The organism is Actinomycetota bacterium (genome assembly GCA_019347575.1).
In the GTDB taxonomy this organism is placed as follows: Bacteria; Actinomycetota; Nitriliruptoria; order Nitriliruptorales; family Nitriliruptoraceae; genus JAHWKY01.
Genome location: JAHWKY010000036.1, coordinates 1 through 42,695, shown reverse-complemented (window position 1 = coordinate 42,695; position 42,695 = coordinate 1). Strand labels below are relative to the sequence as shown.

Sequence of the window (42,695 nt, the reverse complement as noted above, 5' to 3'; positions counted from 1 at the left end):
CCCCGACGGTGTGGGCGACCAGCTGTTCGAGCCCTTCTTCCGCGTCCAGCGCACCGCCCCGCGGACCGGGCAGGCATCGACCGGCCTCGGGCTGGCGTTGACGCGCCGGCTGGTCGAGGCACACGGCGGCGAGATCACCTACGACAGCACCCTCGGCGGGGGCACCACCTTCCGGTTCACCCTGCCGATCGCGGAGACCCCATCGCCACGACGCAGGCGACCGGCATCCGCCCGGACCTGAGAGGCGACCGTCGTTCCCTCCCGATCGCGGTCGTTCCTCTCGCAGCGCGCTGTTCGCGTGGGTTACGACGTCCGTCGCAACGGGGCGACTGGCCGCTCGGGTTAGAGGACCACAGCGAGGGGTGGTCGGTCAGCACCCCTGGAACGCCGACCACGGCGGGGGAGCGCCGGCTGCCGGGGGTCGGATCCGACTTCTCGTTCCAGATCGGTGCCTAGGAAGACCTGGCGGACACCGCGTTGGTCACTCGCTGGCCAGGTCACGTCGTTCCACGACGCACGCCGGTTGTGCCGGGCGTTGTAACGCGTGTTCCCACGGAGGCGGCGAGCGCCAGCAGCGCCGCTCGGCATGCCGACCGGAGGAGGGGCCGCATGGCCACGCACCTAATAGGAGAGATGACCGGAACAAGGAATCGATCCGAGCGTATCGTGAGGTCGAGGCCTCGGCTGGTGGCCTCCGCCCTGACGGCGGCGTTGTTCGCGTCGCTCGTCGTAGTAGGGGACCAAGGAGCCCGCGCCGACCACAACACCGACATCCATTCCGACAACATGTCGCTGGTCGCGACGCTCGACACCGGCCACGGCGGTGATCTCGCCTTCTGGGGCGACACCGCGGTGCTCTCCCACGGGTCCGCCGACGGGGACCCGGGGGGCAGGAACGACGGGTTCCAACTGGTGGACATCTCCGATCCGACCAAGCCCACGAACATCGGGGGCGTATTCGAATGCGTGAAGACGGGGGCCGACGTCTCAGTCTGGCGTGACCTCGTGTTCCTGTCGTCGTCGGAGAACGTTCTGACTAGTGACGACTGCCACGGCGAGTCCCTCGGTGACCCCGAAGGCTTCATGGGGCTCCAGATCGTCTCGATCGAGAACCCCGAGGCACCGGAGCGGATCGCCAGCGTCAACACGTGCCCCGATCGGAGGGATCCGACGCGCTGTAGCGACTCGCACACCCACACCCTCGTCCCAGACCTCGAGCACCGTGATCCCGCGACCGGGAAGCGCGACCCTCGGCTCATCGTCTACGTGAACCGGACCAACCAGGCGGTGGTGGAGGTCCCCCTGCGCAACCCGGTCGACGCGCGGGTGATCAACTGGGTCGACTTCGCTCCGCCCTCCTCCGGGTTCGCTGGAGCGTGTCACGACGTCTCGGTGTTCCTCCCTCGGAACCTCGCCGCCTGCGCCGGGGAGAAGTCGACGCAGGTCCAGATCTGGGACATCTCCGATCCGGCTGATCCCTCGCTCGTCTCTGTGACCTCCAATCCCGAGATGGACAACGTCCACGGGTCGACGTTCTCGTGGGACGGGAACATCCTGGTCGTGGCTGACGAGGCTCTCGCCGGTCTCGCCTCATCGGGGCCGTGCCCGGGGCCCGCGACCTCCTCCCCAATCGGCGCCCTCTGGTTCTACGACATCAGCGATCCGGCCGTCCCGGTGCTCAAGAACTTCTACCAGCTCCCCCAGCCCGTCGAGGCGGGCGGCTGCACCGCGCACCAGTTCAACGTCGTCCCCCTGCGCAGCGGCCGGGACGTCCTCGTCGCCGGCTGGTTCCTGGGTGGCACCACGGTGGTCGACTTCACCGATCCCGACAACCCTGAGCAGATCGCCCACTACAGGGCAGAACCCGACGACCCCGAGCGGCGATCCAATCCCTGGTCCTCCTACTGGTACAACGGGTTCGTCTACGCCAACAACACGTTCGATGGCGACTTTACGCCGAAGACCGAGCGCGGCTTCGACGTCTTCGCCGTCGACGATCCGCGGCTCAAGGATCACATCCGGCTGAACCGGTTCAACTTCGGCACCCAGGAATGCCTGCCACCGCCACACGGGGCGGCTCACGGAAACCTGACGACATGCGAGACGGACGATGGCGGCGGCCTTCTCGATGCGGTGAGGGCCCGAGGCGACGAGTCGTAGCTCGTGCCCAACGCCGTCGTCCGGCCCCTAGTCGGGGACGGGGCGGTTAACGGAGGCGCTTGCGCGGAAGCGGCCTCCCGGGGGTGTGTCCAGCGCGCGAACTCATTCGGGTGCGGCTCTCTTGAAGTGACCGGCGGGGATGGCTGGATGGGGTCGCAGCGGCGGTTCCGGGCATTGAGCCACGAGCTCGAGGTCGGGGTGAAGTGCAGGTGGAAGCGGGCGTGCTTGGCCAGCCACGTGGTCACGTCACGGTGCTTGTGGGTGGCGTAGTTGTCGAGGATCAGGTGGACGGCCAGGCTCTTGGGGACCTCGCGGTCGATGGTGCGCAGGAACTTCAGGAACCCCTGGTGGCGGTGGCGCGGCAGGCACTGGCCGATGACCCTGCCGGTACCCGCTTTCGAGGCGATGAGCGCAGATCGCGGGGCGCTTCAAACCCCGGCGTCGCGCGGCCGATCGGCGTCTGATCGAGCGGCGTGTGAGACCCGCAAGATGTCGATCCGGTCCGGCCCAAGACGGTAGAAGACCACGAAGGGGAACCCGCGGACCACGGCACGACGCACATCCTCGTAGCCGGCAACCGGTGGGGCGCTGCGTGGGAACGCCCGCAGTCGGACGAACAGCTCGTCCAGCGACGCCACGAAGCGGCGGCTGAGCCCGGCCTCGGCTTCCTCGTAGTACGCGCGAGTCGCGCGCAGGTCAGCAACGGCCTCGGGCCTGAGGAACAGGTCCACTCACTCGGGCCAGATCTCGGCCCGGACGTCGCTCCACGACCGACCTGCGGCCGGTTCGCGCTCCAGCCCGGCCAGGGCCTCGTCGAGTAGGCGACGCTCCTCCTCGGACGGCTCGTACACCGGCTCGCCGAAGTAGCGGCGCAGCGCGTCCTGGAACACGTCGGACCGCGAACGATGCTCGATGTCCCGGAGTCGCTCGACCATTTCGAACAATTCCTCGGGCAGCGTGACCGCTACCTTCCTGACAGCCATGAGTGCCTCCCACACCGCAGGTATGACAGCATCATACCCGCCCCTCACCACGGTCCGGGGCGGGGCGCATTCGACCGACTACCAGTTGGAACTCACCGTCTGGGACACCGCGGGACGCACGACAACGGTGAGCGTCAGTGAGACCGCTTCGCTTCCGTAGAGGAACCTGGCGAGGCCTCGACCTGTCCCAACGAGGCGGTCGTGGAGTTCTGAGACGAGGCTGAACCGAGTCTTGGAGGGCGCAGCTGGCGGCGTCCGGCCAGGCGATCGGCGACTTGCGCCACGTGTTCACCGACGAGGGCGCGGACTTCCCGGTGGACACCCCGACCGACATCACCCTGACCAGCCTGCCGCTGGCAAGCCGCATCCCCGCGGGCCATAGACTCGTACTCACGGTGGGCTCAGCCGGGTGGAAGACCGAACGCGACCCCTTCCGCCCCCAGCTCACGGTGGACCACCGGTCCCGGCACGATCAGCGCCGTCACCCTCCCGATCGTCTCCGGCAGCCTGGCGACCACCGACTGAGGCTGCCGGGCGGCGATCGGGCGGGCGAGCGCGTGATCGCGACGTCGGTTCACCGCAGTGCTCGGTCACGTGGAACCCGCTAGCCCGATGAGCAGAGCAACGCGCCTACACCCTCGCTGGCGCGACCGCCCAGGGGCCGTACCGTCGCTTGAGGGCGAGGGTGGGCGAGCGGGTGCGTTCCATCGACTCCCGAATCGTTCCCTCCCGCCGCCCTGCCGTTCCAGCTGGTGTTACGCCCACGACGTTGAGCTCGATGAACGGGCTGCGCAAGTCGTTTCGGCGGCGGTGCCTTCCAAGGAGGGAGATCGACATGAGAGCGAGGATCCCGATCGCCGTCGCGACCGCCGCGATCCTGCTGGTGGCTGCCCACGGAGGTCAGCCCTACGACGGGTCGTGGACGATCGAGGATGGGTGCCAGGAGCGGCCCTGCCGGCTGGTCACCGAGGCCGAGAACCACGGCGGGCTCGCGCGCACTGCCGGGGACTTCGAGGGGCACGAGGAGCACCACTGGGGCCAACTGGCGACCATCATAGACTACCGACCCACCTGGGGCCCAAGGCAGGCCGTCCGGGTCACCGCGACTTTCGAGGTGACCGCGGTGGAACTCTCACCGCCGGAGGAAGCGGACGGTGGGAGCGCCGCCGTGAACCTGGTCCTCACCGCCTTCCAGCCCGACCGCGATGGCAGTGGCCCGGTGCGGTCGAGCGTCTCCGAGCAGCTCGCGGGGTTCCACGTCGTGACCGGGCCGGGGCTCCCGCCACTCATCCTCCCCTTGACCAGGGTGGAGAGCAGCCAGGCTCAGCCGGGCACCTACACACTCGAGACGACGCTGGTCCGTGACGACGGAGAGCCGCTCGGGTCGAACAAGGTCCTCGTCGCGGCCGAGGTGGCGGCCTCGGGCTTCGTACAAGGCCCGACGGCCTTCTCCTACGACGTCGTCGCCAAGGTCACCTCGATCAGCGTCGAGCCAGCGTGATGACCGACGTCAGGCAGCTTGCGACGGCCCGCAGGTGGAGACGCGATCGAGCACTTCTCGGCGTGGGCACAGCTTGGGCACAAGATCGGCGGGACCGGGCGCCACGACGCAGTACGCGATGAACTACACCGGTGTGTTATCGCAGGTCAGCGGCACATCGGGCCTTCCGTGACAACCCGCGAAACGACCGCGATGGCCCTGATAAGGTCGAGGTCGATCGTTCAAGTCCATCGTGCCCACCGACACGTCAGTTCCACCCCCCGATGATCGCGCCCATCACGAGCACGTTGAAGCTCATCGCTCGTCCAGGCCGTCGGGTGGCCGCAGCATCCGCCCGCGCTCCGGTCGGAACCAGCAACCTCGTCGGTGACGCGCCCCGCCCTGGCTGGTTAGGCTCAGCCCCCCGACCCGACAACGGGGAGAGCACCGTGACGCACCACGACGATCACGCGGAGGATGCTGTGGCGAAGGACGAGGACGAGAAGAAGGGCGGCAAGAAGGGCAAGCTCGCCCTCCTGCTGGCCGCCGTCGGTGGCGCGCTGTTCTTCTGGAAGAAGAAGCGCGACCAGGAGCTCGACGAAGCGCTCTGGGAGGAGCCGCGCGACGTCTGATCGTCGCTGCCTCCAGCTGAGCCGTGCCCACCGCGGTCGTCACGGGCGCAGCCGGGTTCCTCGGGTCACACGCTGCCGCTGAGCTCGCCCGGCGCGGCTGGACCGTTCGCGGTCTCGACCTCCGCCCTGACGATGAGCGCGCGATCACCGCCGCCGATGTGCGCCGCCCCGGTCCGTGGTGCGACGCGCTCGACGGCGCCGACCTCGTCCTCCACACCGCTGCGATCGTCGCCGAGTCCGGCGACCGGGCGAGGTTCTACGACGTCAACGTCGGAGGGACCCGAACCGTCGTCGAGGCGGCCGCGGAGCGCGGCGTCTCGAGGGTGTTGCACGTGTCGTCCGTCGTGGTGTACGGCACCGATTTCCCCAACGGCGTCAGCGAGGACGCCGCGCTCGTCCCCACCGGCAGCCCCTACACCGACACGAAGATCTCGTCCGAGCACCAAGCCCTCCGCGTCGCCGCCGACACCGGCCTCGACGTCGTCGTCGTCCGCCTCGGCGACGTGTACGGCCCCGGCAGCCAACCGTGGACGGTGCGTCCGCTGCGGCTGATGCGCCGGAACCTGTTCGCCCTCGTCGACGGTGGCAGCGGGATCCTGACGCCGACCTACGTCGACGACGCGGTGCGGGGCGCCCTGGCGGCGGCCGATCACGACGGCCGGCACCGCGTGTTCAACATCACCGGCGGCACCGGCGTGACGACGCGCGAGTTCTTCGGCCACTACGCCGATGCTCTCGGCGTGACGCTCCGCTCAGCGCCGCGCCCCGCCGTCGCGGCGCTCAGCCACCTCATCGCCGGGGTCGCTCGCCTCCGCGGCCGACCCGCGCCGGTGTCACCCGAGGCGCTCGAGTACGTCACCCACCCCGGCACCTACTCCATCGAGCGTGCTCGTCTGCACCTCGGTTGGGAGCCGCAATTCGGCCTGCAGGAGGGTATGGCGCACACGCTGCGATGGGCGCGACAGGAGCGCCTGGTCTAGAGCCCCCACTCACCAGTGCACGCCCTTCAGCAGGTGGGCGAACGCGACCCCCTCGGCGGAGGCCTTCTCCCTCCTCTCCCCCTCCTCGCCCTTGGCGGCGGCCGATTCGGGGAAGATGCGGTATGCCTGGTGCAGCACCTGGTCGACGACCTTCGGCGAGATCGCGTACATGACCTCGCCGAAGTTGCCGAGGCCGGTGGCGACCTTCTTGGGTCGGCCGATCATCGCGTTGCACACCAGCTCGGCGGCCTCCTCCGGAGACAGCGCCGGGAAGTAGTCGTACATCTTGGTTGGGCTGATCATCTTGGTGCGGACCAGCGGCATGTACACGGTCGTGACGTGCACGTTGTTGTCGATGATCTCCGACGCGACGCAGCGGCTGAACGCGTCGAGCGCCGCCTTCGATGCGACGTAGGCGGAGAAGCGGGGCGTGTTGGTTTGCACGCCGATCGACGACACGTTGATGATGTGTCCGCTCTTGTTGTGCATCATCGCGGGTAGCAGCCCGAGGATGAGCTTGACCGCCCCGAAGTAGTTGAGCGTCATCGTGCGCTCGTAGTCGTGGAAGCGGTCGAAGCTGAGGCGCACGCTACGTCGGATCGATCGGCCGGCGTTGTTGACCAGCACGTCAACGGTGTCGTGCTCGGCCAGGACCTCCTTGACCAAGCGGTCGATGTCGTCGAGGTCGCTGAGGTCGCACGGATGCACCGACGCGGTGCCGCCAGCCTCTTCGATCTCCGCCGCGACCGCCTCCAACTTCTCGCGTGTGCGTGACACCAGGAGCACTTGCGCCTGGGCTTCGGCGGCGACCAGCGCGATCTCGCGACCGATGCCGTCGGAGGCCCCGGTGACCATCACGGTCCGCTCGCCGATCGCGCCCTTCAACGACCGGTCCCTGAACAGCTCCGGATCGAGGTTGCGCTCCCAGTAGTCCCACAGCCTGTAGGCGTAGTCCTCCAGCCGAGGAACCTCTATGTCGGTCCCCTCGAGGGCGGCGTCGGTGTTGCGGCGGTCGTAGGTGGTCGGCCAGTTGATGTAGCCCAGCACCTCGTCGGGGATGCCGAGGTCGCCGAGCACGGCCTTGCGCGCGTTCGCGATCGGAGGCAGCGAGCCGATCACGTTGCGGGCGGTCTTGGGGATCAGGTCGATCGCACGCGAGTCGATGCGCATACCGAAGCGGGGCGCGTGGGCGGCGTCCATGAAGATGTTCATGATCTGCCCGACGCGGTAGGGGTTGGGATCGGTGAGGTGGAACGCCGTGCCGTCCCAGTCCGTGTCCTCCAGGTGCGCGATGTGGTCGAGCGCATCCGCGACGAAGTCCACGGGCACGATGTTGACCGGTCGCCCCTCGACGCCGATCAACGGCAGCCACTGCGGGAACATCCGACGCAAACGCTGGATGAGCTTGAAGAAGTAGTAGGGCCCATCGATCTTGTCGGTGACACCGGTGCGGCTGTCGCCCACGACGATGGCGGGGCGGTAGATGCGCCAGGGGACGTCGGCCTCTCGTCGCACGATCCCCTCGGCCTCGTGCTTGGTCGCGAAGTAGGGCTGGTCGAGGCCCTCGGCCTGCTCGAACATGTCCTCGCGCCACTCGCCGCGGTACTCGTTGCCGGCTGCCGCGATCGAGCTGACATGGTGCAGCCGTCCCGCCTCGATCGCGTTGGCGAACCCAACGACGTTGCGGGTCCCGGCGACGTTGGCCTCGCGCTGGGTCTGCTCGTCGGCCTCGATGTCGTAGACGGCCGCGAGGTGGAAGACGTGATCGACCGCGCCACGTAGCACGTCGAGATCCTCGTCCGATACACCGAGGCGGGGCGCGGTGAGGTCACCCACGACCGGTACCACCCGCTCCTCGGTCGTACCCCACTCAGCGAGACGGTCCGCGAGGCGATCCAGCGAGCCCTCACGGACGAGCACCCGGATGGTTCCGTCCCGCGCCAGGAGCCTGCGCACGAGTTGGTTGCCGATGAAGCCCGTCGCGCCGGTCACGAAGTAGGTCACGCTCACCCTCCCGTTCGCCACGCGGAACCCTAGGTGAGCGACCTGGCCGAGGGGGCCGTTCCGCGGGGGTTGCGGCCGTTCGGCGTACAGCCGTCTAGCTCCAACGGACCACGCCGCGTGACCCGGTCGGGCCATGTCCGTTCTGGCTCAGAAGTCCGATGGTGTCACTAGTCAGGTGGGAGGTGAGGGCCATGCCGGCCCGACACGACGTCGCTGATGGTGCGCGCGGCTTGGCCACGCGCTACCTCGAACGCGTCGTGGGGGTCACCGCGGACGCCGTGGCGGTCATCGGTCCCGATGGCGTGATCCTGCTCTGGAACACCGGCATGCAGGAGCTGACCGGCTTCACCGCTGAGGCGGTCGTGGGCCATGCGTGGTTCATGGCGCTACGGCTGCGGGACGCGGCGGGGCGCGAGCTGCCCGTGGCGATCGGGAACCCGATCGCCGATGCGCTCCGCACGCCGCGGGACACGACGACGCAGCGGCTCTCGCTCCTGCACGTCGATGGCACGTGGTTGGACATCGCGATGCGGACCGCGACGGTTGCCGACGAGCAGGGCACCGTCGGGGTCGTGCTCGTCGTCGAGGAGCTCGGCGGGCTCGACGATGAGCAGCAGGCACGCGCCGACTTCATCGCGACCGCGGCCCACGAGCTGCGCACCCCCATGACACCCCTGAAGGCGCTGCTGCTCACGATGGAGCGGGCAGCCGACCGCATGACGCCCGACCGTATCCGCGAGTTCGCCGATCTGATGCTCGTCTCGTTGAAGCGACTCGAGGCGCTCGTCAGCGACCTCATCGACGCCGCGACGGTGGACGATCCGACGTGGGCGGCGACGGCACAGCCCGTCGATGTCGTCGAGGTGGTCACCGGGGCGATCGAGGATCTGCCCGACGAGGACCGCGAGCGGGTCACGACCCAACTCCCCGAAGCGGCGAGCGTCCTGGCGACCGATCGCGCCGTGGCGCGGATCGTCCGGGGCCTGCTGGACAACGCGCTGCGTCACACGGACGGGGCGGTGACCGTGACCGCGGAGGTGCACGGCGGCGAGGTGACGATCGCCGTCGAGGACGAAGGGCCCGGCATCCCGCCATCCGAGCATGCCCACATCTTCGAACGCTTCGTGCGGCTCGGCGACGTCATGACCCGGCCGACCCAGGGTGCGGGGCTCGGCCTGACGATCGTGCGTGGGTTCGCCGAGCGTTACGGCGGCCGCGTCGTGGTGTGCAGCGATGTCGACCGCGGCTCCACGTTCGCGGTCGACCTGCCCGCGGCTACGACACCGTGACGGTGCGTGTGTCGGTGTCGCAGTTGGCGGCGAAGCACGCGGTCACGTCGAGCCGGTACGCACCGGGCGCGATCGCCCCGGCATCGAGACCGCCGCTGATGCTGCTGTCGTCGGCCACGGTCAGCGTGCCGGCCTTGACCAGCTCGCCGTCGGCGTCGACCAACGAGACCGACGCCGTCCGCTCGGGGATGGTGTAGGCGACCTCCTGCGCGATCGTGTCGCGGGTGTTGCCGATGTCGGCAACCGCCTGGATCGCGGCGTACGTGCCGTTCTCGACCGCGGTGAGGACCGCGCCGGGACGGATCGCCGCAGCGTTGTCGAGATCGAGGGGCAGGAAGAAGCGCACGACGTTGGCGTCGAAGTCGAACTCCCCATCCACCCAGGCCACGTGACCGCAGTTGCTGGCGGGCGACACGGGTCCCACCGTGACGTTGCCGCAGTTGCCGCGGATACGGAAGCTCGGGACGGTCGAGCCGGCGTACGAGGCGACGTTGCCGGCGATAGTCTCGGGCTCGCCGTCGCCGAGGTTGGCCGCTGAGACCACATCGCTGGTCTTGGCCTGGAACGCCCAACCGCCGCTGAGGCCGATCTCGACCTGCCAGTAGTACCGGATGAGTTCGGGCGGGGGCAGTTGATCGAGCGCCGTCGCGTGCCACTCGAGGGTGACGACCGGCTCGTCACCGTCCGACGCGTACGCGACCAGTTGGGTGAGGTCCAGACCGAGGCCCGCGGTGTGCCCGGTCCCGTTCGGTGGGGCGTCCCCGGTGGCGTCGGTCCCGAGCACGACCGGCGCCTGCCCGCCGTAGTCGACGGTGCCGGTGATCTCCCACGCTGCGGGTCCTGTGGGGTTCACCTCCGCCGTCGTGATCGTGGTCGGTGTGGGGCCCTCCTCCCCGTGCTCCGATGCCGGGATGGCGGCGATCGCGGTGCCTGCCAGTGCGAGCGCGACGAGGATGGTCAGCTTCGAGCGCATGTGCGGTTCCCCTCCGTAGCTACCTCTCCTTCGACGACTTCGACGCCGGACAGGCCATCCCCTGCGCGCTTCCCACGCCATCCTCCCTGTCCGAGCGGCCATCGGCGCGACGGAACGAGCTGCGTACCGTCACGCCCATGGGCGCCATCAGTGAACGGCGTGAGGTCCGTGTCCAGGAGGACGGCAAGGACTTCGTCTTCGTCGCCGATCCCGACCGCGGCCGTCTGACGCTGCGACAGGAGACACCGGACGGGGACGAGGACGTGTGCCGCATCACCGTCGAGGACGCCGACGAGCTGACGGCCTTCCTCGAGGGCCTGGCTCGAGTGCTCGGGGCGCGGGCGCAAGCCGGCGCGGCGGCGCCGGTTCCGTCCACGCCGTCCTCCGCTGGGCAAGGTCGGCGGCCGCGACTGCGTGCCGTGGACGACACGGGCGACCGCGACGAGGTCGTGGAACGGGCCCGCGAACGCAACGCGAACGCCTTCCGCTCGTGGACGCGGGACGAGGAGCGTCAGCTCGTCACGGCGTTCGAGGACGGGGCGTCGCTCGCGGACCTCGCCCGCGAGCATGGCCGCTCGCAACGTGCGATCGAGATGCGACTGCAGAAGCTGGGTGCCCTGCCCAGCAGCTGACGATCGCCACCTCGCGACTCTCGCCCGCGCGATCACCCTCGTGGTCACTCGGTGTATGCACTTCGGTGCCGTATCGCACCGGAACGCGTACATCGACGGGGCGGGCACTGGCGTGGTGGACCCGATCGGATTCGAACCGACCACTCCTGCTTACAAAGGGGTTCACCCCCGTCGCGGCGGGTGTCACCGAGTGCTGCGATGTGCCTCTGACCTGCCGCGACGCGAAGGCCAACACCAGCATTGCGAGCCCGACGACGTGTGCCGCGGAACCGGTTGACGGAAGCGAGGTGGCGGGGGGCTCGGAGACAACGTCGCTGGGTCGTCCGTCGTCGAGGGGACCCGATGGGGCGCCGCCGAACGTCGCCACCCAAAGGCCACCCGGACCGGCGGTCTCCTTCGCATACGCGACGCGATGGCCGTCCGGTGAGGAGACGGCGCCGATGCCGTCGGCGAAACGACGGGTGTGCTGGCCCGTGCCGTCGAGTTGGAGCGCCCACAGGCCGTCGTCTCGTTCGTTGAGCGCGAAGGTGTCGTCGGGGAAGAAGAGGTGAGCTTCTTCGTGCGCCGGGTTGTTGGAGTGGTTCGTGAGCGCGCCGGTGGCGAGGTCGAGCTCGAGGACCTCGCCGTCGCCCTGATTCTCGGTGCCGATCAGCCTCGCGTAGATGAGCATGGCTTCGCGTCCAACGAAGAAGTCCATGACCTCGATCCACGCCATGACCGGCGGGTCCGCAACCGACTCCGGGAACGTCGTGAACACCTGCTGCCGGTTGATGAGCTGCGCGTGCTGGCCCTCGTGGACGAGGTCGCCGAGCCAGATCTGCCAGTCGGGTGTCACCGCTCCTGCGGGTACGACCCAGGAGATCCGGGACGTCGACGGGTCAATAGCGACTTCCTCGAACGAGTGCACACCGAGCGGCTGGAGCGGCCCCTCCAGCGATGCGGGCAGCCAATAGAGCTCGCACCGGAACAGGCCCGATACGTCGTCGGTGCCCAGGCCGAGCTGGTGCTCCCTTCCGGCGATCGCGCAGTTGAAGTGCTCGGGGATGGACGTGTCGGCCGGGCTGGTCGGGTACAGCGGCGTGGCGGGTGCCTGGAAGAGGAAGCTGCCGTCGGGGAGGTAGTAGACACGCAGCACGGACCCGTTCTCGAGGTGGCAGGTCAGGCACCGGACCTCACCCGTGGCCAGGTCGAGCTCGTACGCGAGGCCAGCACCGAAGTGGTGTTGCAGGCCGAGGAAGGCCAGCTTCGTGCCGTCCGGTGACCACGCGGGCCGATGCCCCCAGTCGAGGACCTTCGTCTCCACCACGGGCGCCGTGAGGTAGTCCACGTCCTCGGAACCGTGCGCCATGGACATCGGGCCGACCAGGCCCATGCCGGCCGTCACGACCCCGAGCAAGACGAGTCGACGACACCGAACGGCTACGCGCGAGAGCCTGGTGATCACGGGTCGATGGGTGCCCGCGAGGAGCGCCGGCGTCGGGACGTCGCGAGCAGCCCGGCCAGACCGAGAACGAGCAGCGCCGGGATCGCCGGCGTCGAGCCGGTTGCCGCCAACTCGCCCACCGCGTCGTCCTCGTCCACCGGGGGCGGCGCGGAGTCCGGCCCTTCCGGCTCCGGCTCCGGCAGATCGTCGAAGGCCACCAGGTCCATGATCAGGATGCCGTCGCTCTCGCCTTCCTCACCCTCGACCTTGAGCCCGAAGGCCATGCGCGTCCCGTCGGGCGAGATGACCGGTTGGTTCGCCCCGAAGCCCTCGTAGTGGTCGAAGGTCGTCATCCGCTCGAACGCTCCGGAGCCGTCGAGGGGAAGTCGCCAGATGTCGACCATGCCGGGGAACAGGGTGATGGTCAGGTCCCGCTCGACCATGACGTACGCGCCGCCCGGGTCGGTGCCCTCGGCCTCCTCGTAGTAGGGCGAGTCGAACGCGTAGTCGGTGATCTCACCCGTATCGAGGTCGATGCCCATCGCCTGGCCGCCCTTGTGGAAGTAGGCGGTGAAGATCAGCTCGTCGTCCGGATCGGGGTCGCCGTCGTCGAGGGGTCGGAAGTCCTGCGCCTCGACCGCCGGCGTGTCGGGCGAGACGTCGGTCTTGTCCAGCACGACGGCGACGTCGACCAGGCTCGGCGTCCCGTCGGCGTCGTAGACGACCGTGCCGGTCAACACCTGCGACTCGCCGATCAGGGCCTCGACGAAGACCTCGGGAACGGCGGTGAAGTCGATGGTCGATCGGTTCCAGGCGATCCTCGTCGACGTGGGATCCTTGGAGACCGCGATGCCTTCCCAGCATGGTTCGCCCAGGGGGACCGGTGCGCGTGTCCCCAGCGGACGCTGCACGACGAACAGCTGCCCGTTGAAGCGGTCCGATTCGGGCTCGCCCGGGCTCCGTTCAGTGAGAGCACAGAGCACCAGGTCGCCGTTGCTGAGGTGGTGGGCCCGGATCACCCCGGCGGGCAGCAGCGAGCCGGTCAGGTTCCGCGTCGTCCCAGCCGCCAAGTCGTGCTCCCAGACATCGCCGATCGGAGCATCGAGCAGGATGAGGCGTTCGCCGTCCGGCGACCAATCGGGACGCATCGCCTTGCCGTCGTCCGGCAGCTGGATGTCGAGCAGGCGGATGTGGTCTGGCAGGTCGTCGACCGGCGAACCGTCCTTCGTGCCCTTGTCCGGGTCCAGGCTCACCGGATTCTCCTGTGCCGATGTCGGCAACGCCGACACCGGTGCGAAGAGCATCACGGCCAACATCAGGAGGAGCCGACGAACCACGCCGTCCCCCCACGCGACGCGGCGCGCTCGACCCCCATCGGGCATCCGGCTTCCCTGGGACAAGGTCCGACCCCTCAGTGCATCCGCCTGTCGAGCCGGCGACGCTACAAGCGGCCCTTGCGCTACGCAAGTAGACACTTGCACGACCGCGCAGCTACTGACCGGTGACGAGATCCACCAGCGTGCTGATCAGTTCCTGCTCGCGAAGTCCGCCCGGTGGCCCGCCGAAGAACTCGACCGCAAGGTGGTAGCCGGTCAACGCAGACATGATCGTCGTCGTGAGAGCTCCGGGATCGCGCCGTGGGATGTCGCCAGCGTCCATCCACGCCGCCAACCGCTGCGAACGCACCGACAGGTTCCGTTCCACGAGCAAGTCGCCCAGATGTTGCTGGGAAGGACCCAGATGCTCGCGCTCTCGCCGAACGAGGTCGATCAACGGATGCAGACGACGCAGGTTGTCGAGGCGTCGCTGGAACTCGATCGCCAGCGCGACGCGCACATCGCCTCCCGTCTCCACGGGCTCCGGACCGAGCTCGCGTGCCGCATCGACCCGCTCCACCTCCCGATCCACAACTGTCCGCAGGACGGCCTCCTTCGATGAGAAGTGTCGATACAGGCTGCCACTGCCGGCAGCCAGTGAGGCATCAGCCTCGATCTGCGCGACTGTCGTGCCCGCGAACCCCTGCCGGACGAACAGTTCCCATGCGGCATCCAGGATGCGCTCACGAGTCGGGGTCTTCGTGCTGAGCGTCATCGACGCGCCACCCACCCCTCTACCGAGTGTTGCTCCACCGTGACCACGTCCAGCTCACGCGTTCGACCGTCCTGGCCGACTGACCGTACTCGGACAGCACGGCGACCGCTCGATCCACCGATCCCCGATCGACCCTCATCGTCGCCCAATCGCGTGACCACGCTCAGCAAGTCCCGGAGTCGGTTCGCGAGGTGATGGGGGAAGTACCCCGGCGTACCCCGGCGAGCTGCCCCTAGGTGGACCCGATCGGATTCGAACCGACGACTTCCTGCTTGCAAAGCAGGCGCTCTGCCAACTGAGCTACGGGCCCTTCAGGAGACCCAGAGCGTAACGGGCGTCACGCGGGGCGCCGCCGCGGGGATCGTCGTCGCGGCCAGCGTCGGCTCGGCGGAGGCTCCGGCGGGATGCGGTGCCGGTTCCTCTCGACGACCGCGTCGAGCCAGTCATCGATCTCGCCGGGGCCGGTGAAGATGCGCTCGGACCGAGTGAAGTCGCCATCCCACCACAGGGTCATGACCCGCTCCTCGGGCTCGAGAGCGGTGAGGAAACGCGTCGGGAACTGTGCGGTCGGGCGTCCGTGCAGGACGTGCGGCTTGAGCACGAAGACGAGCCCGCCCCGACCGTCCTCCTCGACCAGCCACCGATGGTGCGACCACCCGACCCAGGGCCCGTGCACGCCGTAGGTCTGCTCCTCGAGGCGCGATGGCGTCTCGATGTACCCCGCACGCGCCACCCTCGTCAGCTCGGAGCAGACCCAGAGCGGATCGCGCACGTCCTCCAGCGTGTGCGAGCACACGGCGAAGTCGAACTGCTGATCCTCGAACGGCCACGGGTCGCGGTGGCAGATGTCGCGCTGGATCCAGCTGTCGGCGCTGAAGCGTTCCGACCGGCGCTCGCCGTCCCAGCCGTACATGCCTCGGGTCTCGAACGGCAGGAGATCGATCACCCAGTCGGCGCGGGAGAACGGACGTGCCCAACCGCCGACGTCGAGGACCCGGTCGTCGTCGCCGGCGATGTGGAGGATGCGGTCGACGTTCGAAGCGAGCACGTCGTCAGAAGCGGCGTTCCAGCCGGCGCAGGAACTCGGCGCGGTCCTTCTCCGAATCCCGCTGACGGCTGCGTGCCTCCCACGACATGCTGAGCAGCTCATCGACGGTCGCGACGAGCTCGTCGGGCATGAAGGGCTTTGTGACGTACGCGTCCGCGCCCCGCTGGAAGCCCTCGATGTGGTCGCTCTCGGAGGTCTTCGCCGTGAGCATGACCACCGGTACCTTGGCGTGGCGGGAGTGGGTACGGATCGCGGTCAGCACGTCGAACCCATCAACCACCGGCATCATCACGTCGAGGACCGCGGCGTCGAAGCGCGTCTCTTCGAGCAGCGCGATGGCCTGCCCCCCGTCGGCCGCGACGATCGTCTCGTACTCGTCGAAGGCCATCTCGATCAGGGCACGGATGTTGGCGTCGTCCTCAGCGATGAGCACCCGCGGCACCACGTCACCTCCCGGCACCCGGAAGCCTAACCACCCGGCCCCGCCGGAGGGCCTCTGCATCGAGACCGCGTCCACGCGCCCGTAGGATGAGGCCACATCTCGGACCGGACGGAAGCCATGCGCCGACTCGGACAACTCTGGCAGGCCTTCAAGGCCACGGCCGACGCCGACTCACGGTTCCTCCCCCTCTTCGTCGCGGCGGCCCTGCTCGGCTTCGCGATCCCCTTCGTCGTCGGCATCCTCCTCGACGCGCTGATCATCGGCATCGTGCTCGGTGTCCTCGGCCTCGTCGTCGGGGGACTGTCGGTGTTCGGCCGCCGCGCCACCGCAGCTCAGATCGCCGCCATCGAGGGGCAACCGGGAGCGGCGGCCGCGGTGATGCACGCCATGCGCGGACAGTGGTTCGTCACGCCTGCCGTCGCCGTGGCCGGGAAGGCCGTGATGGTGCACCGAGCGGTCGGGCGTCCCGGCATCGTGCTGGTCGCCGAGGGGCGCGGGAAGCAAGCGGCGGCGCTGCTGCAGAAGGAGCGCAAGCGGATGCAGCGCGTCTCCGGGGACGCGCCGGTGCGCACGTTCGTCGTCGGTGAGGGTGATGGCGACAACGTCGTCGAGCTCGGCAAGCTCACGCTCACGCTGGCGAAGCTCCCCCGCTCACTGAAGAAGGGCGAGGTCCCCGAGCTCGCGCGCAAGCTCGACGCGCTCGGGGGAGACCGCATCCCGATCCCGAAGGGGCCGATCCCCGGGGTCAGCCGCAAGAGGATGCGCTGAGGCGCGCGAGCACGGAGCGTGGAGACGACGGCTCCCCGCCGATCACGACGTGGTGACCGGATGGCCGAGGAGCGGGCGGCACCGAGGGCCTCTGAGGGCGCACCCTGGGGGAGACATCGATCGAGGAGCGCGCGATGCTCGGCTTCGTCCTCTACCTCATCATCGTCGGTGCCATCGCTGGGTACCTGGCACGGCTGCTCGTCCCCGGCCCGGACCCGATGGGGTTCTGGCAGACCGTCCTGCTGGGCATCGTGGGCTCGTTCGTCGGTGGGTTCCTCGCCGCGCTGATCTTCGCCGGTGAGCTCGCCTTCACCGCTTCGGGGTTCATCGGCTCGGTCGTCGGAGCCGTCGTCGCGCTGCTCGTCTACCGCGCCGCCGGGGGACGTGGTCGCACGGGACGAGGGCCCCGGTCCTACGAGCGCGTCCGCTGATCGCTCCTGACCATCGCGCCGGGAAGGGCAGATCGGGCCGCTAGGCTCGCGCGGAACGAAACGCCGGGGGAGCCCCCACGCCGGGCTGAGAGTGCGCCGCGGACGCAGACCCCACACCTGATCCGGGTCATGCCGGCGGAGGGAGCGCGTCGTGATCGCGACCAGCATCGGTGTCCTCGTCCTGCTCGCGACCCTCGCGCTGTTCGCGTGGGTGGGCTTCACGACGGACCGGGGCGACGAGGACCTCGAGGAGTACCTCGTCGCGCGCAACAGCCAGTCATCGTGGCCGCTCGCCCTGACCTTCTTCGCGTCGGGACTCGGCGCCTGGATCCTGTTCGCCCCGCCCGAGATCGGCGCGCGCGCGGGCGTCGATGCCGTGGTCGGCTACGCCGTGGCAGCCGCCGCCCCGATCCTGGCGTTCGGGCTGCTCGGCCCGCGGCTGCGGCGCCTCGTCCCGGCCGGCCACAGCCTCACTGAGTTCGTCCGGCTCCGCTTCGGTCGCGCCTTCCACACCTACGTCGTGGGGATCTCGATCCTGTACATGTGGGTGTTCGTCACCGCCGAACTCGGGGCCATCGGCGGCGTCACCGCGATCCTGGCCGGCCTCGACGCGCGGGTCACGATCGTCGCCGTCGCGGCGGTCACGCTCGCGTACACCGCCTACGGGGGTCTGCGTGCGTCGCTGCGCACGGACCGCTGGCAGGGCTGGCTCGTCCTCGCCCTGGTCGCGATCGCCGTCGTCGCCATCGTCGCCGGTTTCGGTGATCTGGGCGGGACCCTCGACCGCTCCGGCGGGGCGGGTGTCGACGCGGCCGGCGTCGAGGCCGCCGTCACTCTCGTCATCGCGGTGACCGCGGCGAACCTGTTCCACCAGGGCTACTGGCAGCGGGTGTGGGCGGCGCGTGACGACCGCGATCTGCGGCGGGGCACGCTCATCGGCGCGGGGCTGACCATCCCGGTGGTGCTGGTGGTCGGACTGCTCGGCACGTTCGCGGTCGGAGCGGGCGTGTCCGACCCGACGGCCACGGCGATCGTGCCCTTCTTCGCCCTCGTGGGCGGCGTCGCGACCTGGGTCGCGGTCGTCGTGCTCGTCCTGGGGATCGCGCTCGTCGCCTCGTCGGTGGACACGCTCGAGAACGCGCTGGCCTCCCTGGTGGTGGCCGAGCGTCCGAGCCTGTCGCTGCGCGATGCCCGCATCGTCACGGCGGTCCTGCTGGTTCCCGCCGCTGCGGTCGCATTCCAGGGTGTGTCGGTGCTCCGGTTGTTCCTGGTCGCGGACCTCCTGGCGGCGGCGACCGTCGTCCCGGCGCTGCTCAGCCTGTGGCGCCGCGCCACCGCCCCGGCGGTCCTCGCGGGCGGGATCGGGGGGCTCGTCGGGGCGGTCGTGGCCGCCGCGATCGGTGGCGGTGCGGTGTCGATCTGGGACACGGTGACGTTCGCGGCGGTCGTACCAACGTTGCCCCCGTTCCTCGGCGCCATCGCGGGGTCGACCTTGGTCGCCGTGGGGCTCTCGCTCGCCAGCGGCGGCGACTCAGAGCTCGAGGAGCTCAACGCCCGCATCCCCCTCCTGGCCGAACGCGGATGACGGCGCGCCGGCGACCGACGCAGCTACCGTCGCGGGACCGTGGATGCCCACACGACCGAGCACCCCAACCGCGACGCGCTCGATGCGCTGTTCCGGCGCGATGCGCTGCTGCGCGCGCTCGGCGGGACGCTGGAGGACTGGGGCGGCGGGTGGGCGCGCGTGCGGTGGACACCGGGTGACGAGCACCGCAACTTCGCGGGGTCGGTGCACGGCGGGGCGCTCTTCGCACTGGGTGACGCCGCCCTCGCGGTCGCGTCCAACTCGTGGGGCCGCCAAGCGGTCGCGCTGACGGTCGAGGTGCAGTACCTCGCGCCGGTCGGTCCCGACACCGAGCTCGTCGCCGAGGCCCGCGAGCGCTCCCGGACGCGCCGGACGGCCGCCTACCTCATCGAGGTACGTGCCGACGAAGCCGAGCTGGTCGCCAGCCTTCAGGCGATGGGCCACCGCACGTCGGGCTGGCACCTCGGCGAGGCCGCGTGGCCCGACGAGTGGCGCGCCGCGCACTGATCCGCCCGGTTGGACCGCCTCATCCCGACCGCCGAGTCCCCCGAACCGACTACGGAACGTAGTCAATTTGGCTCAAGTCCTCACGCTCCGTAGTCGATACAGGGAGAGCGTGGTTGCACCAGCGCGGGTCTCGGAGGGCTCGCGACGGGATAGGAGGTGGAGGACATGGAGGTCATCACGGAGCTGTGGTGGACGCTGACGACGGACTACCCCGCCGCTGGCGTCAGCCTCGGGATCCTCCTGGGCCTGCTGGTACTGGTCTGGGGGATCCGGGTGTCGGCCCACTAGGGCGAGCACCGAGGTCCGGCGCCGCCTGCGGGCGGCGCCGGACCGCTCGGTACGCTGAACGCACCTCTCCCCGACCTCCCAGGAGACCCCAGATGCGCGAAGCCGTCATCGTCGGCGCGGTCCGTACCCCCGTCGGCAAGGGCAAGCCCGGCGGGAAGCTCTCCGGCTGGCACCCCGTCGATCTGCTCGCCGAGACGCTCCGTGGACTGGTCGAGCGCACCGGTGTCGACCCCGCACACATCGAGGACGTCATCGCCGGTTGCGTCAGCCAGGTCGGCGAGCAGGGGCTCAACGTCGGCCGCAACGCCGTCCTCGCCGCAGGCTTCCCCGAATCCGTACCCGCCACCTCGATCGACCGGCAGTGCGGCTCGTCGCAGCAGGCGGCTCACTTCGCCGCGCAGGGCGTCATCGCCGGCGCGTACGACATCGCCGTCGCGTGCGGTGTCGAGGTGATGAGCCGCGTGCCGATGGGGTCCTCCGCGGCCGGAGGGTGGCCGTTCACGGAGCAGATCACGAAGCGCTACGAGGGCGGGCTGGTGCCGCAGGGCATCAGCGCAGAGCTGATCGCCGCCAAGTGGGGCCAGACCCGCGAACAGCTCGACGAGCTGTCGGCCGAGTCGCACCGCCGCGCCATCGAGGCGACCGAGCAGGGCCGCTTCAACGACGAGATCCTGCCGGTCAAGGCGACCATGGAGGACGGTTCGGTCGAGGAGGTCACGACCGACGAGGGGCTGCGTCCCGGCACCACCGTCGAGAGCCTGGGCAACTTGCGCCCCGCGTTCCAGACCGACGAGTACCGCGAGCGCTTCCCCCAGATCGACTGGGTCGTCCACGCCGGCAACTCCAGCCAGATCAGCGACGGCGCCGCGGCGCTGCTGATCGTCGAGCGCAGCAAGGCCGAGGAGCTCGGTCTGGAGCCCCTCGCCCGCTTCCACACCTTCGCCGTGGCCGGAGACGACCCCATCTACATGCTCACGGGCGTCATCCCCGCGACGCGACAGGTGCTCGAACGCAGCGGGCTGGGCATCGACGACATCGACGTGTTCGAGGTCAACGAGGCGTTCGCGCCCGTCCCGCTCGCGTGGGCGGAGGAGCTCGGTGCGGACCTCGAGAAGGTGAACGTCAACGGCGGCGCCATCGCGCTCGGCCACCCGCTCGGCGCGAGCGGCGCGCGGCTCATGACGACGCTCGTGCACGCGATGCAGCAGCGCGGTGCGCGCTACGCGCTGCAGACGATGTGCGAGGGTGGCGGGATGGCCAACGCGACCATCCTCGAGAACCTCGCCAGCTGATCGATCGGTCGGAGCGGACCCGTGGCGGCGATCCTCGTCGCGGTCGTGGCCATCGCCGCAGCCGCCTTCGTCGCCGTCGTGTGGGGCTGGAAGTTCGTCCTCGCCCCGCTGATCGGAGCGTTGGTCTGGGCCTGGGGCACGGCGACGCTGCGGTCGTTCCGACGCGGGGCGCACGGCGTCGACGTCGCGGACGACGAGCAGCCTCCGCCCACCGCGGCAGGACCGACCCTTTACTGGTGCGAGGAGTGCGGCGCGGAGTTACTGGTCGTCGCCGCCGGCTCGGGGCTGCCCCCGCGTCACTGCGGGGCGCGCATGCACGCCCGCACCGAGGTCGACCCCGGATAGTCGATCACAGCGCCCGGGGTCCCCCCGCCACCCGAGCGGCCGAGACCGCGCTCTCGGCCGTGGGTGGACCGCGAAGGCTGTATCGACGACGCGGATGCGGCGTCGCCAGTTACAGCTCGCCGGTGTCGGACAGCTTCTCGGCGCGCTCCTGGACCTGCTTGAAGTCGTTGCGGCCTCCGGGGCGGTCGGGCACGAGCGCGTCGGTGCGCGAGAAGCCCCACCCCTGCAGCTTCACCGCCACCCGTGACCACCGCCGGGCGAGTTCGCCGCCGCACGCGGGACACGGTCCGGGATCGTCCACCCGCTCGTAGGGCAGGATCCGGTCCGTGCTCTGTCCACAACCCTCGCAGCGGTACTCGTAGACCGGCACGTCGCGTCCTTCCCGTAGTGCGGTCACCTCGTCACGCAGCGAACGCCAGGGTGCTTCAGTCAACCAGCCGTGGGACGGGTCCACAGGCTGTGGAGAGGTTCCGTGGAAAGCGGCGGCGCGGTCGCCCCCTCCTGTCCACAGCTGTGGACAGGGCTGGGGAAGAACGACACGGGTGGAAGTCCACCGTTGTCAGCGCCACTGGGTGAGGAAGCCGAAGCCGATCGCGAGCAGCACGAACCCCAGCACCAGCGGGAAGTTCTGCCCGAGGATCGGGCCCGAGATCGCCGTGAAGTACCCCGCGAGGATGATCAGCACGCCCAGTCCGAGCAGCACGCTGCCGGTGATCGGTACCCACGCTGGGCTCGGCGTGGGGTTGCGGGGCGGGCCCGCCGCCTTGCCGGGGCGTGGCCGCTGCTTGCCCTTGCGTCGGTGCCTGCTCTCGGGCATGGGCGGTCCCTCCGAGGTGCGCGCGCCTGGCGACCGATGGTAGTGGCTCACCTCGGCGGTCCCCGAGTGGGCTGGAACGCGCCCTCCGGCTGCGTCGTTACCCTCCCGACGGCGAAGGGACGTGCGTGCTGCGGGCGATACGTGTCCTCGGCTGGTCGCTCATCGGCCTCGGGGTGCTCATCCTGCTCTACCTCGTGTACCTGCTGTTCTTCACGAACCTGCAGACCCAGCGGGCCCAGGCCGAGCTGCTCGAGCAGTTCGAACTCGAGTACGGGCCCCTTGAGGAGGCACTGCCCGGCGAGGAGCCGGTCGCGCAGGGACCGCGGGAGCCGGTCGACCCCGGCGACGCCTACGCGGCGATGTGGTTCGAACGCCCCGGCTCCGACGAGCCGCTGGTGCACGCCGATCCGCTGTTCCTCGTCGAGGGCGTCAGCCTCCCGGTGCTCCGCAACGGTCCCGGTCACTACCCCGAGAGCGCCGGGCCGGGCGAGATCGGCAACTTCGCCGTGGCCGGGCACCGGACGACGTACGGGGCGCCCTTCTACCATCTCGACGACGTCGTGGCGGGCGACGAGATCCACGTGGTCGACCGGGAGCGGCGCGAGTGGGTCTACGTCGTCCGCGAGACCCGGATCGTTTCGCCCGGGGATGTGTGGGTGGTCGGACCGGACCCGCTCGGGGCCGGTGGTGACACGGCCCTGCTCACCCTCACCACGTGCCACCCGAGGTTCAGCGCGCGTCAGCGGCTCGTCGTGTTCGCGGAGCTCGCCACGCCGGTAGCGTGAGCAGAGACGGGAGGGACCACCGTGGTGGACGACACCTCTGACGGGGTCGACGCGCGCGCTGCCGAGGGAGCGATACGCGGTGCCGCGGCGCGCTCGACCGGGCGGCGGGTCGCACGGGTGCTGGTCATCGGCCTCGTCGTGCTCGTGGTTCTCGTGGTGCTCTTCACGGTCGTGTTCCCGTGGGTGGAGACCCTCACCGACGACCCGACGCTGGGTCGCTGAGTCCGCGGGTCACGCCTGGCGGTCGACCACGAAGCGCGCGAGATGCTCGAGCGCGAGCCGCGTGTCATCGGGCACGCCCAGCTTCCGCAGCGCCTCGAGCGCCGCGGCCCGTAGTTGGTCCGCGATCGTGACGGTGGCCTCGACGCCGCCCGACTCCCGCATGAGGATCCGGAGCTCATCGGCCTCGTCGGCGGTCAGTCCGGGGTGACCGAGCAGCTCGCCGAAGCGCCGCGCGTCGTCCCCGGACAGGCGAGCCGAGGTCTCGGTCACGAGGAGCGTGCGCTTGCCCTCGCGCAGGTCGGAGTCGCGGGACTTGCCCGTGGCGTCGGCGGCGCCGAACACCCCGAGCACGTCATCGCGGATCTGGAACGCCTGTCCGAGCGGCTCGCCGAAACGGAACAGACCTTCGACAAGTCGGTCATCTCCGTCTGCGAGCACCGCCCCGAGCTGCAGCGGTCGCGCGATCGTGTAGCGGCCGGACTTCAGCGCGGCGACCCGCAGCGCGAGCGCGCCGTCGCCGTGACCGTCGTGTGCGGCGACGACGTCGAGGTACTGGCCGGCCATCACCTCTTCACGCATGGTGGTGAACAGTTGCAACGCGGCGAGAAGCGTGTCCGACGTGACGCCCGCGTCGAGGAACAGCTCGTCGGCGAGGACGAACGCGAGGTCGCCGAGGAGCACCGCGGCGGCGGTGCCGAACGTCCGGGGATCGCCTCGCCAGCCGCGTCGACCGTGGTCCGCGGCGAAGCGGTGGTGGATGCTCGGCCGGCCGCGACGCGTGTCGGCCTCGTCGATCAGGTCGTCGTGGATCAGCGCACAGGTGTGCAACAGCTCCAGCGCCAGCGCCGGGCCCGTCACCCGCTCGTCGTCGCCGCCGGCGGCGCGGTGACCCAGGAGCAGGCAGATCGGCCGCACCCGCTTGCCGCCGCCGAGCACGAACGCTCCCAGCTCGTCAGCTGCATCCTGGAGCGCCGGGTGCAGCGAGACCAGCCGCGGTAGCGCCCGCTCGAGGAAGGCGGCCAGCCCGGCATCGACCGCGTCGCGAAGGTCGCCCAGCGGTTCCGTGGTCACATCTCCTCGGGGGTCGCCACCTGCCTGACGTTAGTTCGAGTGACTTACACTCGCCGGTCCCCGAGCCGGAGGCCACACGTGCCAGGCGCCACCGAGCCGGCGCGTCGTCGTCGCCGCGGCTCGCGCCTCCCGGTACCTGGTGAGCTCGAGCGGCCGTGGCTGGCGTCCTACCCGCCGGGCGTGCCGCCCTCGTACCGCCATCCCGACGTGCCCGTGACCCGGTTCCTCGATGATGCGGTGCGTGACTTCCCCGAGGTGATAGCGGTCGACGCGGACACGGGGAAGCTGACCTACGCACAGCTGGGCGAGGCGGTGGACGCGCTCGCCGGCGCCCTCAGCCGACGGGGCGTCTCGGTCGCGGCGCGCATCGGGTTGCAGCTCGGCAACGACGTCCTCGCACCGGTTGCCCTCCTCGCGGCCCTGCGCGTCGGGGCGGTGGTCGTCCCGATCGCCCCCGAGACGCCACCACTCGAGGGCCTGGACGCGCTGTTCACCTCGCGCCCCGACGTCTCACCCGACGTCGCTCCGCTCGTCGTCGCCGACCGCCACCGCCTCGGTCGGACGTGGCGCGACCGTCTGCGACTCCGCCACCGACGTTCGACCGCCGCCCTCCGCGAGGGCGTGGTCGAGGCGGGCGAGCTGTTCGGGGAGGCCAACCCCGCCCCGGTTCAGGCCCCGCTGGACCCCGGTGCACCTGCCCTCGAGATCACCCTGGCCGGCGAGCCGTACGTGCTGTCCCACGGCAACCTCGTCGCGGCCAGCTTCCAGGCGCGCCTGTGGGTCCCGGATGAACAGGCCGGACGTGAGCGGCTCCTCGCCGGGATCCCGGTCACCGATCCGGTGGGCGTGACCGCGTGCGTGCTCCACGCCGTGCTGTCCGCTGCGACGCTCGTGCTGTGCGAGCCGCTCAGTGCCGGCACGCTCGGTCAGGTGACCAGCGACCGCAAGCCGACCCTGCTGTACGCCCCGGCCTCGGCCTACGCCGAGCTCGTTCACCGGCGCGACGGTGACGAGCTGACGTCGCTGCGGGCGTGCCTCGCGCTGGGCGCTCCACTCGATGCCGACACCGCCGACCGGTTCGAGCAGGCGGCGGGCGGGGCGCGGCTGCGGTCGCTGTACGTGCCGAGCGGGGCCTGCCTGCCCACCCACGCCAACCCGATCTACGGACGCTCGAAGCGAGGCACCATCGGGCTGCCGCTGACCGACACGGTCGCGGTGGTCGTCGACGAACGTGCCCGCAAGCTGGCACGGCCGGGGCGGCCCGGCCGCCTCGCCGTGCAGGGGCCCCAGATCCCGACCGTGGCGGCGGATGGCGGATGGCTCATCACCGGCGAGTGGGTCCGTGGTGACGAGGACGGCAGCTTCGCGCTGGTGGACGCGCTCGACGGCGCCGCAGCGGAGGAGTCGGCGTGAGCAGCGACGCTCCGGTCGTGCTGATCGTCGACAACTACGACTCGTTCACCTACAACCTCGCGCAGGAGCTCGGCGAGCTCGGGGCGCGGGTCGAGGTGCTCCGGCACGACGCGTTCACGATCGACGAGCTGACCGCCGACCCCCCCGACGGCCTCGTCATCAGCCCCGGACCGGGCAGGCCCGCCGACGCGGGCCTGTCCAACGACGCCATCCGTGCTCTGGCTGGTCAGCGCCCGATCCTCGGGGTGTGCCTGGGCCACCAATGCATCGGCGAGGTGTACGGCGGAGCGATCGTCGCCGCCCCCGAGCTCGTGCACGGCAAGACCAGCCCGATCTACCACCGACGGGAGGGTGTGCTCACCGAGCTGCCGGTCCCGTTCGAGGCGACCCGGTACCACTCCCTCGTCGTCGACCGCGACAACCTCCCGTCGGTGCTCAAGGTCACCGCGGAGACCGGCGACGGCCTCATCATGGGTCTGCGCCACCGGGAGCTCGAGGTGGAGGGCGTGCAGTTCCACCCCGAGTCGATCCTCACCTCGGTGGGGATGCGGCTGCTCGGCAACTTCGTGGCTCGCTGCCGCGCTCCGTCGTGAGCCTGGACTGGCACGTCACCGAGTGGTGCAGCTTCCGTGGGGTGGGGCACGCTGCGGGCTGGGTCCGAGTCGCCACCGACGTCGGCGTCGCGCACGGCCAGCGGCCGATCGAGACGTGGCCGGGGCGCCCACCGCAGGACGAGGACGCGCCGCCAGAGAACGCGCTCGACTTCGCACTGTCGTTCCGCCTGCCAGCCGGGGTGACGATCGACGACGTCACGCTCGTCGCCACGGGCGCCGACGGGGATCGCCACCGACTCGACGATCCGTTGCGGGTGGGGCTGGCCGACGACCCCTACCACCGGTTGTGGCCCCGCTTCTGCGAGCTGCTCGCGGCTCAGGCGCCGGGGCGGCTGCTGCAGGTCGGGGCGCGGGGCGAGCGGAGCGAGCAGCTCCTCGGCGACCTGCCAGCGGGCTGGACCCACGTCGGCCTCGACATCCGCCCGGGGCCCAACGTCGATCTCGTCGCGGATGCCCACGCGCTGCGCCGAGCTCTCGGACGCCGCGAACGGTTCGACGCGGTCGTCTCGCTGTCCGTCTTCGAGCACCTCGCGATGCCGTGGAAGGTGGTGCTGGAGCTGAACTCGGTGCTCCGGGACGGCGGGCTGGTGCTGGTCCAGACGCACCAGACCTTCCCGCTGCACGAGGTGCCGTGGGACTACTGGCGGTACTCCAACGATGCCTGGTTCGCCCTGTTCAACCCTGCCACGGGGTTCGTCATCGAGGAGGTCGCCATGGGCGAGCCGGCGTCGGTCGTGCCACGGTTCAGTCACGCCATCGTCGCCGGGAACGAGCACGCCCAGGCGTACCTCGGCGCGGGCGTCATCGCCCGCCGCGCCGGTCGCACCCGCCTGCGGTGGGAGGTCGACCTCGACGACGTGATAACCAACGCCTACCCGAGCTGAACCCCGGGTCGGGTTGTGGCCGCATCTGACCGCGATCCGACCCAGAGCAGGGGTGGGATCAGTTCGGAGTGCCGCCGAGTGCTTCGATGGCCTCGCGCACGTTCGCGACGCCGATGATCTCGAGGTCCTCGGGCGCCGTCGCGCGTGCCGCCTCGAACTGCTGCTCGGGGACGACCAGGACATCGGCGCCTGCGTCGAGGGCGGAACGGACCTTCTCGCGGATGCCGCCGATGCTCCCGACGCTGCCGTCGGGCAGCACCTCGCCGGTGCCGACGATCACCCGGCCAGCGGCGATGTCGTCCTCGCTGACGAGGTCGTAGATGGTGACCGCGATCATCATCCCGGCCGATGGTCCGCCGATGCGGATGTCAGGATCGAGTGCGACCTCGAAGGGCAGCTCGAGGTCGGAGACGATCGTGTCGACGAACACCCCGATCCCGGGGCGCGTCATGCCGCGCACCTGTGCGGCGGTCACGCTGACCTCCCGGTCGTCCTCCCCCCGACGCACGTGCAGCTCGATGCTCTCGCCGGTCTCCGCGCGACGGGACTTGGTGGCGAGCTCGTCCGCGGTCTCGACCTCCTCGCCGTTGACCTCGAGGATCAGATCGCCGGGCTGGAGCACGCCGTCCGCGGGGCTCTGAGGGATCACCCCGGCGACCACAGGACGTGTGCGGACCACGACCTCGTGCCCGGCGAGCTGCATCGCTACGACCGTGGCGATGGTCCCGCTCTGCTGGAACTCCTGACGTTCGAGCTCGAAGTACTCCTGGCGGGTGAAGCCCTCGGGGATGAACGTTCGGCGTTGGTTGAGCTCGACGTCGTCGTCCCACCAGGCGATGGCCGCCTCGATGACGCTGGGCTGGCTGACCACGACCGTGAGGAGCTTGATGTCACCGTTCATGGGCGTCGTCTCGCTGCCGATGTCGAGCAGCGGAGGGATCGACGGCGCGGTGCCGGGAGCGACCGCGGACAGCGGCAGCGGCACGATCAGGCCCGCCCACACGATCACCGCAGCCGACAGCAGGTACAGGAAGCGACGGCTCACGGGCGGCGCTTCCTCTCGAGCGATCGCAACCGCGCGAGGGCACGTGCGATGTCCAGCCGGGTCAGCAGCACGTCGCCATCGTCCCGGCGGACGAGCAGCAGCCCGGTGTCGTCCGGCGCTGGCGTCGACAGCACATCGAGGATCGGGGTGTCCTCCGACACGATCGGTACGTCGTCGAGCGGACGCATGATCTCGCTCACGAGACGGAACGTGCGGTCCTGGGGGTCCATCGCGGCGACGTCCTCGGCGAGCAGCGCCCCGACGACCTCGCCGTCGTCCTCCACCGGGAACGCGAGATGGCCCTCTGCGGCCAGGCGCGCCTCCGCGACGGCGACCGAGTGAGACGCCGGGACACGCGGGGCCGAGGCGTGCACGATCGCGCCGATGGTGCGGTCCGCGACGAGACCACGGACGTCGGCTTGGGCCACCTCGGTGCTGGCGGCCTGGAGCATGAACCAGGCGATCAGCGCGAACCAGATGCCCGTGAACGCCCCGCCGGGCACCGTCAGCAGAAGCAACGCCCCGTACGTCATCAGCGCGATCGCGAGGAGCTGACCCGCACGTCCGGCCAGGCGCATGGCGCGTACGCGGTCACGCGTGAGCGCCCACAACCCGGACCGCAGCACGCGTCCGCCGTCCAGCGGTGCTCCGGGGAGCAGGTTGAAGACGGCGAGTCCCACGTTGATCCAGCCGAGCAGCCCGGCGATGTCCCCGATCGGTGCGGCAGCGGCGGGTCCGTAGGTGTTGGCGTACGCCGCGACGAGGCCGAACACGGCCGCGAGCACCAGGCTCGCGTACGGACCGACCGCGGCGAGGGCGAACTCGTCGCGGGGACGCTTCGCCTCGAGGTGCATCTCGGTTACGCCCCCGAACAGGAACAGCGTGATGCCGCCGACCTCGACGCCCCGCTGCTGCGCCTCCAGGGCATGGGCGAGCTCGTGCACGAGCACCGAGACGAAGAAGAGGATCGCGGTCAGCAGGGACATGGCCACGGCGGCCACGTCCGGATGGCCGTAGAAGGTGAACTGTCGCCAGAAGCTGAACGCGACCAGCGCCGCGATGATGAGCCAAGAGGGATCGACGCGGACGGGGATGCCGCGTACCTCACCCAGGGTCACTGCACGTTGGAACATCGTCGAACCGTAACGCCGGCTGTCGCCGGGGGGTTCCGCGTGCCCCCGGTCGAGGGTCGAGGTGGGCGCGGAGCGCGCCGAGCTTCGTGTGGTTAGGGTGATGGCATGAGCCTTGACGAGAAGACCCTCGCCCGCCTGATCGAGATGCGTGACGATGTCGGGGTCCTGTCGTTCTACGTCGGGATCACCCCCGAGGGGCAGTCCAACCCCCAGCCTGCGTGGCGCATCGAGATCAAGAACCGCATCCGCGACCTGCGCCAGAAGGTCCGCGATGAGGAGGAGCACGAGCGGTGGAAGGCGGTCCACGACCGCCTCGACGCGCTCGAACCCGACCTCGATCAGTTCCTCGACTCGTCACGCTCGGGTCGGGGGCGCGCGATGTTCGTCGCCGTCAGCGACGGCCACCGCGAGACCGTGACGGTCCAGGTGCCGTTCGCCGAGCGCGTCCTGTGGCGCGAGAACGCCTACATCCGGCCGCTCGTGGCGGCGTGGGACGAGGGCCGCCCCGCAGGGATCCTGGTCGCCCACCGGGGCGGGACCCGTCTGCTCGAGTGGCAGATGGGCGAGGTCCGCGAGCTCGACACCAACAACTTCGGGTTCGGTGACGCGCAGCTCGCCGACCAGAAGGGCGGCCCCGTCGCCGCCAACCCACAGCGTGCGCAGCAGGGCGTCAGCCACCGCGAGCGTTTCGAGGATCGGCTCGACGAGAACCGCAGGCGCTTCCTGCGCTCAGCCCTCGAGGACCACCTCAAGGCCGGCAAGGAACGCGGCTGGGACCGGCTCGTCGTCGCGGGGGAGAACAAGCTGCGCCAGTGGGTCATCGATCAGCTCAGCAGCGGCAACGACCTGCGCATCGTCGAAGCCGACCAGCGGTGGGAGACCGAGACACCGCACACGATCGCGACCACCGTGTGGCCCACGCTGCGATCGATGCACCGCGAGCGTGAACTCGACCTCGTGGGCCAGGCGCGGGACCGGGCCCTGTCGGGCAACGCCGGGGCGCTGGGTCTGCGTGACGTGCTCGGGGCGCTCAACGAGGGCCGTGTCGCCCACCTGCTGTTCTCGGCCGACGTGACCTTCTCCGGCTTCCGCAGCGCTGATCAGGGGCTGCTGTTCGCCGAGGAGGGGGGGCCGGCTGAGGCGCTGGGTGAGGAGCTGGTCGAGGAGCCCTACCTGGTGGAGCGCATGCTGGAACGGGCGCTGTCGACCAGCGGCAAGGTCACCCCGGTCGACGCCGAGGTCGCCGCGCTGCTCGACGAGAACGACGGCGTCGCCGCGCTGCTGCGTTGGTGACCTGATCGTGGACCCCGGGATCGATCAGGAGCTGCTGCCCCTGCACGACGTCGTCGATGCCCTGGAGGCGCAGGGCTACGACGCTCGGTTCCGGATCGCCGCCGGACCCACCGTGCATTGCAGCCGGTGTGCCGACCCCTACCCCCCAGCCGACGTCGAGGTCATCGGGCTGCACCGCTACGAGGGCGAGACCAACCCCTCCGACGAGGAGCTCGTGCTGGTCCTGCGCTGTCCTGAGGGCCACCGCGGCTGGAGCCTCGTGGCGTACGGGATGAACGCCCCGCCCGAGGTCGCCGAGGCACTGCGGACCATGCCGGACAACCGCGAGCGCTGATCCACGCCCGGCCGGGTCGCCTGCGCGGCTCGTTCAGGAACTCAGGCGGGCCCGGAGCGCCCTGCGGTCGGTCTTGCCGATCGGAGTGAGCGGGATCGCATCGATCACGCGGACCTCGCGCGGGTAGCGGTAGCCGCCGATGTGCTCACGTGCCCACGCGACGAGCTCGTCGGCGTCCGCCTGCGCGCCCGGCGCCAGCGACACGAACGCCACCACCTCCTCGCCCTTGGCCTCGTCGGGCGCACCGACCACGCCGGCCATGGCCACCGCAGGGTGTTCGACGAGGGCGTCCTCGACATCACGGGGGTAGACGTTGAACCCGGCGCGGATGATCAGGTCCTTCTTGCGGTCGACGATGGAGAGGTAGCCGTCCTCGTCGAGGACGCCGATGTCGCCGCTGTGGACCCAGCCGTCGACGATGGTCTGCTCGGTCGCTTCGGGTGAGCGCCAGTAGCCGGACATCGTTCCCCGCGAGCGGAAGATCACCTCGCCGGGCTGGCCTGCATCGACGTCGTTGCCGTCGTCGTCGACCACACGGACCTCGTAGCCGTCGATGGGGGTGCCGACGGTGCCGAGCTTGCGTGCGCCGGGGCGGTTGGTGGTCACGATGCCGCCAGACTCGGTCAGGCCGTAGCCCTCGTAGATCGTCAGCGATGGAACACGCCGCTCGAACTCGGTCGCGACCTCGAGTGGCAGCGGGGCGGATCCGACGTTGATGGTCGCCCAGGACGACAGGTCGTGGTCCTCGAGGGGCTGCTGCAGCAGCAGCTGAAGCATCGCGGGCACCAACGTGGCCCGCTCACAGCGCTCCTGCTCGACCAGCTGCAGGAAACCGGCGGCGTCGAACCACCGCATCAGCACGGTGTCGCGCGGCTCGGTGCTGTGAAGACCGATCACGGTGACGATCAGGCCGAACGCGTGCGCCAGCGGCAGAGGGACGATCACCCGGTTGAGGTCGGGGATGTAGCTGGCGAGGTGGCCCGAGCGGCCGCAGTACCACAGGTTCTCGTGGGTGAGCATGACGCCCTTCGACCGTCCGGTCGTGCCGCCCGTGTACATCAGCGCGGCGAGGTCGTCGTCAGCGCGGTCGGTGATCGGCACGGGATCGTGCTGCTCCAGGTCGGCGTAGGCGATGGCACCCTCGTCGTCGGTGTCGCCGGCCACGATCACGTGCCGCAGCGTCGGCACGCCCTCGGCTGCGGCGCGCACGTTCGTCACGAACTCCGGTGTGGTCACGACCGCGGACGCCTCGGCGTCGAGCAGCGCGTGGCGGATCCCCTCCGGGGGGAGCAGGAAGATGACCGGGGTGATCACCGCCCCGATGCGCCACAGGGCGTTGTAGGCGATGCCCACCTCCGGGCAGTTCGCCATGAGCACCACGACCCGTTCACCCGGGGCGATGCCGAGGGCCTTGAAGCCTCCGGCCGCGCGCAGGATACGGTCCCAGAGCGTCGGTGCGTCGAACCGCTGTCCCTCGTACAGCAGCGTGCCCTCGCCGGGATGTCGCTCGCGCGACGCCTCGGCGAGCCGCGCGAGGTGGTGCTCACCCACGATCGCCTCCTCGTGTGAGGGGGCGATCGTAATTGGAGCTCCCGCTGTTGCGCCGAGGTCGGCCTCAGCGGGTGCGCATCAGCGGTAGATAGCGGCGGGCGTGACGCGCGCGCCCGGGCCCTTGAAGGTCAGGTCGCGCTCGGACAGCTTCGTGCCGGCGGCGTCCGCCAGCGACGACACGACCTCGCTGAGCTCACGGTCGCGGATGTGCTCGCGCACGTCGCTCGACAGTCCCGGCTTGAGGTAGCGGTCGGGACCGAGGCGGTCGCGCGATCCCAGCACCTCGTCGACGACGCCGATGAGGGTGACGCGGCCCCCGAGGGAATCGGGGTCGTCGACCCGCAGGCCCTCGCGGGGGAGCACGACGAGGAAGTTCCGGTCGCCGTCGGTGGGCTCCAGTCGCAGGACCAGCGGTGCCGCGGTGCTCGTCGGGGTTGCCGTCGAGGTCTGGCGCGGCCGGGTCTTGAGCGCCCCGTCGTCACCGTTGTCGCTGGGCGCGTGCGTCAGCAGCGGCGTGGAGAGCTCGAGCAGCTCGGCGGCGGCGGTCGCGGGCAGCTCCACCAGCCGGCCGGTGACGATGACGGCGCGTCCCTCGGTCAGATCCGCGCCGTCGTCCTCGTCGAGGTTGGTGACCAGATCGGTGCGGCCGTGCATGCCTGCGAGGACCTTGTTGAGCTTGCGGGTCTCGCCGGCGTGACCATCGTCCTCGAGCCGTCCGCCCTCGAGCGTGTCACGCAGGTCGCGGCTGTAGTCGCGCGTCTCGACGTGGGCCAGCAGATCGTCGAGGAGCAACGCATCGAGGTAGACGGGACGACGGATCGTGGTCCGTGCGGGTGTCGTCGCGGACGCGGGTACGGCGGCCGCCCCGGCCCGTCGCGCGGTGCGACGTCGACGCATCCACACCCACAGGCCGGCCAGCAGCACGATCACCCCGGCTGCGACGGCGATCACGAGCCAGGGCTCGTCCGCGTACAACTCGAGGAAGCCGTCCCAGAAGGTCGCGAAGAAGCTCTCGACGGCCCTGCCGATGCTCTCGATCGTGTCCATGGCATCTCTCCACGTCCGCTCGGACACCACGCTATGAGAGTGATCAAGTGCTGAGTACCGCCGAGCGGGCGCCTTCGGACAGGGCCTGGCCAGCAGATGCCGTCCGACGACGGGCTGGCCACGGCCAGGGGCTCACCTCCGTTCGGACGGGTCCACGCTGTGGTGGCCCGGCTTCACGCTTCGAGCGGCGGCAGGGAGAGGACTTGGCCCGGGAACAGCAGGTCGGGTTCGTCGGGGACGGCGAGGACGCCCCGATTGGCCGCGATGAGCCGGTGCCAGTACTCCGCGATCTCGTGCTCACGCGGGGGGTCCGGGCTGACGGCTGCGACGCGCGCCTCAGCGATCGACCAGAAGTGCTCGCCCCGCTGGACCACCCAGGTCTCCGGGTCGCCTGCTGTGGCGGGGGACGCGACCCCCTCATCCGCAGCCGGTTCCTCGGTCGCCGTCGCGCTGGGAGCGCTCCGCTGCCTCGGGTCTACCGGGACGGGTGGCGCTTCGACGAACGCGCTCGGGTCGAGTGCTGGGGGCGTGGCGAGCGATGCCCGGTCGGTCGTGGGCGGTACCACCACGGTCGCGGTCTCGGGTACCGGATCCCAGAGCGGCGTGTCCAGCACCGGAGGGCGGAAGCCGAACTCATCGCCGGACGAGGCTTGCACCGCGTGAGCCACGGGGGGCGGCGTGGTCACGATCCCCACCGCGCTGGCTGCGAGTCCCAGCCCGACGGCGGCCTGCAGCAGGTGTCGCAGGCTGGGCAGGGTCACGGCATCGGCGATGCGCGTCAGGTGTCTCGCGCGTGTGAGTCGCGCCAGGACGCCGAGGGCCGTGGCACCGAGCAGGTACCAGGCGAGCGCCACGACCAGCAGTCGCAGCAGTGCGAACGCCGTGGTCGCGGGTGCGGTCGTGGCGAGCCAGTCCGGCCACGCTCCCGGGTCGGTCAGCGACGGAGTCGCCAACGCCCCGCCATCCACGCTGCCGAAGACGACGATGATCGCGGTGAGCAACGCGGCCCACGACAGCAGCACCCGACGGTCGCGATCCACGTCCCCTCCGATCCGAGGCCCCCCACCCGCTCCACCGATTTTTCGTGCATCTAACGGTATCTCATGCTATCTCACCGCGCAACGCGCGTGTCCCCCGCGCGGTGCCGGTGTGCGACCATCACGCGGGAGGCCACGGTTGGATCACGCGTCGTACGTCCGTACCGCGCTCGAGGAAGCGAGGCTGGCGGCCGCCCACGGTGACATCCCCATCGGGGCGGTCGTCGTCCACGAGCGCGAGGTGATCGCGCGGGCTCACAACCGGCGCGAGGTGGACCAGGACCCCACCGCCCACGCCGAGCTGCTCGCCTTGCGCGAGGCCGCGCGTCGGCTGGGGCGCTGGCGGCTCGACGGCTGCACGCTCTACGTCACGCTCGAGCCGTGCGCGATGTGCGCGGGCGCGACCGTGCTCGCCCGCATCGACCGGCTCGTCTTCGGGGCTGACGATCCCAAGGCCGGCGCGGCCGGGGCGCTGTGGGACATCCCCCGTGACCCGCGGCTCAACCACCGGGTCGAGGTCGTGCGGGGCGTCGAGGCGGAGACGTGCGGGGCGTTGCTGGCCGACTTCTTCGCCGAACGCAGACGCGAGACCACACCCTGACGTGGGACGCACGTGTGGGGCCGACCGGGCGAGTGGCCCAGCGCGCTCGGCGGCGCGGAGGACGACGGGCTGACCGCTCCACAGTGGGTTCGCATGGCGGCGGCCAGCGACGTGCGTCGGGCGCGCATGCTGTCCGTATCGGTCCCAGGCCACCCATCCCGGCTCTAGCGTTCCGGCTGCGAGCGGCGCTGGAGGCAGCCGTCGCTCGGCAGGCGCGCGACGGTTGGGCGATCGTCGCACACGACGGGAAAGGTTGGCGCCATGCGGAGGATGTCGATCGTCATCGCCACGGCCACGTTGGTCAGCTCGTTGCTGGTCGCGCTGCCGGTCGCCGCGGCAGGCTCACGTGCCGTGGTGCGCGACTTCGCCTTCGATCCCGACCCGATCGTGGTCAAGGCGGGTGGCACCGTCGTGTGGGACTGGGCGGGAGCCGAGCCGCACACGGTCACCGGGTCCGACTTCAGCTTCGACTCGGGGACGCGCTACCGCGGCGACACCTACGCGGTGACGTTCACCGAGCCCGGGATCGTGCCCTACTTCTGCAAGTTCCACGGCGATCCCGAGGGCGAGGGTATGGCGGGGACGGTCATCGTCGAACCGACCCGAGCCAGCATGATCAGCGGCGACACCAACATCGATCGCGCGCTCAACTGGAGCCGGTGGGGCTTCGACGACGGTTCCGCCCCCACGGTGCTGCTGGCGCGCAACGACGTCTTCGCCGACTCGCTGAGTTCCGGGCCGGCGCAGGGTGCTCTCGGGGCGCCGCTGCTGCTGACGCTCAACGATCGGGTCGTGCGGGGCGTCGAGGAGGAGCTGACGCGGCTGGGGGCGCAACAGGTCATCCTGCTCGGCGGTCCCGAGGCGCTGCAGCCTCAGGTCGAGGCACGGCTCGTGGAGCTGGGCTACCGCACGCGTCGCGTGTTCGGCGACACGCGCCTGACCACGGCGACGGCGACGGCGGCAGCGTTCTTCCCGAGCGCGAGCCAGGCCATCATCGCTCGCGCCTGGGAGGAGCCGGGGCGCGACCAGAGCCAGGCCTTCGCCGACTCGCTCGGCGCCGGGGCGCTGGGCGCGAACCTCGGCATCCCGGTGCTGCTGTCGCGGACCGAGGCGCTGTCGCCCGAGACGAGCGACTACCTGAGTAGATCCGGCATCCGCTCGGTCATCATCGCGGGTGGCCCCGACGCGCTCAGCGACGACGTCGAGGAGGACCTGCGCGGGCTGGGCCTCGACGTGGATCGAGCTGGCGGTGAGACGCGCTTCGAGACCGCCACCGAGCTGTTCCTCCGGTCCCAGGCGGCGGAGCACGCGGACGACTTCGTGGGTGGCATGCACCGGCTGGTGCTCATCGAGGCGATGGACGAGAACGCGTGGGCCGCGGGCTTCCCGGCCGCGGCGCACACCACCGGGGCGTCCGGTCTGCTGCTCGTGCGGTCCCGGACCGCGGACACCGGCGCCAACGACACGACCCTCGATGGTGTCGCGTTCCAGGCGCTCATGGGTGGCCGACCCCACGTCGTGTGCGGCCCGAACCTGGCGAGCACGAGCTGCGCACAGGCGCAGACCGCTTCCAACAGCGGACCGTTCTTCGGCCCCCGGACGCGCTTGGCCCTGATGACCGGCGAAGCCGAGGTCGACGACGAGGGCGATCCCTCTGGACTGGCCGGTGCGGGAGGCGCGGGTGACGTGCGCGGCACGCCGGACGGCGGGGCGCTCTGCTACAGCTGGTTCAGCGACGTGCCGGAGCCGGTCGCGGCCGCACACGTCCACGAGGGTGCCGAGGGTGTCAATGGTCCACCGGTGGTGCCGCTGCTGGTGAGCCCAGGTCTGTTCGGTGACCCCTACGGGTGCACCTTCGGTATCGACGAGGCGGTGGTGGCCGACATCCTGGCCAACCCCGGCGGCTACTACCTCAACCTGCACACCGAGTCGTTCCCCGGCGGCGCGGTGCGTGGCCAGCTCCTCGAGCCGTCGTTCCTCGCCGGGTCGTTCACCACAGCTGAAGAGGCCGGCGTGGAGGGCCTGCCCTTCGCGGGTGGGTTCGGGTTCTTCGTCGGCAACGCCGACGACCCGACCGAGCTGTGCTACTTCACGTTCGCCTTCGGGACGACCGGTGACCCGACCGCGCAGCACATCCACGACGTCGAAACCGGTGGTGTGGTGGTGCCGCTGGAGACACCGGAGAAGCGTGAGTTCTCGCCCGAGGACGTGTTCTACGTGGCCTGGGACTGCGCCGAGGGCCTCGACGAGGCCACGGTCGCCGCGATCGGTGCCACGCCCAGCGACTACTACCTGAACGTGCACACCGAGGCGAACCCCGGCGGCGAGCTGAAGGGCCTGCTCTTCACGCCGGATCCACCCCACGACGCTCCGGTCAAGCGGATGTCGATGTCGGCGTTCACGCGGTGAGCTGATCCACCCGACGCACACAGGGGAGGGCCTCACGGGGCCCTCCCCGCCTGTGAGCGGGCCTCGTCAGGGCAGGAAGTCGGCGAGCTCGCGTTCGACCTGTTCCGAAACAGCCGCGGGGCCCCCGAGCAGGACGATCCGTGCCGGCTCGAGGCGGCGCAGCTCGGTCGCGATGGCGGCGGGGATGGCGTCGGGGCGCACCGGCAGCACGGGTGCCTTCACGCGCGCGGCCGCGGGGACACCCGCGAGCGCGTCGGGGAAGGCCACGCCGCTGGCGACGTAGACGGTCCCACCCGTCTCGGTGAACGTCTGCCGGACGACGGCAGCGGCGGTCCCGTACCGATCGTCACCGGCGAGACGGTCGACAGGCCCCGCAACGGAGCTGCGCAGCTGCTCCTCGACATCGCGGGAGACGGCGCGGGTACCTCCGAGCACGTACAGGCGTTGAGGCTGCAGCGCACGCAGCGCCTGCCCTGTGGCATCCGGGACCGCGTCGGGGCGCACGAGCAGGACCGGGCCGCCACCGAGTGCTGCCGGCACGCCGGCCGCGAGCGCGTCCGCGAAGTCCATCCCCGTGGCGACGTAGGCGACCGTTACACCCGATCCGAAGTGCTGCATCGCGAGCGCGGCGGCCGTGCCGTACCGGTCGTCGCCTCCCGTGCGGCTGATGTGCCAGTCGCCTGCAGCGGCCAGGTCCGCCTCGACCGCCCCGGTCACCGCTCGCTCACCACCGAGGATGATGACCTCGCCAGGGCCGAGACGCTGCAGTTCGGCGCGGGTCGCGTCGGGGAGGCGATCCCCCGTCAACAGCACGGGGCCTCCGCGCAGGGCGGCGACCGGCCCCCCGGCGAGCGCGTCGGCGAAGCTCTGCCCCGTGGCTACGAACGCCACCGGTGCGCCGTCCGGGAACGCGGCTGCCGAGACGGTGGCGGCCGTCTCGATACGGTCGAGGCCGCCCAGGCGCGGCAGGTCGACGATCTGCAGCTGCGCCATCATGTCGTGGTCCTCGTGCTCGAGGTTGTGGCAGTGGTAGACGTACGTGCCGGTGTGCCCCTCGAAGCGGGCGACGATCTCGACGGTGTCGCCGGGGTGGACCGGGATGGTGTCCTTCCAGCCGCGCTCCCACTCTGGAGTCGGGCGTCCGTTGCGTGCGAGCACCTGGAACATGATCAGATGCAGGTGGACGGGGTGGCTCATCGGCGAGAGGTCCGCAGGTGCGTGCAGGCGCCAGCGTTCGACGGCGCCGTGCTTGACGATCTGGTCGACCCGCTGGGGATCGAAGCGTTTGCCGTCGATGACCCAGAAGCCGCTGTCGTCGAGCGTGAACTCGAGGTCGCGGGTGACCGTCGGTGCCGGCAGATCCTCGCGGGGTCGCAGCGTCGTGGTGGGCGTCAGGGCCGCGGAGGGATCCGGTTCGTCGCGGACCACGTCGAAACGCAGCACCTGCCGTAGCGTGCCCGACGCGCCCGCGGTGCGGTTCTCGAGCACGATCTCGGTGCCCTTGGCGTACGCGGAGAAGTCGATGACGACCTCGGCGCGCTCGGCGGGGTACAGCTCGATGCTGCTCCGGCGCACGGGGCGGGGCAACAGCCCACCGTCCGTGGCGATCTGCAGCAGCGGCGCCCCGTCCGAGAGCGCGAGCTCGTAGACACGCGCGTTGGAGCCGTTGACCATGCGGAAGCGGTAGCGGGCCCGGCCGACCTCGAAGCGGGGGTGGGGCACGCCGTTGACGACGATCGTGTCGCCGAGCAGGCCGGTGTGACCGCTGACGCCGGGGTAGGAGTCGAACGGGACGAGCTGCCCGTCCGCCTGGAAGCTGCGGTCCTGGATGACCAGCGGCACGTCGCGCGTCAGGGAGGGGTCGGGGTCGAAGCGCGGCAGGCCGAGTTCCTCCTCGAGCTCGTCGAGCAGCAGGTACAACGCCGCCAGGCCTTGGTAGACGTTGTGCCCCGTGGCGTGCTCGACGTGGTCGTGGTACCACAGCGTCGCCCCGAGCTGATCGTTGTGGTAGCGGTAGAGCTTCGCGGCGCGGGGGTCGATGAGATCGTTGGGGTGGCCGTCCATGTCGGGTGGGACGTGGGCGCCGTGGAGGTGGATCGAGGTGGGAACGTCTAGCTGGTTGTGCTGGGTGATCTCGACCGTCCGGTCGACCCGCGCGACGATGGTCGGTCCCGGCCACGTGCCCTCGTAGCCCCAGATCGTCGTCGGCCCCGCCCCCGGTACCACGGCCTGCTCCGCGACGCGCATGGTGACGTCGTACTGGTCCGTCGTCGCATCGGACCGCCGTGGGGCCAGGACCTCCGGCAACACCAACGCCCGCTCGAACGGTGTCAGCGATGCGGTCGCGAGCTGAAACCGAGACGCGGACACCCCCGCGAGATCGCAGCTGTACCCGAGATCGGCTGTGGCCGCTGAGTCGCCGTCGGCGGCCAGCGCCACCGGGCGGAACGCCGACAGGCCGAGCCCGGCCACGACCCCGTTGCGCAGCAGTGAACGACGAGAGAGGATGCGCTGGCTCCCTGTCCCCACGCCGGCAGCGGCCCGGCGATCCCACGGTGCGTGCGGTGGCGCGCGCCCGGGGAGGCTACCGCGGCCCGTCCGTGGCGTCCCGCGGATCGGCTCATCCGGGGGGCGGACCGCGGTAGGGTCCCGCCTCCGTTGGAGCTGCCGCGACCGAACCCGGAGGTGCCGACCATGTCTCACCCGCCCTCGACGACCAGGCTCCTCGTCGTCACCCTGACCCTCGTGATCCTCGGTGGGATCGTCCTCGTAACCACCGCGGCAGCCGAGACGGTCGAGGTCCAGGCGGTGTCGAACTTCCGCTTCACGCCGGCAACCGTGGAGGTGGAGGTCGCCGACCGCGTGGTGTGGAGGAACACCGACTCGAAGGGGCACACGGTCACGTCCACCTCGGACGACGGCGCGACCTTCGATCAACTCCTCAAGCCCGGCGAGAGCTTCACCCTCACGTTCACCGAGACCGGGACCGTCGACTACTTCTGCCGCTTCGACGTCGACAAGGGCATGGTCGGGAAGGTCACGGTCACGACGGCGAGCGGCCGCGAGGTCGATCGGCTGGCCGGCCCGGGTCGCGTGGAGACCGCGGTGGAGATCTCGCGGTACCAGTTCCCCAACGGCGCCCCGGAGGTCTACCTCGCCGACAAGGAGCTGAACCCCGACGCCCTGGTAGGCGGGTCGTTGACGCTCGGGCCGATCCTGCTCGTGCCCGCATGCGGTGACGTACCCGAGGTCGTGCTCGACGAGATCCGGCGCCTGCGGCCCGCGAGGGTGGTCGCCCTGGGGGGCGAGGCCCGGGTGTGCGACGAGACGCTGCAGCAAGCAGCCACCGCTTGATAGGTCTCGAGGCGAGGTCCCACCGCGGTCAGCTCGACGCCGTGAGTTCCTCGCCGGTCGGGAAACCCGCCAGCTTCCCCAGCCCCGCGAGTACCTTGCTGACCAGCCGGGGTGGCCCGGGGGGCGGCAGGATCGTCTCGGGGTAGGAGCTCTCGATGCGGACGATGCGCATGATCACCGGGAGGGTGGCCTTCCTGCCCTGGACCGTGCGGTGCACGAGGCGGATGTACTCCTCGAACCGAAGGGCCGGCCGATGGTCGGCGGTGAAGCGAACCGGCTGGTCCGAGGGGTTGGCGAACCCGTGCAAGGAACCGGCGGGGATCTCGATCGACTCGCCCGCCGGCACGACGTGCCGGTCGCCATCGAGCGTGACGGTCAGCTCGCCCTCCTCGACGGTGTAGATCTCACGCTGCTGTGGATGCACGTGCTTGGGCGGGCCCCCCTGGTCCCCCTCGAGTTCGATCTCGACCCGCGAGATCCTGCCGTCGGTCTCCTCCGACACGCCGGTGATGAACATCGTCTGCCGCAGTGATGGGCGGAAGTCCAGCGCCTCGGTGCCGTCGTGGTCCGTCATCGCTCCGCCTCCGCGTGCGCCGTCGCTAGATTTCGGATTACACTACTGTAAAGTGAAAGTATGGCCCAGGTCAAGCGCCGGTACCGGCAGACGACGCGCGCCGAGAGGACCGGCGAGACGCGGCGACGGATCGTCGAAGCGGCGGTCGAACTGCACTCGAAGATCGGTCCGGCGAACACGAGCCTGTCGGCGGTCGCGCGGGAGGCGGGCGTGTCCCGGCCCACGCTGTACGCGCACTTCCCCGACGAAGCGGCGCTGTTGCAGGTCTGCATGCTGCACTGGATGGCGCAGGACCCACCCCCCGACCCGGCCTCGTGGACGGCGATCGACGAGCCACGCGAACGGCTCACGGTTGCGCTGACCCAGCTCTACAGCCACTACGCCCGGAACGAACAGATGCTGCAGAACGTGTTCCGCGACATGCACGTGGTCGAGTCGATGCGGCAGTTCAACCTCCCGCTGGTCGAGCGGTCGTTCGCGCAGATGACGGAGGTGTTGAGCTCCGCTTACGACGACCCTCCGAGCTCGTCTTCCCGGCGGGCCGCGCTGGTCGCGGTAGCTGTGAACTTCGACACGTGGAAGACGTTGACCGGTCAGGGGCTCACGGATGACGACGCGGTCGAGGCTATCCTGGCCGAAGATTTCAAGTTCCGAGGGTCGCTCGGGCAGCAGACTGTCGGCCGCGACGGCTGGCGGGCCTACCGCGACCAGGTGCGCGCCGCCGCGCCGGACTTCAGCAACGAGCTCGTCGAACTCGTCGACGAGCTGGGGCTGGGGCGGTGGCTCGCGCGGATCGACGGCATCCGAGGAGAGGGCGGCGGGCGGAAGGTCGACCACCTCCGGGCGCACCTCGGGGCGTTGGATCAGGATGCCGTCCGGACGTTGGTGATCGGGGACGCGGTCCCCGACATCGACGCCGCGGTGGAGGAGGTCCGAGGGGCCCGGTTGGACGTGGTCGACGTGAACACCGGGGGCGGCCACTGGAAGGAGGCGTTCCTCCGTCCGTCGCAGGTCGGCGGCCTGGTGGTCCAGATCGCGTGGGCCGCACACACCGACGAGGAGTGGGCGCGCCGCAACGACCGCGAACCGGCGGCTCCGTCGCCCGACGCCGCCTCACTGCTCGGTGCCCGGCTGCGGCACCCGCGACTGGGACGGGCC

Annotated in this window: 44 protein-coding genes, 1 tRNA gene, 1 pseudogene and 1 riboswitch; of the genes and pseudogenes, 24 read left to right on the top strand and 22 right to left on the bottom strand. The window is 70.4% G+C overall.

Annotation, left to right across the window (positions count from 1 at the left end):
- Both KY469_18900 and KY469_18895 read left to right on the top strand, forming a co-directional pair.
- Positions 1-241 (top strand): ATP-binding protein (locus KY469_18900; GenBank protein ID MBW3665167.1); only part of this gene is annotated, 241 nt, incomplete at its 5' end.
- 446 nt (positions 242-687) lie between these two features.
- Positions 688-2,160, top strand: coding sequence for a hypothetical protein (locus KY469_18895; protein ID MBW3665166.1), 1,473 nt, complete (start codon positions 688-690; stop codon positions 2,158-2,160).
- A 173-nt stretch (positions 2,161-2,333) separates the two neighbouring features.
- Here the strand turns inward: KY469_18895 and KY469_18890 are convergent.
- From KY469_18890 to KY469_18875, 4 genes and pseudogenes are all read right to left on the bottom strand, one after another.
- Positions 2,334-2,549: pseudogene (locus KY469_18890) on the bottom strand (transposase).
- 39 nt (positions 2,550-2,588) lie between these two features.
- On the bottom strand, positions 2,589-2,891 hold the full coding sequence (locus KY469_18885) for a type II toxin-antitoxin system RelE/ParE family toxin (protein ID MBW3665165.1): 303 nt from the start codon (positions 2,889-2,891) through the stop codon (positions 2,589-2,591).
- The gene (locus tag KY469_18880; protein MBW3665164.1) at positions 2,892-3,143 is read right to left on the bottom strand and encodes a ribbon-helix-helix protein, CopG family; all 252 of its coding nucleotides are present in this window, start codon (positions 3,141-3,143) and stop codon (positions 2,892-2,894) included.
- A gap of 401 nt (positions 3,144-3,544) precedes the next feature.
- Positions 3,545-3,721 (bottom strand): hypothetical protein, encoded by a 177-nt coding sequence (locus KY469_18875; GenBank protein MBW3665163.1) that lies wholly within the window; start codon positions 3,719-3,721, stop codon positions 3,545-3,547.
- A 257-nt stretch (positions 3,722-3,978) separates the two neighbouring features.
- Here KY469_18875 and KY469_18870 point away from each other — a divergent pair, with 257 nt between their 5' ends.
- The 3 genes from KY469_18870 to KY469_18860 all read left to right on the top strand — a co-directional run bounded on the left by KY469_18870 (position 3,979) and on the right by KY469_18860 (position 6,235).
- Entirely contained in the window at positions 3,979-4,644 is a 666-nt protein-coding gene (locus tag KY469_18870) for a hypothetical protein (protein MBW3665162.1), read from the top strand.
- Between the two features lie 428 nt (positions 4,645-5,072).
- Positions 5,073-5,255, top strand: a complete 183-nt coding sequence (locus KY469_18865) for a DLW-39 family protein (GenBank protein MBW3665161.1) — start codon at positions 5,073-5,075, stop codon at positions 5,253-5,255.
- A 23-nt stretch (positions 5,256-5,278) separates the two neighbouring features.
- Positions 5,279-6,235, top strand: coding sequence for an NAD-dependent epimerase/dehydratase family protein (locus tag KY469_18860; protein ID MBW3665160.1), 957 nt, complete (start codon positions 5,279-5,281; stop codon positions 6,233-6,235).
- A 9-nt stretch (positions 6,236-6,244) separates the two neighbouring features.
- On the opposite strand, the gene KY469_18855 is transcribed toward KY469_18860, so the two are convergent.
- Positions 6,245-8,239: an SDR family oxidoreductase gene (locus KY469_18855; protein MBW3665159.1), complete on the bottom strand. Its 1,995-nt coding sequence runs from the start codon at positions 8,237-8,239 to the stop codon at positions 6,245-6,247.
- 191 nt (positions 8,240-8,430) lie between these two features.
- On the opposite strand from KY469_18855, the gene KY469_18850 reads away from it, so the two are divergent.
- The gene (locus tag KY469_18850) at positions 8,431-9,528 is read left to right on the top strand and encodes a PAS domain-containing sensor histidine kinase (GenBank protein MBW3665158.1); all 1,098 of its coding nucleotides are present in this window, start codon (positions 8,431-8,433) and stop codon (positions 9,526-9,528) included.
- Here the strand turns inward: KY469_18850 and KY469_18845 are convergent.
- Positions 9,515-10,501 (bottom strand): hypothetical protein, encoded by a 987-nt coding sequence (locus tag KY469_18845; GenBank protein MBW3665157.1) that lies wholly within the window; start codon positions 10,499-10,501, stop codon positions 9,515-9,517. The genes KY469_18850 and KY469_18845 overlap by 14 nt on opposite strands.
- 137 nt (positions 10,502-10,638) lie before the next feature.
- Here KY469_18845 and KY469_18840 point away from each other — a divergent pair, with 137 nt between their 5' ends.
- Positions 10,639-11,133, top strand: a complete 495-nt coding sequence (locus KY469_18840) for a hypothetical protein (protein ID MBW3665156.1) — start codon at positions 10,639-10,641, stop codon at positions 11,131-11,133.
- Here the strand turns inward: KY469_18840 and KY469_18835 are convergent.
- From KY469_18835 to KY469_18810, 6 genes are all read right to left on the bottom strand, one after another.
- Positions 11,021-12,529 carry a hypothetical protein gene (locus KY469_18835; protein MBW3665155.1) on the bottom strand — a complete coding sequence of 503 codons (1,509 nt, stop codon included), beginning with the start codon at positions 12,527-12,529 and terminating at the stop codon, positions 11,021-11,023. The two genes, KY469_18840 and KY469_18835, sit on opposite strands and share 113 nt — an antisense overlap.
- Before the next feature lie 44 nt (positions 12,530-12,573).
- Positions 12,574-13,809 (bottom strand): hypothetical protein, encoded by a 1,236-nt coding sequence (locus KY469_18830; GenBank protein ID MBW3665154.1) that lies wholly within the window; start codon positions 13,807-13,809, stop codon positions 12,574-12,576.
- Between the two features lie 238 nt (positions 13,810-14,047).
- Positions 14,048-14,647, bottom strand: a complete 600-nt coding sequence (locus KY469_18825; GenBank protein ID MBW3665153.1) for a TetR/AcrR family transcriptional regulator — start codon at positions 14,645-14,647, stop codon at positions 14,048-14,050.
- Between the two features lie 237 nt (positions 14,648-14,884).
- A tRNA-Ala gene (locus KY469_18820) sits at positions 14,885-14,957 on the bottom strand.
- Positions 14,958-14,984: 27 nt separating this feature from the next.
- The gene (locus KY469_18815) at positions 14,985-15,695 is read right to left on the bottom strand and encodes a class I SAM-dependent methyltransferase (protein MBW3665152.1); all 711 of its coding nucleotides are present in this window, start codon (positions 15,693-15,695) and stop codon (positions 14,985-14,987) included.
- A gap of 4 nt (positions 15,696-15,699) precedes the next feature.
- Positions 15,700-16,137, bottom strand: coding sequence for a response regulator (locus tag KY469_18810; protein MBW3665151.1), 438 nt, complete (start codon positions 16,135-16,137; stop codon positions 15,700-15,702).
- Positions 16,138-16,254: 117 nt separating this feature from the next.
- Here KY469_18810 and KY469_18805 point away from each other — a divergent pair, with 117 nt between their 5' ends.
- The 6 genes from KY469_18805 to KY469_18780 all read left to right on the top strand — a co-directional run bounded on the left by KY469_18805 (position 16,255) and on the right by KY469_18780 (position 21,353).
- Positions 16,255-16,905, top strand: coding sequence for a DUF4191 domain-containing protein (locus KY469_18805; GenBank protein ID MBW3665150.1), 651 nt, complete (start codon positions 16,255-16,257; stop codon positions 16,903-16,905).
- Between the two features lie 134 nt (positions 16,906-17,039).
- A complete protein-coding gene (locus KY469_18800; GenBank protein MBW3665149.1) occupies positions 17,040-17,336 on the top strand; it encodes a GlsB/YeaQ/YmgE family stress response membrane protein in 297 nt (98 codons plus the stop codon).
- Positions 17,337-17,391: 55 nt separating this feature from the next.
- Positions 17,392-17,498: riboswitch (TPP riboswitch) on the top strand.
- Positions 17,499-17,502: 4 nt separating this feature from the next.
- The gene (locus tag KY469_18795; GenBank protein ID MBW3665148.1) at positions 17,503-18,921 is read left to right on the top strand and encodes a sodium:solute symporter; all 1,419 of its coding nucleotides are present in this window, start codon (positions 17,503-17,505) and stop codon (positions 18,919-18,921) included.
- Positions 18,922-18,960: 39 nt separating this feature from the next.
- A complete protein-coding gene (locus KY469_18790) occupies positions 18,961-19,428 on the top strand; it encodes a PaaI family thioesterase (GenBank protein ID MBW3665147.1) in 468 nt (155 codons plus the stop codon).
- Between the two features lie 380 nt (positions 19,429-19,808).
- A complete protein-coding gene (locus tag KY469_18785; protein ID MBW3665146.1) occupies positions 19,809-21,008 on the top strand; it encodes a thiolase family protein in 1,200 nt (399 codons plus the stop codon).
- Positions 21,009-21,029: 21 nt separating this feature from the next.
- A complete protein-coding gene (locus KY469_18780; protein MBW3665145.1) occupies positions 21,030-21,353 on the top strand; it encodes a hypothetical protein in 324 nt (107 codons plus the stop codon).
- A gap of 109 nt (positions 21,354-21,462) precedes the next feature.
- Here the strand turns inward: KY469_18780 and KY469_18775 are convergent, their stop codons facing one another.
- Positions 21,463-21,723, bottom strand: a complete 261-nt coding sequence (locus tag KY469_18775) for a hypothetical protein (GenBank protein MBW3665144.1) — start codon at positions 21,721-21,723, stop codon at positions 21,463-21,465.
- 189 nt (positions 21,724-21,912) lie between these two features.
- Positions 21,913-22,170 carry a cell division protein CrgA gene (locus tag KY469_18770; protein MBW3665143.1) on the bottom strand — a complete coding sequence of 86 codons (258 nt, stop codon included), beginning with the start codon at positions 22,168-22,170 and terminating at the stop codon, positions 21,913-21,915.
- Between the two features lie 125 nt (positions 22,171-22,295).
- Here KY469_18770 and KY469_18765 point away from each other — a divergent pair, with 125 nt between their 5' ends.
- Both KY469_18765 and KY469_18760 read left to right on the top strand, forming a co-directional pair.
- Positions 22,296-22,955 (top strand): class E sortase, encoded by a 660-nt coding sequence (locus KY469_18765; protein ID MBW3665142.1) that lies wholly within the window; start codon positions 22,296-22,298, stop codon positions 22,953-22,955.
- Positions 22,956-22,976: 21 nt separating this feature from the next.
- On the top strand, positions 22,977-23,177 hold the full coding sequence (locus tag KY469_18760) for a hypothetical protein (protein ID MBW3665141.1): 201 nt from the start codon (positions 22,977-22,979) through the stop codon (positions 23,175-23,177).
- A gap of 9 nt (positions 23,178-23,186) precedes the next feature.
- Here KY469_18760 and KY469_18755 read toward each other — a convergent pair whose 3' ends face one another.
- Positions 23,187-24,248: a polyprenyl synthetase family protein gene (locus KY469_18755; GenBank protein ID MBW3665140.1), complete on the bottom strand. Its 1,062-nt coding sequence runs from the start codon at positions 24,246-24,248 to the stop codon at positions 23,187-23,189.
- A gap of 78 nt (positions 24,249-24,326) precedes the next feature.
- Between KY469_18755 and KY469_18750 the strand changes: the two genes are divergently transcribed.
- Genes KY469_18750 through KY469_18740 form a run of 3 tightly spaced genes read left to right on the top strand, consistent with a single transcriptional unit; the run spans position 24,327 to position 27,159 of the window.
- Complete coding sequence (locus tag KY469_18750) at positions 24,327-25,661, top strand: AMP-binding protein (GenBank protein MBW3665139.1); 1,335 nt, start codon at positions 24,327-24,329, stop codon at positions 25,659-25,661.
- A complete protein-coding gene (locus KY469_18745) occupies positions 25,658-26,254 on the top strand; it encodes an aminodeoxychorismate/anthranilate synthase component II (GenBank protein MBW3665138.1) in 597 nt (198 codons plus the stop codon). Before KY469_18750 ends, KY469_18745 begins: the two co-directional genes overlap by 4 nt.
- Complete coding sequence (locus KY469_18740) at positions 26,251-27,159, top strand: class I SAM-dependent methyltransferase (protein ID MBW3665137.1); 909 nt, start codon at positions 26,251-26,253, stop codon at positions 27,157-27,159. Before KY469_18745 ends, KY469_18740 begins: the two co-directional genes overlap by 4 nt.
- A 58-nt stretch (positions 27,160-27,217) precedes the next feature.
- Here KY469_18740 and KY469_18735 read toward each other — a convergent pair whose 3' ends face one another.
- Positions 27,218-28,204, bottom strand: a complete 987-nt coding sequence (locus tag KY469_18735) for a PDZ domain-containing protein (GenBank protein MBW3665136.1) — start codon at positions 28,202-28,204, stop codon at positions 27,218-27,220.
- A complete protein-coding gene (locus KY469_18730) occupies positions 28,201-29,337 on the bottom strand; it encodes a site-2 protease family protein (GenBank protein ID MBW3665135.1) in 1,137 nt (378 codons plus the stop codon). The genes KY469_18735 and KY469_18730 overlap by 4 nt, the downstream gene beginning before the upstream one ends.
- 105 nt (positions 29,338-29,442) lie before the next feature.
- Here KY469_18730 and KY469_18725 point away from each other — a divergent pair, with 105 nt between their 5' ends.
- Both KY469_18725 and KY469_18720 read left to right on the top strand, forming a co-directional pair.
- On the top strand, positions 29,443-30,630 hold the full coding sequence (locus KY469_18725) for a hypothetical protein (GenBank protein ID MBW3665134.1): 1,188 nt from the start codon (positions 29,443-29,445) through the stop codon (positions 30,628-30,630).
- Between the two features lie 7 nt (positions 30,631-30,637).
- Positions 30,638-30,964 carry a hypothetical protein gene (locus KY469_18720; protein MBW3665133.1) on the top strand — a complete coding sequence of 109 codons (327 nt, stop codon included), beginning with the start codon at positions 30,638-30,640 and terminating at the stop codon, positions 30,962-30,964.
- 33 nt (positions 30,965-30,997) lie between these two features.
- Here KY469_18720 and KY469_18715 read toward each other — a convergent pair whose 3' ends face one another.
- The 3 genes from KY469_18715 to KY469_18705 form a co-directional block, all read right to left on the bottom strand.
- Entirely contained in the window at positions 30,998-32,515 is a 1,518-nt protein-coding gene (locus tag KY469_18715; protein ID MBW3665132.1) for an AMP-binding protein, read from the bottom strand.
- A gap of 78 nt (positions 32,516-32,593) precedes the next feature.
- Entirely contained in the window at positions 32,594-33,562 is a 969-nt protein-coding gene (locus KY469_18710; protein MBW3665131.1) for a hypothetical protein, read from the bottom strand.
- A gap of 173 nt (positions 33,563-33,735) precedes the next feature.
- The gene (locus KY469_18705; GenBank protein MBW3665130.1) at positions 33,736-34,602 is read right to left on the bottom strand and encodes a hypothetical protein; all 867 of its coding nucleotides are present in this window, start codon (positions 34,600-34,602) and stop codon (positions 33,736-33,738) included.
- Between KY469_18705 and tadA the strand changes: the two genes are divergently transcribed.
- Both tadA and KY469_18695 read left to right on the top strand, forming a co-directional pair.
- Positions 34,547-35,200, top strand: coding sequence for a tRNA adenosine(34) deaminase TadA (gene tadA / locus KY469_18700; protein MBW3665129.1), 654 nt, complete (start codon positions 34,547-34,549; stop codon positions 35,198-35,200). The genes KY469_18705 and tadA overlap by 56 nt on opposite strands.
- 261 nt (positions 35,201-35,461) lie before the next feature.
- Positions 35,462-37,609: a CHRD domain-containing protein gene (locus KY469_18695; GenBank protein MBW3665128.1), complete on the top strand. Its 2,148-nt coding sequence runs from the start codon at positions 35,462-35,464 to the stop codon at positions 37,607-37,609.
- Positions 37,610-37,675: 66 nt separating this feature from the next.
- Here KY469_18695 and KY469_18690 read toward each other — a convergent pair whose 3' ends face one another.
- A complete protein-coding gene (locus KY469_18690) occupies positions 37,676-40,138 on the bottom strand; it encodes a cell wall-binding repeat-containing protein (protein ID MBW3665127.1) in 2,463 nt (820 codons plus the stop codon).
- 165 nt (positions 40,139-40,303) lie between these two features.
- On the opposite strand from KY469_18690, the gene KY469_18685 reads away from it, so the two are divergent.
- Entirely contained in the window at positions 40,304-40,963 is a 660-nt protein-coding gene (locus KY469_18685; protein ID MBW3665126.1) for a cell wall-binding repeat-containing protein, read from the top strand.
- Positions 40,964-40,991: 28 nt separating this feature from the next.
- Here the strand turns inward: KY469_18685 and KY469_18680 are convergent, their stop codons facing one another.
- Positions 40,992-41,537 (bottom strand): cupin domain-containing protein, encoded by a 546-nt coding sequence (locus KY469_18680; GenBank protein MBW3665125.1) that lies wholly within the window; start codon positions 41,535-41,537, stop codon positions 40,992-40,994.
- A gap of 60 nt (positions 41,538-41,597) precedes the next feature.
- Between KY469_18680 and KY469_18675 the strand changes: the two genes are divergently transcribed.
- Positions 41,598-42,695 (top strand): TetR family transcriptional regulator (locus KY469_18675; GenBank protein MBW3665124.1); only part of this gene is annotated, 1,098 nt, incomplete at its 3' end.

What these genes read in the sequence shown, in the direction of transcription:
- KY469_18880 (MBW3665164.1), bottom strand. Translation starts at nt 3,143, where the DNA reads ATGGCTGTCAGGAAGGTAGCGGTCACGCTGCCCGAGGAATTGTTCGAA.
- KY469_18870 (MBW3665162.1), top strand. Translation starts at nt 3,979, where the DNA reads ATGAGAGCGAGGATCCCGATCGCCGTCGCGACCGCCGCGATCCTGCTG.
- KY469_18850 (MBW3665158.1), top strand. Translation starts at nt 8,431, where the DNA reads ATGCCGGCCCGACACGACGTCGCTGATGGTGCGCGCGGCTTGGCCACG.
- KY469_18845 (MBW3665157.1), bottom strand. Translation starts at nt 10,501, where the DNA reads ATGCGCTCGAAGCTGACCATCCTCGTCGCGCTCGCACTGGCAGGCACC.
- KY469_18840 (MBW3665156.1), top strand. Translation starts at nt 10,639, where the DNA reads ATGGGCGCCATCAGTGAACGGCGTGAGGTCCGTGTCCAGGAGGACGGC.
- KY469_18825 (MBW3665153.1), bottom strand. Translation starts at nt 14,647, where the DNA reads ATGACGCTCAGCACGAAGACCCCGACTCGTGAGCGCATCCTGGATGCC.
- KY469_18805 (MBW3665150.1), top strand. Translation starts at nt 16,255, where the DNA reads ATGCGCCGACTCGGACAACTCTGGCAGGCCTTCAAGGCCACGGCCGAC.
- KY469_18800 (MBW3665149.1), top strand. Translation starts at nt 17,040, where the DNA reads ATGCTCGGCTTCGTCCTCTACCTCATCATCGTCGGTGCCATCGCTGGG.
- KY469_18785 (MBW3665146.1), top strand. Translation starts at nt 19,809, where the DNA reads ATGCGCGAAGCCGTCATCGTCGGCGCGGTCCGTACCCCCGTCGGCAAG.
- KY469_18770 (MBW3665143.1), bottom strand. Translation starts at nt 22,170, where the DNA reads ATGCCCGAGAGCAGGCACCGACGCAAGGGCAAGCAGCGGCCACGCCCC.
- KY469_18730 (MBW3665135.1), bottom strand. Translation starts at nt 29,337, where the DNA reads ATGTTCCAACGTGCAGTGACCCTGGGTGAGGTACGCGGCATCCCCGTC.
- KY469_18725 (MBW3665134.1), top strand. Translation starts at nt 29,443, where the DNA reads ATGAGCCTTGACGAGAAGACCCTCGCCCGCCTGATCGAGATGCGTGAC.
- KY469_18710 (MBW3665131.1), bottom strand. Translation starts at nt 33,562, where the DNA reads ATGGACACGATCGAGAGCATCGGCAGGGCCGTCGAGAGCTTCTTCGCG.
- tadA (MBW3665129.1), top strand. Translation starts at nt 34,547, where the DNA reads ATGATCGCGGTGAGCAACGCGGCCCACGACAGCAGCACCCGACGGTCG.
- KY469_18695 (MBW3665128.1), top strand. Translation starts at nt 35,462, where the DNA reads ATGCGGAGGATGTCGATCGTCATCGCCACGGCCACGTTGGTCAGCTCG.
- KY469_18685 (MBW3665126.1), top strand. Translation starts at nt 40,304, where the DNA reads ATGTCTCACCCGCCCTCGACGACCAGGCTCCTCGTCGTCACCCTGACC.
- KY469_18680 (MBW3665125.1), bottom strand. Translation starts at nt 41,537, where the DNA reads ATGACGGACCACGACGGCACCGAGGCGCTGGACTTCCGCCCATCACTG.